This window comes from Cytobacillus purgationiresistens (genome assembly GCF_030813235.1).
GTDB classification, from domain to species: domain Bacteria; phylum Bacillota; class Bacilli; order Bacillales; family Cytobacillaceae; genus Cytobacillus; species Cytobacillus purgationiresistens.
The window spans coordinates 57,672-106,919 of record NZ_JAUSUB010000018.1 but is presented as its reverse complement, the minus strand read 5'-3'; the positions used below and the strand labels follow the sequence as shown (position 1 = coordinate 106,919).

44 protein-coding genes, 4 tRNA genes and 1 pseudogene (1 of these 49 cut by a window edge) are annotated in these 49,248 nt (G+C 38.4%); 38 read left to right on the top strand and 11 right to left on the bottom strand.

Annotated features, from left to right (window positions below; translation table 11 throughout):
* Positions 1-323 precede the first annotated feature (323 nt).
* The 8 genes from J2S17_RS18715 to dnaA form a co-directional block, all read right to left on the bottom strand.
* Positions 324-1,430 carry an HD-GYP domain-containing protein gene (locus tag J2S17_RS18715; protein ID WP_307477290.1) on the bottom strand — a complete coding sequence of 369 codons (1,107 nt, stop codon included), beginning with the start codon at positions 1,428-1,430 and terminating at the stop codon, positions 324-326.
* 81 nt (positions 1,431-1,511) lie between these two features.
* Positions 1,512-4,067, bottom strand: coding sequence for a DNA gyrase subunit A (gene gyrA, locus J2S17_RS18710; RefSeq protein WP_307477289.1), 2,556 nt, complete (start codon positions 4,065-4,067; stop codon positions 1,512-1,514).
* 114 nt (positions 4,068-4,181) lie between these two features.
* The gene (gene gyrB, locus J2S17_RS18705) at positions 4,182-6,089 is read right to left on the bottom strand and encodes a DNA topoisomerase (ATP-hydrolyzing) subunit B (RefSeq protein WP_370875067.1); all 1,908 of its coding nucleotides are present in this window, start codon (positions 6,087-6,089) and stop codon (positions 4,182-4,184) included.
* 87 nt (positions 6,090-6,176) lie between these two features.
* Positions 6,177-6,425: an extracellular matrix regulator RemB gene (gene remB, locus J2S17_RS18700; RefSeq protein WP_307477288.1), complete on the bottom strand. Its 249-nt coding sequence runs from the start codon at positions 6,423-6,425 to the stop codon at positions 6,177-6,179.
* 9 nt (positions 6,426-6,434) lie between these two features.
* Positions 6,435-7,553, bottom strand: a complete 1,119-nt coding sequence (gene recF / locus J2S17_RS18695; protein WP_307477287.1) for a DNA replication/repair protein RecF — start codon at positions 7,551-7,553, stop codon at positions 6,435-6,437.
* 19 nt (positions 7,554-7,572) lie between these two features.
* A complete protein-coding gene (yaaA, locus tag J2S17_RS18690; protein ID WP_307477286.1) occupies positions 7,573-7,785 on the bottom strand; it encodes a S4 domain-containing protein YaaA in 213 nt (70 codons plus the stop codon).
* Positions 7,786-8,211: 426 nt separating this feature from the next.
* Entirely contained in the window at positions 8,212-9,345 is a 1,134-nt protein-coding gene (dnaN, locus tag J2S17_RS18685; protein ID WP_307477285.1) for a DNA polymerase III subunit beta, read from the bottom strand.
* 175 nt (positions 9,346-9,520) lie between these two features.
* The gene (gene dnaA, locus J2S17_RS18680; protein ID WP_307477284.1) at positions 9,521-10,867 is read right to left on the bottom strand and encodes a chromosomal replication initiator protein DnaA; all 1,347 of its coding nucleotides are present in this window, start codon (positions 10,865-10,867) and stop codon (positions 9,521-9,523) included.
* 712 nt (positions 10,868-11,579) lie between these two features.
* Here dnaA and rpmH point away from each other — a divergent pair.
* The 11 genes from rpmH to J2S17_RS18625 all read left to right on the top strand — a co-directional run bounded on the left by rpmH (position 11,580) and on the right by J2S17_RS18625 (position 22,280).
* Positions 11,580-11,714, top strand: coding sequence for a 50S ribosomal protein L34 (rpmH, locus tag J2S17_RS18675; RefSeq protein ID WP_066441866.1), 135 nt, complete (start codon positions 11,580-11,582; stop codon positions 11,712-11,714).
* Between the two features lie 86 nt (positions 11,715-11,800).
* Positions 11,801-12,193 (top strand): ribonuclease P protein component, encoded by a 393-nt coding sequence (rnpA, locus tag J2S17_RS18670; RefSeq protein WP_307477283.1) that lies wholly within the window; start codon positions 11,801-11,803, stop codon positions 12,191-12,193.
* A gap of 192 nt (positions 12,194-12,385) precedes the next feature.
* Positions 12,386-13,183, top strand: coding sequence for a YidC family membrane integrase SpoIIIJ (spoIIIJ, locus tag J2S17_RS18665; RefSeq protein ID WP_307477282.1), 798 nt, complete (start codon positions 12,386-12,388; stop codon positions 13,181-13,183).
* Entirely contained in the window at positions 13,180-13,806 is a 627-nt protein-coding gene (gene jag, locus J2S17_RS18660; protein ID WP_307477281.1) for an RNA-binding cell elongation regulator Jag/EloR, read from the top strand. Before spoIIIJ ends, jag begins: the two co-directional genes overlap by 4 nt.
* Positions 13,807-14,207: 401 nt before the next feature.
* Entirely contained in the window at positions 14,208-15,593 is a 1,386-nt protein-coding gene (gene mnmE / locus J2S17_RS18655) for a tRNA uridine-5-carboxymethylaminomethyl(34) synthesis GTPase MnmE (RefSeq protein ID WP_307477280.1), read from the top strand.
* A gap of 172 nt (positions 15,594-15,765) precedes the next feature.
* On the top strand, positions 15,766-17,655 hold the full coding sequence (mnmG, locus tag J2S17_RS18650; RefSeq protein ID WP_307477279.1) for a tRNA uridine-5-carboxymethylaminomethyl(34) synthesis enzyme MnmG: 1,890 nt from the start codon (positions 15,766-15,768) through the stop codon (positions 17,653-17,655).
* Between the two features lie 35 nt (positions 17,656-17,690).
* Positions 17,691-18,407, top strand: coding sequence for a 16S rRNA (guanine(527)-N(7))-methyltransferase RsmG (rsmG, locus tag J2S17_RS18645; RefSeq protein ID WP_307477278.1), 717 nt, complete (start codon positions 17,691-17,693; stop codon positions 18,405-18,407).
* 130 nt (positions 18,408-18,537) lie between these two features.
* On the top strand, positions 18,538-19,431 hold the full coding sequence (noc, locus tag J2S17_RS18640) for a nucleoid occlusion protein (RefSeq protein ID WP_307477277.1): 894 nt from the start codon (positions 18,538-18,540) through the stop codon (positions 19,429-19,431).
* A 421-nt stretch (positions 19,432-19,852) separates the two neighbouring features.
* The gene (locus J2S17_RS18635; protein WP_307477276.1) at positions 19,853-20,614 is read left to right on the top strand and encodes a ParA family protein; all 762 of its coding nucleotides are present in this window, start codon (positions 19,853-19,855) and stop codon (positions 20,612-20,614) included.
* Positions 20,607-21,464 carry a ParB/RepB/Spo0J family partition protein gene (locus J2S17_RS18630; protein WP_307477275.1) on the top strand — a complete coding sequence of 286 codons (858 nt, stop codon included), beginning with the start codon at positions 20,607-20,609 and terminating at the stop codon, positions 21,462-21,464. Before J2S17_RS18635 ends, J2S17_RS18630 begins: the two co-directional genes overlap by 8 nt.
* 114 nt (positions 21,465-21,578) lie before the next feature.
* Positions 21,579-22,280, top strand: a complete 702-nt coding sequence (locus J2S17_RS18625; protein WP_307477274.1) for a DUF554 domain-containing protein — start codon at positions 21,579-21,581, stop codon at positions 22,278-22,280.
* A gap of 48 nt (positions 22,281-22,328) precedes the next feature.
* Here J2S17_RS18625 and yyaC read toward each other — a convergent pair whose 3' ends face one another.
* Positions 22,329-22,946 carry a spore protease YyaC gene (gene yyaC, locus J2S17_RS18620; RefSeq protein WP_307477273.1) on the bottom strand — a complete coding sequence of 206 codons (618 nt, stop codon included), beginning with the start codon at positions 22,944-22,946 and terminating at the stop codon, positions 22,329-22,331.
* A gap of 320 nt (positions 22,947-23,266) precedes the next feature.
* Here yyaC and J2S17_RS18615 point away from each other — a divergent pair, with 320 nt between their 5' ends.
* The 13 genes from J2S17_RS18615 (at position 23,267) to J2S17_RS18555 (ending at position 35,974) form a co-directional block, all read left to right on the top strand.
* Complete coding sequence (locus J2S17_RS18615) at positions 23,267-23,452, top strand: DUF951 domain-containing protein (RefSeq protein WP_307477272.1); 186 nt, start codon at positions 23,267-23,269, stop codon at positions 23,450-23,452.
* Between the two features lie 194 nt (positions 23,453-23,646).
* Positions 23,647-24,747, top strand: coding sequence for a redox-regulated ATPase YchF (gene ychF, locus J2S17_RS18610; protein ID WP_307477271.1), 1,101 nt, complete (start codon positions 23,647-23,649; stop codon positions 24,745-24,747).
* Positions 24,748-25,018: 271 nt separating this feature from the next.
* Entirely contained in the window at positions 25,019-25,942 is a 924-nt protein-coding gene (locus J2S17_RS18605) for an ABC transporter permease subunit (RefSeq protein WP_307477270.1), read from the top strand.
* A gap of 15 nt (positions 25,943-25,957) precedes the next feature.
* Entirely contained in the window at positions 25,958-26,848 is an 891-nt protein-coding gene (locus J2S17_RS18600; RefSeq protein ID WP_307477269.1) for an ABC transporter permease, read from the top strand.
* Between the two features lie 122 nt (positions 26,849-26,970).
* A complete protein-coding gene (gene rpsF / locus J2S17_RS18595; RefSeq protein ID WP_307477268.1) occupies positions 26,971-27,258 on the top strand; it encodes a 30S ribosomal protein S6 in 288 nt (95 codons plus the stop codon).
* A 37-nt stretch (positions 27,259-27,295) separates the two neighbouring features.
* Positions 27,296-27,820, top strand: a complete 525-nt coding sequence (gene ssb, locus J2S17_RS18590) for a single-stranded DNA-binding protein (protein ID WP_307477267.1) — start codon at positions 27,296-27,298, stop codon at positions 27,818-27,820.
* Positions 27,821-27,865: 45 nt separating this feature from the next.
* Entirely contained in the window at positions 27,866-28,105 is a 240-nt protein-coding gene (rpsR, locus tag J2S17_RS18585; protein ID WP_095371345.1) for a 30S ribosomal protein S18, read from the top strand.
* A gap of 162 nt (positions 28,106-28,267) precedes the next feature.
* Positions 28,268-30,268 carry a methyl-accepting chemotaxis protein gene (locus J2S17_RS18580; RefSeq protein ID WP_307477266.1) on the top strand — a complete coding sequence of 667 codons (2,001 nt, stop codon included), beginning with the start codon at positions 28,268-28,270 and terminating at the stop codon, positions 30,266-30,268.
* Positions 30,269-30,675: 407 nt separating this feature from the next.
* Complete coding sequence (locus J2S17_RS18575; RefSeq protein WP_307477265.1) at positions 30,676-31,626, top strand: YybS family protein; 951 nt, start codon at positions 30,676-30,678, stop codon at positions 31,624-31,626.
* Between the two features lie 24 nt (positions 31,627-31,650).
* Complete coding sequence (locus tag J2S17_RS18570) at positions 31,651-33,624, top strand: DHH family phosphoesterase (RefSeq protein ID WP_307477264.1); 1,974 nt, start codon at positions 31,651-31,653, stop codon at positions 33,622-33,624.
* The gene (gene rplI / locus J2S17_RS18565) at positions 33,621-34,070 is read left to right on the top strand and encodes a 50S ribosomal protein L9 (protein ID WP_307477263.1); all 450 of its coding nucleotides are present in this window, start codon (positions 33,621-33,623) and stop codon (positions 34,068-34,070) included. Before J2S17_RS18570 ends, rplI begins: the two co-directional genes overlap by 4 nt.
* Before the next feature lie 327 nt (positions 34,071-34,397).
* Positions 34,398-35,762 carry a replicative DNA helicase gene (gene dnaB / locus J2S17_RS18560; protein WP_307477262.1) on the top strand — a complete coding sequence of 455 codons (1,365 nt, stop codon included), beginning with the start codon at positions 34,398-34,400 and terminating at the stop codon, positions 35,760-35,762.
* A 32-nt stretch (positions 35,763-35,794) separates the two neighbouring features.
* Entirely contained in the window at positions 35,795-35,974 is a 180-nt protein-coding gene (locus J2S17_RS18555; RefSeq protein WP_307477261.1) for a sigma factor-like helix-turn-helix DNA-binding protein, read from the top strand.
* Between the two features lie 133 nt (positions 35,975-36,107).
* Here J2S17_RS18555 and J2S17_RS18550 read toward each other — a convergent pair whose 3' ends face one another.
* The gene (locus J2S17_RS18550) at positions 36,108-37,016 is read right to left on the bottom strand and encodes a gluzincin family metallopeptidase (protein ID WP_307477260.1); all 909 of its coding nucleotides are present in this window, start codon (positions 37,014-37,016) and stop codon (positions 36,108-36,110) included.
* Positions 37,017-37,155: 139 nt separating this feature from the next.
* On the opposite strand from J2S17_RS18550, the gene J2S17_RS18545 reads away from it, so the two are divergent.
* Positions 37,156-37,344, top strand: a complete 189-nt coding sequence (locus tag J2S17_RS18545) for a hypothetical protein (RefSeq protein ID WP_307477259.1) — start codon at positions 37,156-37,158, stop codon at positions 37,342-37,344.
* 215 nt (positions 37,345-37,559) lie between these two features.
* On the opposite strand, the pseudogene J2S17_RS18540 reads toward J2S17_RS18545, so the two are convergent.
* Positions 37,560-38,053: pseudogene (locus J2S17_RS18540) on the bottom strand (MobA/MobL family protein).
* Positions 38,054-38,313: 260 nt separating this feature from the next.
* On the opposite strand from J2S17_RS18540, the gene J2S17_RS18535 reads away from it, so the two are divergent.
* The 13 genes from J2S17_RS18535 to J2S17_RS18475 form a co-directional block, all read left to right on the top strand.
* The gene (locus J2S17_RS18535; RefSeq protein ID WP_307477258.1) at positions 38,314-39,606 is read left to right on the top strand and encodes an adenylosuccinate synthase; all 1,293 of its coding nucleotides are present in this window, start codon (positions 38,314-38,316) and stop codon (positions 39,604-39,606) included.
* Between the two features lie 159 nt (positions 39,607-39,765).
* Complete coding sequence (locus J2S17_RS18530; RefSeq protein ID WP_307477257.1) at positions 39,766-40,152, top strand: DoxX family protein; 387 nt, start codon at positions 39,766-39,768, stop codon at positions 40,150-40,152.
* A gap of 364 nt (positions 40,153-40,516) precedes the next feature.
* Positions 40,517-40,592 (top strand) — tRNA-Lys (locus J2S17_RS18525).
* Between the two features lie 12 nt (positions 40,593-40,604).
* Positions 40,605-40,676, top strand: a tRNA-Glu gene (locus J2S17_RS18520).
* A gap of 74 nt (positions 40,677-40,750) precedes the next feature.
* Positions 40,751-40,827 (top strand) — tRNA-Asp (locus J2S17_RS18515).
* A 93-nt stretch (positions 40,828-40,920) separates the two neighbouring features.
* Positions 40,921-40,993: transfer RNA gene (locus J2S17_RS18510), tRNA-Phe, on the top strand.
* A 449-nt stretch (positions 40,994-41,442) separates the two neighbouring features.
* The gene (locus J2S17_RS18505; protein ID WP_307477256.1) at positions 41,443-42,909 is read left to right on the top strand and encodes a peptidoglycan DD-metalloendopeptidase family protein; all 1,467 of its coding nucleotides are present in this window, start codon (positions 41,443-41,445) and stop codon (positions 42,907-42,909) included.
* A 313-nt stretch (positions 42,910-43,222) separates the two neighbouring features.
* Entirely contained in the window at positions 43,223-43,933 is a 711-nt protein-coding gene (yycF, locus tag J2S17_RS18500) for a response regulator YycF (protein ID WP_307477255.1), read from the top strand.
* A gap of 7 nt (positions 43,934-43,940) precedes the next feature.
* The gene (gene walK / locus J2S17_RS18495) at positions 43,941-45,776 is read left to right on the top strand and encodes a cell wall metabolism sensor histidine kinase WalK (RefSeq protein WP_307477254.1); all 1,836 of its coding nucleotides are present in this window, start codon (positions 43,941-43,943) and stop codon (positions 45,774-45,776) included.
* Positions 45,773-47,101 carry a YycH family regulatory protein gene (locus J2S17_RS18490; RefSeq protein WP_307477253.1) on the top strand — a complete coding sequence of 443 codons (1,329 nt, stop codon included), beginning with the start codon at positions 45,773-45,775 and terminating at the stop codon, positions 47,099-47,101. Before walK ends, J2S17_RS18490 begins: the two co-directional genes overlap by 4 nt.
* Positions 47,102-47,118: 17 nt before the next feature.
* Positions 47,119-47,940 (top strand): two-component system regulatory protein YycI, encoded by an 822-nt coding sequence (locus J2S17_RS18485; protein WP_307477252.1) that lies wholly within the window; start codon positions 47,119-47,121, stop codon positions 47,938-47,940.
* Positions 47,941-47,948: 8 nt separating this feature from the next.
* A complete protein-coding gene (gene yycJ, locus J2S17_RS18480) occupies positions 47,949-48,743 on the top strand; it encodes an exodeoxyribonuclease YycJ (protein ID WP_307477251.1) in 795 nt (264 codons plus the stop codon).
* 244 nt (positions 48,744-48,987) lie between these two features.
* Positions 48,988-49,248, top strand: the beginning of a protein-coding gene (locus J2S17_RS18475; protein ID WP_307477294.1) for a S1C family serine protease. 960 nt of this gene lie beyond the right edge of the window; only the first 261 of its 1,221 coding nucleotides appear in the window; its start codon is at positions 48,988-48,990; the stop codon falls past the right edge of the window.

Here is a 49,248-nt window from a genome sequence, read left to right as displayed (position 1 = left end):
CATGTATTAGGCACGCCGCCAGCGTTCGTCCTGAGCCAGGATCAAACTCTCCAATAAAGTGTTGTTTGATTAGCTCGTTTTTGCACTAAAAGTGCGATGCTGATAAATCAGCTTTTTTGAATTAACGTTGACGTTTTTGTTCGTTCAGTTTTCAAAGATCAATCTCATTCGCTTCAGAAGCGACTTTATTAATATAACATTTACATGTTATATTGTCAACATCTTTTTTATTTCTTTTTAAAAGAAATAACTTTTCCTGCTGACTTGAATTATTATATCAGCCTATTTTGCACAATGCAAGTGATTATCGAAAATAATTATATTTATATATGATTATTTAAAACTTCTTCGATATAAAGATGCCGATTTCTTTTTAAAGAGAGGATTTCACCTGTGCTGCTGATTTCTACAAGTGGTCTTGTAGGTGCTGTTTCATCCATAAACAGTATTTTTGCTGCTTGGCCATTAGAAATCTTCACTGTACTCCCAATAGAAAAAGTAATGATCCCTACACTCAATGCATTTAAAGCAGCCACATCATATTTTCCAAAGTGATTCTCTATGAGCATTTCCAATACTTGATAGGGCGAACGCTTTCGACGATACATTCTTTGTGAAGTCATCGCATGAAAAGCGTCAGCAACAGCGATAATTCTGCCAATGGGATACAGCTCTTTATCTTTCTTGCTATTAGGGTAGCCACTCCCATCTAGTCTCTCATGATGCTGGTAAATTGCATATTTTGTTTCTTCTTTTAACAAAGGTAACTCTTGAACCATTTGAAAGCTATATAACGGATGTTTCTTAATTTGCTCATATTCTTCGATTGTAAGGGGACCAGATTTTTTTATAATGGCCGAATTAACTTTCGCCATCCCAGCATCAATTAAACAACCCCCAATAGCAAGCTGAATAATATCACTTTTACCATACTTTAATTTCTTTCCTATATAAGCACTTAGCATTCCTACAGCAACTGCATGTTGGTATATGTATTGATCATCCGTAGATAAATAATACAATCGAAAGATATCAGAGGGTGGTGATTCCTCCATCTTTTCTACTAAAGGAAGCATAATGGCTAAGACTTTGCTAATATCAACTGGATAACCCGCTTGCCAGATTTCAAATTCTCTTTTGAATTTTTGTACACCCATTAAAAAGGAATCAATGAGGTCTTCTGCTACATCGCCTTCTTTGGTTTGTTCCGTTTCTAGCTCCGGCGGCAAAAATGGTTGGCCATCAACCAATGTCCTTGCCACTTCTACTTCTTTAATAAGAAATACGTTTAATATATTGAGAAGCTCTTGATTAAGCACAGTGTTTTTACTTATGATCGGCATTTTAGTCATTCCTGTTATATCTTCTGTGACGATACATCCCTCTTGAAGCTGATTGATTGCTACACGCATCTTTTCCACTCCATCCATAATTATCCTTCACTCTATTTTACTTTATTTACAAAAAAAGAGGAACACCATATTGCTTTGGTGTTCCTCTCCTGTATAATCTTATTCTTCTTCATTATTAATTTCTTCATCTGTATTGATTTCTTCCGCGCTGTTGATTTCTTCTTCCGGTAATTCATCAGCGTTTTCTAGTGGCTTGGTTAACTCATCATCGGACTTCTCATCATCTTTTTCAACTTTAGCAACAGTTGAAACAAATTCATCCTGACTTTCATCCAAACGGATAAGTTTAACACCTTGTGTATTACGTCCCATTGTTGAAATATCATTTACAGCCATCCGAATAAGGACTCCACCAGTTGTGATTAACATTAAGTCTTCTTCCCCTGTAACAGCCTTCATCGAAACGAGTGTTCCGTTCTTTTCCGTTACATTACAAGTCTTAATCCCTTTACCGCCTCTGCCTTGAACACGATAATCTTCAACCGGTGTACGTTTCCCGTAGCCCTTTTTCGTAACGATAAGGATTTTCGAATCTTCCTCTAGCACTTCCATGCCGACTACTTCGTCATCTTTACCTAAGGAAATCCCTTTAACACCAGTAGCTGTTCTACCCATGGATCTTACATCATCTTCTGGGAAGCGAATCAGCATACCACCTTTTGTCCCGATAATAATTTCTTTCTTGCCATCTGTTAATTTAACCGAAATTAATTCGTCGTCTTCTCTCAGACCTAAGGCAATCAATCCATTATTTCGAATATGTGCAAAGGATGATAAAGGTGAACGCTTGGAGATACCATTCTTCGTCGTGAAGAACAGGAACCAGTCATCGACAAAATCCTCAACAGGGATAATTGCATTGACCCATTCATCTTTTTCGACACCAAGAAGGTTAATAATCGGAATACCTTTTGCTGTTCTGCTATATTCAGGAATTTCATAACCTTTTGCACGATAAACTTTCCCTTTGTTTGTAAAGAAAAGAACCGTATCATGCGTGGAAGTTGAAATCAAATGCTCGACAAAGTCGTCTTCATTTGTTCCCATTCCCTGAATTCCTCGTCCTCCGCGTTTTTGGGCACGGTAGGTAGACACAGGCAATCGCTTAATATACCCCTTATGTGTCAACGTAAGGACAATATTTTCCTGCGGGATTAAATCCTCATCTTCAAGATGTTCTAATCCGCCTGAAACAATTTCTGTACGTCGCTTATCATTGAAGCGGTCTTTTATCTCAAGCAATTCTTCACGAATAATTTCTAATACCTTTTCTTCATTTGCTAAAATATCTTTTAATTCAGCTATGAGCTTAACAAGGTTTGCATATTCTTCCTCGATTTTTTCGCGTTCTAACCCTGTTAAACGCTGCAAACGCATATCTAAAATTGCCTGTGCTTGTTTTTCTGATAGATTGAAGTTTGTCATTAAACCTTCGCGGGCAATATCTGCTGTTTGAGAGCTTCTTATTAATTTAATGACTTCATCCAAATGATCCAGTGCGATTCGCAGACCTTCTAAAATATGAGCGCGCGCTTCAGCTTTTCTTAATTCAAACTCTGTTCTGCGGCGAATAACCACCTTTTGATGTTCAAGATAATACTCCAAACATTGCTTCAAATTAAGAACTTTCGGCTGACCACCAACAAGTGCTAGTATGTTTATACCAAAGCTTGTTTGCAACGCCGTGTGCTTGTATAAATTATTCAGAAGCACATTGGCGTTCGCATCCTTACGTACTTCCATAACTATCCTCATACCATTACGATCAGATTCATCACGCAGATCGGTAATACCATCGATTTTTTTATCACGAACAAGCTCAGCAATTTTTTCAATTAACCGTGCTTTATTTACTTGATAAGGAAGTTCATGAACAAGGATAACTTCTTTACCATTCGACTTTTGTTCAATTTCCACTTTGGCACGTATGGTAATTGAGCCGCGACCTGTTTCATATGCTTTGCGGATACCGCTCCGCCCTAGGATTAACCCAGCTGTTGGAAAGTCAGGGCCAGGAATAATATCCATAAGCTCTTGAATCGTTACTTCTGGATCCTTACTAATCGCAAGAACACCATCAATTATCTCACCAAGCTGATGTGGTGGAATATTTGTAGCCATTCCGACTGCAATGCCGGAAGTTCCATTGACTAAAAGGTTAGGAAAACGAGCTGGTAAAACGATCGGTTCTCTTTCTTCACCATCATAGTTATCTTGATAATCTATCGTATCCTTATTAATATCTCGTAATAATTCCATTGAAATCTTAGACATACGCGCTTCCGTATAACGCATAGCTGCAGCTGAGTCACCATCAACAGAACCGAAGTTACCATGACCATCGACAAGCATATAGCGATAGTTAAAATCTTGCGCCATCCGTACCATTGTTTCATAAACTGCCGAATCACCATGCGGGTGATATTTACCGATAACATCACCGACAATACGTGCAGATTTTTTAAATGGTTTATCTGAATGCATGCCTAAATCATGCATCGCATACAAAATACGACGGTGTACAGGCTTCAATCCATCGCGTACATCTGGAAGTGCACGAGACACAATTACGCTCATGGCATAATCAAGGAATGATGTTCTCATTTCCTGGCTAATATTAATTTCTTTAATTTGGGACCTTGGCGTTTCAGCCATATAAAGAACCTCCCTATTTAAGAGTCAGCCTTCACTCACTCTTTAGTTATTCGTACAATTTCAAATACGTAATCTATGTAAAAGCAGGATAGAATTTTTCTATCCTGGCTTCCATTAAATATCTAGATTCTTAACGTATTGTGCATTTTCTTCAATGAAGTTTCTGCGCGGTTCAACTTTATCACCCATTAAGATCTCGAAGGTTTCATCTGCTTCAATCGCATCCTCAAGACTCACCTGTAACAGCGTTCTTGTTTCTGGATTCATTGTTGTTTCCCACAGCTGATCTGGATTCATTTCTCCAAGTCCTTTATAGCGCTGAACATTTGGTTTCGGGCTGGCTGGGAGACTCTTCATCACTACATCAAGCTGGCGGTCATTGTAGGCATACTCGATTTTCTTTCCTTGCTGAACCTTATATAATGGCGGCTGTGCAATATATATATAGCCCGCTTCAAGAGTTTGTCTCATATAACGATAGAAGAACGTTAATAATAAAGTTCTAATATGCGCTCCGTCTACATCAGCATCCGTCATAATCACTATTTTATGGTATCTTGCCTTTGTAATATCAAAGTCTTCACCAATTCCTGTGCCAGATGCTGTAATCATTGCCCGCACTTCATTGTTTGAGAGAATACGATCTAATCTCGCTTTCTCAACATTTAAGATTTTACCTCGAAGCGGCAGGATGGCTTGGAAATGACGATCTCGTCCCTGCTTTGCAGAACCACCCGCGGAGTCACCCTCAACGATATATAGCTCTGAAATAGAAGCATCTTTTGACGAGCAGTCTGCAAGTTTTCCAGGAAGGCTGGAAACCTCAAGTGCACTTTTCCTTCTCGTTAATTCTCGTGCCTTTTTAGCAGCAAAACGTGCTCTGGCGGCCATTACACCTTTTTCAACAATTTTCCGGGCTACTGGTGGATTTTCCATAAGAAATTTCTCAAGTGCCTCAGAGAATATCGTATCTGTTGCTGCACGAGCTTCTGAATTTCCTAGTTTTGTCTTTGTTTGTCCTTCAAACTGGGGATCAGGATGCTTAATAGAGATAATAGCAGTTAAGCCCTCTCGCACATCTTCCCCAGTCAGATTCGTATCGTTCTCTTTAAAGATCCCATTTTTTCTGGCATAGTCGTTTATGACCCTAGTTAAAGCTGTTTTAAAGCCAAATTCATGCGTACCGCCTTCATAAGTATGAATATTGTTGGCAAAGGAATACAGATTGCTTGTGTAGCTGTCATTGTATTGCATGGATACTTCAATCGAAATTCCTTCGTGTTCACCTTCAATAAAAATCGGCTCTTCATGAAGAACTTCTTTTGATTTATTCAAATGCTCTACGTAAGACTTGATGCCACCTTCATAAACAAACTCTTTTACTTTATTCTCAACGCGCTTATCCTCTATGATGAGTTTTAAGCCTTTATTTAAGAACGCTAATTCACGCACTCTAGTTGCTAGAGTGTCAAATTCATACTCAAGTGTTTCTGTGAAAATTTCTTCATCTGGTTTAAAGTGAATCGTTGTACCCGTATGATCGGTTTCACCCACTACCTTTAAATCTGCAGCAGGCACACCTCTTTCATATTTTTGATAATGAATTTGTCCATCTCGATGAACATAAACCTCCAATATTGTAGAAAGAGCATTAACAACAGACGCACCTACACCATGAAGTCCACCGGAAACCTTATAGCCTCCGCCACCGAATTTTCCTCCGGCATGCAGGACTGTTAAGATAACCTCTACAGCTGGTCGTCCCATCTTTTCCTGAATCCCTACTGGTATTCCACGTCCGTTATCAATGACTTTAATGCTATTATCTTCCTCGATGCTTATGTTAATTTCCGTACAATAACCAGCTAAGGCTTCATCAATACTATTATCGACTATTTCCCATACAAGATGATGAAGTCCTTTTGCACTCGTCGATCCGATATACATTCCAGGACGCTTTCTTACCGCTTCAAGACCTTCTAGAACCTGTATCTGGCTTTCATCATAGGATTGTTGTTCCATTGCTTCCTGATCCATTGACACATCGATCACCTACACTTTCCATTTGCGTTGCATTTTTTTACCTGTATGAATTGGTTCATTAATCCTTTAAAACTCTTGCACACTTAATTTACTTGAGCGCTTTTTCAATGTGGCAGAGGCAAGAGGAGAATAATAAATATGATCAGTTGTAATCACAATCGACTTATAATCGCCTTTAGATAAATTAATTAATAGGCCCTTATCACGATGTAAAAACTCTTCTGTGTTCTTAGAAGAGCTGGCACTTTCTTTATCTATAATAGCGACAAGATCTTTTGTTCGTATGAGAACATCTTCACCTATATGGATATACAAGGTATCACCTCATTGAATCTTTTTAAGCATGCCTGCTTCCACTTGGAAAGCAGCAGCTTCCTTCAATGTCTGATGGTCAATGCCATCAACACTGGTCGTCGTAACAAAAGTTTGGACTTTTCCTTGTATGGTGTTCAATAAATGAGATTGTCTGTAATCATCCAATTCCGAAAGAACGTCATCCAGTAGAAGAATTGGATACTCCCCAATCTCGGAATGGATAAGCTCAATTTCAGCAAGCTTAACGGATAAAGCAGTTGTCCTTTGCTGGCCTTGAGAACCAAAGGTTTGAACATCTCTTCCATTCACTTGAAAAAGAAGGTCATCTCTATGCGGACCAAACATTGTCACACCACGATCAATCTCTCTATTTTTTGTCTTTAAATATTTTTCATTGTATACACTAATCATTTTCGACAAATCTTGTTCTTCTGATACCTCAACTGACGGCTTATACACGATTTTTAATGTTTCAAGACCTCTAGATATGCCTTCATGAATGGGCATGGCCCACTTTTCCAGCAGGTGAATGAAATCAAAACGCTTTAAAACAATCTTCGCCGCCATTTCAATGAATTGCTCCGTTAAAATGTCGAGCATCGTATGATCAGTTTGTTTTTTCGTTTGTAACAGCTTTAAATAATGATTGCGTTGCTGAAGAATTTTTTGATATTGATTGATGGCATGTAAATAGACAGGGGAAACTTGTCCAATTTCCATATCAATAAAACGCCGCCTAACTTGAGGGCTCCCCTTTACGAGATGGAGATCTTCAGGCGCGAACATTACTACATTCATATTTCCAACATATTGACTTAACTTTTGCTGTTCAATATGGTTGCATTTAGCCTTTTTCCCCTTTTTAGAAATAATCAGCTGCATAGGTAAGGAACCATGCTGTTTTTGGACCCTACCTTCTATTTTAGCATATTCCTCGTCCCAGCGAATAAGATCTTTATCATTGGAGGTACGATGTGACTTTGCCATTGCCAAAACGTAGATGGATTCCATCACATTTGTTTTACCCTGGGCGTTTTGCCCCAAGATTACATTTACTTTATTTTCGAAGCTTACTTCTAATGCATCGTAGTTTCGATAATTTTTTAATTGCAATTGCTCTATATGCATAGGCGGTTACATCCCTTATTTAATCCGTTACAATAAATGTTCCTTGGTTTGGAATTCTTATTTTATCTCCTGCGCGCAGCTTTCTTCCTCGACGCTGATCCTGTTCATCGTTCACGAACACTTCATATTCACTTAAGAACCATTTAGCCATTCCTCCAGTTTGGATGATATCAGCAGCTTTGAGAAATTGACCTAATGTAATATATTCCGTTTCTATTTTTACTTCGTTCATGTTTGCACTCTTCCTAAGTTTGACTTAAAGACATTCATCATGATTGATAGTATCTAATAGTTTATTTTACTAAATAATTGACAGATACACAAAAAAAATTAACAAAGTAGTTATTTTGTCTTCATTCTTCAACTTTTTCGAATCAATTAAAGCCTTAACCGCAAATCATTCATTTGCGGTTAAGGCTTTAGACAAACTCATTTAATTTCATAAAAAAGATGGTGTAGGATTTCCCGAAGCATACCGTTCGCTTTCGGCGGGGCGAGCGGTATGCCGCTATGTCGCTACGCTCCTGCAGGGTCACGGGCTATCTCGCTTCTCCCGCAGGAGTCGAATGGACACTTCACCAAATCCGCTGAATTTTGCCTATTTTTCCTTTTGACGACACAGTGAACTGCAAATCATTCATTTGCGATTCTCCTGTTTTTAGTAAGTTCTTACTGGCAATATTAATTGCAGGATAGAATCGTCATTTAATGGTCTGATGATGAAAGGCCTCATTGCACCAGTAAAATTCACTTTAATCTCAGGACCTTCCAAAGTTTTTAATGCATCCATCATAAATTTAGCGCTGAAAGAAATTTTTAAATCTTCCCCATCTTTAGTTTGGCTCGGGATTTCCTCCACTACTTTACCAATCTCAGGAGAATTAGACGAAATCTCAACGAAATCACCGTCTATTGTAGAAAACTTAACAACATTATTTTTTCCTTCACCTAAAAGTGAAGCGCGGTCGATTGCCTGTAAAAATTCCTTCGTCCCGACAACTACCTCAGTTTTGCTTTCAGTCGGAATCAATCTTGAAGTATCTGGATAATTCCCCTCCAGAAGTCTTGAGAAGAATAATAAATTTTCAGCTTTGAACAAAACTTGATTTTCTGTGATTACAATTTCAATTAAATCATTTTGGTCATCAAGAATTTTACTTAATTCATTTAGACTCTTCCCAGGAATAACGACATTGTATTGATCATTGCCTTCAGTTTCAATCTTTGCTTTTCTTAAAGCTAGTCGATGACTATCTGTTGCAATACAGGTTAATGAGTCATTTTCCACTTGCCAGTTGACACCTGTCAAGATGGGGCGTGTTTCTGAGGTGGACACTGCAAAAACCGTTTGTCTCACCATTGCTTTTAAAAGGTCGGTCGGCATTTTAAAAGCGTTCTCTTCTTCAATTTGTGGTAAATGAGGATATTCATCCGCATCAAGACCATTTATATTGAATTCAGATTTTCCTGATCGAATGACTGTTTGCAAGTGATTCTCTACATGAATTTCAACTAAATCAGTCGGTAATTTCTTTACGATCTCGCTAAAGAATTTTGCTTGTAGAACAATCGCTCCAGGCTGTTTAATTTCAACAATGACCTCATCTCCCTGGTTTTTGGGGATAAATGATTCAATGGAAATATCAGAGTCACTTCCTGTTAGAGCAACACCTTCATCTGAAGCGACAATTTTTATTCCCGTTAAGATTGGAATCGTTGTTCTGCTTGTTACTGCTTTCATTACATCCTGTACACCTTCAACTAATTTATCTCGTTGGATGGTAAACCTCATTTTTGTTATCCTCCGATTCATTTTTTTTAATAGTTATATATATATATTTTTATTTTAAAAGAATATAGAAGTACTAGTAGGGCCTGTTAGTATGTGGATAACTAGGATTTCGAATGGAAACACAGCCTATCCACATGTGGACAGACTGTGTATAAAGACAACGAAGTTATTCACATTAAACTTTTAGTAATTGGTGAATTTCTTTTACTTGTTTTTGAAATTGCATATCTGATTGCAGTAATCTCGAGATTTTTTCATGGGCATGAATAACAGTCGTATGATCGCGGCCGCCAAATTCCTCACCAATTTTCGGCAATGAAAAATCTGTTAGTTCTCTTGATAGATACATCGCGATTTGACGTGGAAATGCAACGGATTTTGTCCGTTTCTTCGCAGTAAAGTCCTCGAGCTTCACATTGAAATATTCTCCCACAACTCTTTGTATTTCATGAATGGTAATCACTTTTGGTTTTGAGCTTGGAATAATATCCTTCAATGCTTCCGCTGCTAAATCAGCATTTATATCTTTATTTATTAAAGAAGAATAAGCAACAACACGAATAAGCGCACCTTCTAATTCTCTAATATTAGAATCAATTTGGTTAGCAATATAAAGCATGACTTCGTTCGGAATGTCCAGCCCTTCTGCTTTTGCTTTTTTACGAAGAATGGCGATTCTTGTTTCAAGATCAGGTGGTGTAATATCCGTTATTAATCCCCACTCAAATCTAGAACGAAGACGATCTTCAAGGGTTGGTATTTCTTTTGGCGGTCGATCACTAGAGATGACAATTTGCTTACTTTCTTCATGTAAAGTATTAAATGTATGGAAAAATTCTTCTTGAGTTGATTCTTTTCCAGCTAGGAATTGAATATCATCTATTAAAAGAACATCTACTTTTCGATATTTATTGCGGAAATCAATGGCTTTATTGTCACGAATCGAGTTGATGAACTCATTAGTGAATTTTTCAGATGATAAATAAACGACCTTTGCCGATGGATTATGATCTAAAACATAATGGCCGATGGCGTGCATAAGATGCGTTTTTCCTAAACCAACTCCACCATAAATAAAGAGCGGATTATACGCTTTTGCCGGTGCTTCTGCTACAGCAAGTGAGGCAGCATGGGCAAAGCGATTACCGGAGCCAATAACAAATGTATCAAACGTATTCTTTGTATTGAGCATATTTAATGGCAGCTCTGGCTGATCTTCTTCACGGGGCTTCTTTTTAGCAGGCATTAAAGCATCTAGTTCCTCTTCTTTTTGATTTTGAGGAATGATGAATTTCACTTCTAATTTTTCGCCTGTTAAATCCTCAAGAATCCCTGAGATCAATGTGGAATAGCGTTCTTCAAGCCAATCGCGCGCAAACTCATTTGGTGCTTTTATTACTAAAGTGTCACCTTGTAATAGATGTGCTTTAGTTGATTTTAGCCATGTATCAAAGCTTGGTTTGCTTATTTTTCTTTCAATATTGGCCAATGCTTTTTGCCAAAGATCCTCAATATTCTCCAATGCATGTCCCTCCTTTTCATTCGTTTCGTGGGAAAAAGCTACAGGTATTATTCCAAAATAACCTATAAATTTATAAATATACGAAACTGTTTATGTGGAAAAATATATAATAAGGAAGTTTAGTGGAATTTCGACAGTATCCACTGTCTGTGGACAAAGTTCTACAGATGGGTTGAATAACCTGTCCACAATCTATCCACAATCTGTGGATAAGGAAGAAATGGTTGATCATTTATTAAGGGTGAAAACACAAATATGATAACAGATATTACTAGACCATGCAACGTTTTTTCAACCTTTATCCACAAGTAGAACAGGCTGTTAATAATAATTGTCCACAGGTAGTGTTTCTGTGAAAAACTTGTCTATATATGGTGTGGATAAAAGAAAAAATGTCGAAAAATTATCCACAAGTTTTTTTCGTGGTTATTTTGGGAATGTTAGGTACTTCATTTTCTAAAATGGTTAAAGGAAGGATCTTTCATTGTAAACGATAGGGATAAAAAACGGGCATCCAAAAACTGTTATCAATTATAGGGTGACAAATAATCAAAAAGAGGTTAAAATTCTTGAGTAATCATTATGTATGAAAAAATGGAGCGTAGGGATGTTTACTTTGCAATTTATGCAGGGTAGTTGACAATCTTTGGGTACCATCTATATAATTAGAAAGACTGTCTTTAACAGCTATTCCTCAGGGAGGTGTCATATAATGAAAAGAACTTTTCAACCAAATAAACGTAAAAGAAGTAAAGTTCATGGATTCCGCAGCCGCATGAGCAGCTCAAACGGACGTAACGTCCTAGCTCGTCGCCGTCGCAAAGGAAGAAAAGTATTATCTGCTTAGGCCACTGAAACATCAGTGGTCTTTTTTTCGATACATCATTATATGTTACTTTTTGAAAGTGTTTTTTTAAAGAAGGTGTAAATGACATGAAGAAAGAATTTAGAGTAAAAAAGAATAAAGAGTTCCAAGAGGCCTTTAAGCGGGGCAAGTCATTTGCCAATCGTCAATTTGTCGTTTATTCATTACAAAAGGGCGAACAGTTACATTTTCGCATTGGTTTATCTGTCAGTAAGAAGATCGGCAATGCCGTTATGCGCAATCAAATAAAAAGATATATACGCCAGGCCTTTCATGAGTTAGACGCTGATTTGAAACAGGATTATGATTATATCATTATCGCAAGAAAGCCTGTGTCCAGTATGGATTTTCATGAAATAAAAAAGAGTTTAATTCACGTTTTGAAGCTTTCAAAGGTTTTGAACAAACCTAAACATGGAAATAATAAACAAAAAACTATTCCAACCGAGTTAAAAGGCTGAAATGTGTCGCTAAGTCTCTGCCTTTAGATTGGTTTCAATTTATCCTCTTTTAATGATAGGAGTTCTGCTTAAAAGATGATAAAATACATAACAGGATAAATTCTCAGTGTTCAGACATCTTTTTTTGAGGACAAGTATGGATGAAACGGTGAGTGTATCTATATTTTCTAGGCATTAAGGAGGAAAAAACGGTTGAAGAAACGAATACCTTTATTAATTGGCTTAATTCTAGTGACAGTTTTACTTGCAGGATGTACAGAATTTAATCAGCCAATTACGTCTGAAAGTGAAGGCTTTTGGAATGAATTCATAGTGTATCCGCTTTCTATTTTCATTATTAAGATTGCGGAAATTTTTCCAGGTGCAAGCTACGGCTTATCCATTATTATCGTAACAATTATTATCCGTCTGATACTTTTACCTTTGATGATAAAGCAAACAAGAAGTTCAAAAGCGATGCAGGCAGTGCAACCTGAAATGCAACAATTAAGGGCAAAATACAGCTCTAAAGATCAGAAAACACAGCAAAAGCTACAGCAGGAAACGATGGCACTATTTCAGAAGCATGGTGTAAACCCATTAGCAGGATGTTTGCCATTAATCGTTCAAATGCCGATTTTAATTGGTTTCTATCATGCAATCTCACGTACTACAGAAATTGCAGAGCATAATTTCTTATGGTTTGATCTTGGTGCGCCAGATCCAATCTATGTATTGCCAGTTGTTGCTGGTATCACTACTTTCATCCAGCAGAAAATGATGATGGCAGGTCAAGATATGAGTGCCAGTCCACAAATGGCAACGCAAATGACCATGATGCTTTGGTTAATGCCGATCATGATCGTGGTTTTTGCTATCAATTTCCCGGCAGCACTTTCTTTATACTGGGTAGTAGGTAACTTATTCATGATTATTCAAACTTATTTTATTAAAGGTCCAGATTTGAAGAAATCTAAACAAACGCAACCTGCGGGAGGAGCGAAAAAGTGAAAGAAATAACTGCTACAGGACAAACCGTCAGGGAAGCAGTAGATTCGGCTTTAGCTCAATTAAAGACAACCGAGGAACGTACTGAAATTACCATTGTTGATGAGGGAAAAAAAGGGATTCTAGGCATTTTTGGATCCAGACCTGCAGTGATAAAAGCGGTAATAAAAATGGATCCGATTGAAGAAGCGGAGAAATTTTTATTAGAAGTCAGCGAAAAAATGGGCACGCCGATTGAGATTGAAACTGTAAAAGACGGTAAAAATGTTCAATTTATCTTATCAGGAAAAAAAATCGCCTTACTAATTGGTAAAAGAGGACAAACCTTAAACTCTTTACAATATTTAACGCAGCTAGTGGTAAATAGATATTCAAATCAATACTATAATGTAATGCTTGATGCTGAGAATTATCGTAAAAGAAGATATGATACGCTTATTCAACTTGCAGAACGACTTGCCTTGCAAGCAATTAAGACAGGAAAGAAAATTGCTCTAGAGCCGATGCCGTCATATGAAAGAAAAATTATTCATACTGCTTTAGTAAATGACAAACGTATTCAAACCTTTTCGGATGGTAATGATCCTCACCGTCATATTGTAATATCACCAGTTAAGAATAAGTGAAAAAACCCCAATCCATGTAAAATAGGATTGGGGTTTTTTGATGCAATGTGTGAATATCACTATTTGGTTCCGAACAGGTTTTGATAGATTTTGCTTTTTTCGGAACCTTAAATCTAGGTCAATGACAAGGTCAATTGTGAATTATGTTCCCGATTGATTGTTATTCACATGTGGATAAGTTAAAATAGACCTTGTTATTAAAACAATGATGTGGATAATTTTCCAAAAAATATATTTTGGTTAAACTGTTAATAACCTTTTGAATAGACTGGATGATATTGTGAAAATCGGTCTTGCGCTTTTCTAAATTTTTTTGATATGATATTCTATTTTTTTGGGAAATAAAAAAATTTATATATAGTTTTTATAGATGATATAGAGATGAAAAGAGGTGAAGCTGCTTGGAACTTGATACTATAGCAGCTATTTCTACACCAATGGGTGAAGGAGCCATTGCAATTGTCAGGCTGAGCGGAAGCCAGTCATTTGAAATTGCTGACTTATTATTTAAAGGTGTAGGGGGCAAGCGTATTAAGGATGTCCCGTCCCATACCATTCATTACGGCAATATTATTGATCCAAAGACAGAGCAAATTGCCGAAGAAGTAATGGTGTCGGTTATGAAGGGTCCGAAAACCTTTACGAAAGAGGATGTTATTGAGATCAATTGTCATGGCGGACTCGTATCTGTCAATCGAGTGCTTCAGCTTTTGTTGACTCATGGAGCAAGATTAGCCGAACCAGGTGAGTTTACGAAAAGGGCATTTTTAAACGGGCGTATCGATTTGTCACAGGCTGAGGCTGTGATGGATTTAATTCGTGCAAAAACGGATCGGGCAATGAATGTAGCGCTTGGACAAATGGAAGGTCGCCTTTCGAAGCTCATTCAGAAGTTGCGACAGGAAATTTTGGAAGTGCTTGCCCATGTTGAGGTAAATATAGATTATCCGGAATATGATGATGTGGAAGAAATGACCCATCATCTTCTCCTTGAAAAGGCTGCATTCGTGAAAAAAGAAGTTGAGCAGCTCCTTAGAACATCTCAGCAAGGGAAAATTTTACGAGAGGGCTTATCGACAGTTATCGTAGGCAGGCCAAATGTAGGTAAATCTTCACTATTGAATAGTCTTGTTCATGAAAATAAAGCCATCGTTACTGATATTCCAGGAACGACAAGAGATGTAATTGAGGAATATGTTAATGTACGCGGTGTTCCGCTTAGATTGGTAGATACAGCGGGTATTAGAGAAACAGAAGACATCGTCGAGCGCATTGGTGTTGAACGATCAAGACAAGTCTTAAAAGAAGCAGATCTCATACTACTTGTCATCAACTATTCAGATGAGCTGACAGAAGAGGATATCAATTTATTTAAGGCTGTTGAAGGAATGGACGTTATCGTAATCGTCAATAAAACGGACTTAGAACAGGTTATTAACATGGATCAGGTTCATGAGCTCTCACAAAATCACAAACTCGTTACCACTTCTTTATTAGAGGATCAAGGAATAGATGAATTAGAAGAAGCCATAGCTTCACTATTTTTTGCCGGGGCAATCGAAACAGGGGATATGACATACGTATCTAATACAAGACATATCGCTTTGTTAAACCAAGCATTAAATGCTATCGATGAAGCCATACAAGGAGTAGAAATGGGTACACCGATCGACATCGTACAAATCGATCTAACCAGAACATGGGAACTGCTCGGTGAAATCACCGGGGACAGCGTCCACGAAAGCCTTATCGACCAACTATTCTCCCAATTCTGCTTAGGGAAATAGAAAAGCGGAGGCGGCCGAAAAGGCGGTTTTTCCTTTTTGGTCGCCTTGGCTAAGGACCTCGAGGGTCTAGGCGCACAAAGAAAAGTGGAGGTAGCTTGCCATCTCCGACAAGCATAAAAACAATCGTTCAAAAGAGAACTTTTATATAGATAATTTTAAGGGAGGTAAGATCATGTCATACGAAGCTGGTAATTATGATGTCATCGTGATTGGAGCAGGCCATGCCGGTGTAGAAGCTGGTCTCGCATCTGCGCGTGTTGGTGCAAGAACATTAATGATCACAATCAATTTAGATATGGTCGCTTTTATGCCCTGTAACCCTTCAGTAGGTGGACCTGCTAAAGGGATTGTAGTGAGGGAAATTGATGCGTTAGGCGGGGAAATGGGGAAAAATATCGATAAGACCCATATTCAAATGCGAATGCTGAACACTGGGAAAGGTCCAGCAGTTCGTGCTTTAAGAGCGCAAGCTGATAAATTTACGTATCAGCATGAAATGAAAAAAACATTGGAAAATGAAGAAAATGTAACGCTGATTCAAGGAATGGTAGAACGTCTATTAGTAGAAGACGGTGTCTGTACGGGTGTCGTTACGCAAACAGGAGCGATCTATCGATCTAAGTCTGTTGTTATAACCACAGGTACTTTCTTACGTGGAGAAATCATTCTGGGAGAACTGAAATATTCAAGCGGTCCAAATAATCAGCAGCCGTCCATTAAGCTTTCTGAGCACTTGGAGGAGCTAGGCTTTGATTTGGTAAGGTTTAAAACCGGTACTCCGCCGCGCGTTAATAGTCATACGATTGATTATAGCAAGACTGAAATCCAACCAGGGGATGATACACCTCGTGCATTCTCCTATGAAACAACGAAGTATATTACGGATCAGCTTCCATGCTGGTTAACTTATACGAACGAAAGAACGCATACGATCATTGATAATAATTTGCATCGTTCACCAATGTATTCAGGGATGATCAAAGGGACGGGACCGCGTTATTGCCCATCTATTGAAGATAAAGTTGTACGCTTCAATGATAAGCCGCGTCATCAAATCTTCTTAGAGCCGGAAGGAAGAAACACACAAGAAGTGTATGTCCAAGGTTTATCAACAAGCTTACCTGAAGATGTTCAGCAAGAAATACTAAGAACCATTCCTGGTTTAGAAAATGTGCAAATGATGCGTCCAGGCTATGCAATTGAGTATGATGCGATTGTTCCTACACAGTTATGGCCGACACTAGAAACGAAAAAGGTGAAGAACCTTTATACGGCAGGTCAAATTAACGGAACTTCAGGTTATGAAGAAGCAGCGGGCCAAGGCTTAATGGCTGGTATGAATGCAGGCTTAAATGCAATTGACAAAGAGGAAGTTATCTTAAGTCGATCTGATGGTTATATCGGTGTGTTAATTGATGACTTGGTGACAAAAGGAACAAATGAACCATACCGCCTGCTTACATCAAGAGCAGAGTATCGTTTACTTCTACGACATGATAATGCAGATTTAAGATTGACCGAACTAGGGTATAAAGTAGGTATGATTAGTGAAGACCGTTACGAAAGATTCTTATTGAAAAAGCAAGCCATCGAAGACGAGAAAGCAAGACTGCAGCAGCTTATTTTAAAACCAAATGCAGAAGTACAGACGCTAATCCAATCAATGGGCGGCAGTGAGCTTAAGGATGGCATTCGTGCAGCAGACCTTTTGAAACGTCCAGAGATGAATTATAATCATATTGCTCAACTTGCTCCAGCTGAAACAGATCTTGATGCTGATGTAACAGAACAAGTGGAAATTCAAGTAAAATATGAAGGTTATATAGAAAAATCATTGCAGCAGGTGGATCGCTTACGAAAGATGGAAAATAAAAAGATTCCGGATAATATAGACTATGGTGATATTAACGGACTGGCTACTGAAGCAAGACAAAAATTAAAAGATGTAAGACCGTTATCACTTGCACAGGCTTCACGGATATCGGGTGTGAACCCAGCTGATATTTCCATCCTGCTCGTGTATTTAGAACAGGGCAGAATTGCCAAGGTAGCGAATGAATAACAAGATCGTTTTCTATATAAGAAAGGATTTGAGGAATGGATACTGAACAATTTGTCCAATTGCTTGCGGCGAAGGGGATTTCCCTTTCGCCTGAGCAAATCCAACAATATGAAATATATTATTCCACTCTTGTCGAATGGAATGAAAAAATGAATTTAACTGCTATTACCGAAAAAAAAGAAGTATATTTGAAGCATTTCTATGATTCTCTCTCAGCAGCGTTTTATTTTGATTTCTCAAAACCTTTAACGGTTTGTGATGTTGGCGCAGGTGCTGGTTTTCCTAGTATCCCGCTAAAAATTGCTTTTCCAGAACTACATATTACCATCGTTGATTCTTTAAATAAGCGAATTGGCTTTTTAACTCATCTTGCGGAAGTACTCGGATTAAATAATGTTCAATTTATTCATGACCGTGCAGAAACCTTCGGACAAAATAAAATGTATCGAGAAGCTTTTGATGTTGTAACGGCAAGAGCGGTTGCAAGATTATCTGTGTTAAGTGAGCTTTGTCTGCCGCTTGCTAAGGTTGGCGGTACGTTTGTCGCAATGAAGGGCGCAAGTGCAAAGGACGAGTTGCATGCAGGGCAAAAGGCTGTTTCTGTTTTAGGAGGAAGGCTTAATGAATCCCATACCTTTACATTGCCTCAAGAAGAAAGTGAACGGAATATTTTAATTATTGAAAAGGAAAAAACGACCCCTAAAAAATATCCAAGAAAGCCTGGTACTCCAAATAAATCACCAATTGAGTAAAATCAATTGAATGAGTATGAGGATCCTTTCATTGGTTAGATTCTTATTAATATGTTGACAACGGTACGCAGGATTTGTCATTTTTATAGAGAATAAGTAAAAGGGAGTTTCGTAAAGGTGGTGCAGTGTGATGAAAAATTCTTTCTCACGTTTTTTTGGCCTAGGCGAAAAGGAAGAACAAGGTGAAGAAATAGAACAGTCAGAAGAACAACTAGATACAGAAGTGGAAGAAGAATTGGCAGTGAATGAGGAAATTAAGAAAATCCCAATTGATCATATTGTTCCGAATCGCTTTCAGCCTCGGACAATATTTGATGATGAAAAAATAGAAGAGCTTTCACGGACAATCCATATGCATGGAATTATCCAGCCGATTGTCGTGAGGGAATTTACAGACGGTCAGTTCGAAATCATTGCCGGTGAGCGTCGTTGGCGTGCAATGAACAAACTAGGCTGGGACGAGGTTCCAGCGATTGTGAAAAATATGAGCGATACTGAAACAGCCTCCATCGCTTTAATTGAAAACTTACAGCGAGAGGAATTGTCACCAATTGAAGAAGCCGTAGCTTACGGGAAGCTTCTAGAGCTGCACAATCTTACACAGGAAGCATTGGCCCAAAGATTGGGAAAAGGCCAATCCACTGTTGCAAATAAGTTGAGACTTTTAAAGCTGCCACAGGACGTTCAAGATGCTTTATTAAGAAAGGCAATCACAGAACGTCATGCAAGGTCTCTTATACCACTTAAAAATCCTGAGAAGCAAATCGCTCTTCTTCAGGAAATTATAGAAAAGCATCTGAATGTGAAGCAAACTGAGGAACGTGTCGTCAAGTTACTGGAAGATAAAAATGCAAAGCCGAAGCCGAAAAGAAAAGCTTTTAGCAAAGACATGCGCATAGCTGTCAATACGATTCGTCAATCACTTTCCATGGTATCAGATAGCGGAATTAACCTTGATTCCCAAGAGGAAGAATTTGATGAGTTCTATCAGATTACAATTAAGATTCCAAAGAAGAAGAGATAATAAAAGGCTGGCCTGCATAAAAGTTGGCCAGCTTTTTTACTCTGTAAGTCTATGTTTATCCTCTTTTTAATTTTCAATTAGAATAATATCCCTAGCTCCAGCGCCTATCAGATTTCAGGTCTCCTCCGTGCGATAGGTCAACATCGGTTTGCTATCGCTAACCGTGTTTCCTTTTATCTCGGTCAAAGCCCTGCTGCGGTTTGTACGGCGATGAACTAGGCGCTTGCACTTTTCTTGTTAGATTGGAAGATTTTCTTATTTTTCGCAAAATAATTATTCTCTTATCTTTTTCATGATAAAATAGACTACATAATTGCCTGTTTACTAGATGAAAATAGGCTATGACTTTAGCAAATAAAGTAGAATCAAGGGATTTACATACAATCATAGAGACTATGTAACGTAAAGGCAGGTGATTTCGTTGAGCAAAACAATCGCAATTGCGAATCAAAAGGGCGGAGTGGGTAAGACGACAACCTCTGTTAATCTAGGGGCTTGCTTAGCAGCTGTAGGAAAAAAGGTGCTATTAGTAGATATTGATCCACAAGGTAATGCAACAAGCGGGGTTGGCATTGAGAAGGCAGATGTTGACCAATGTATCTATGATGTATTGGTTGATGATGTAGAAGCTTCAAAAGTAATTAAACCTACATCAGTTGAGAACTTGTATGCCATTCCAGCAACCATTCAGCTTGCGGGTGCAGAAATAGAGCTAGTGCCGACGATTTCCAGAGAAATTAGATTAAAACGTGCGCTCGAAGAAGTAAAGGATGATTATGATTATATTATTATTGATTGTCCACCGTCATTAGGTTTATTAACCTTAAATTCTTTGACTGCCTCGGATGCGGTTATGATCCCAGTTCAGTGCGAGTATTATGCGTTGGAAGGACTTAGCCAGCTATTAAATACTGTTCGTCTTGTCCAAAAGCATTTGAACCAAGATTTGAAAATTGAAGGTGTGCTCTTAACAATGCTGGATGCACGAACGAATTTAGGTATTCAAGTCATTGATGAGGTTAAGAAATATTTTCAAGATAAGGTTTATAAAACAATCATTCCTCGAAATGTCCGTTTAAGTGAGGCACCAAGCCACGGAGAACCAATCATAAACTATGATCCGAAATCACGAGGGGCTGAAGTCTATTTAGATTTGGCAAAGGAAGTGGTTAGCAATGGCTAAAGGATTAGGTAAAGGGCTGAATGCATTTTTTACAAATGTGGAAACAGAGAGCGAAGAAGTCATCAGGGAATTGAAACTAAAAGAGATTCGTCCCAATCCTTATCAGCCAAGAAAAATCTTTCGACAGGAAGGCATTGAAGAGCTAAAGCAATCAATATTGGAGCATGGCATTCTCCAGCCGATCATAGTTAGAAAGAGTATTAAAGGCTATGAAATAGTTGTTGGTGAAAGGCGCTATCGTGCAGCTAAGGAAGCAAAACTCGAGAAAATTCCTGTTGTTATCAGAGAGCTTACTGAACAGCAAATGATGGAATTAGCCATCTTGGAGAACTTACAGCGGGAGGACCTGACCCCGATAGAAGAGGGGGCAGCTTACCAGCTTTTAATTGAGAAATTAAAGATTACACAAGAGGAGCTAGCAAAACGTCTTGGGAAAAGCCGACCTCATATTGCAAACCATATGAGGTTGCTTTCACTCCCGGCAAGCATTCAAGATTTAATTTCTGAGAAGAAAATAACAATGGGTCACGGACGAGCATTACTGGGTTTAAGAAAAAAAGACCAGATAAAGCCAGTCGTTGAAAAAACAATAAAAGAATCATTAAATGTGCGACAGCTTGAAAAATTCATTCAGCAGCTCAATCAACATGTTCCACGTGAAACGAAAAAAGCAGCTGATCACAAAGACGTATTCATTAAACAGCGTGAATCCTCTTTGAGAGAAAAATTTGGTACGTCTGTTCATATTAAACAAAGTAAAAACAAAGGGAAAATCGAAATAGAATTCTTTTCTAAAGACGATTTAGAACGGATTATTGACCTATTAGATCAGGACAGTAATTATTCATGACCATCTTTTTAGATGGTTATTTTTTTGAACGAGCATAACTTTCTTCCATTAATCAAAAAAATATTGTAATGATAGACAGAATAAATATCGTCATTCATTGGTCAGGTGAAAAAAATGTTTTTAATAGGTACGCTTGTTAACGGGCTTTGCATTGTCATCGGGACAGTGATTGGAAAGGTTTTAAACCGTATTCCTGAGAATATGAAAGTGACAGTCATGCAAGCTATTGGATTGGCTGTAATGTTTTTAGGATTACAGATGGGCTTAAAGAGCGAGAATTTCCTTATTGTCATCTTAAGTCTTGTATTTGGTGCGGTCATCGGTGAATTTTTACGATTGGATGATAAGCTCAATGCATTAGGTATTTGGCTGGAAGCAAGAATAGGATCGAATGGTCAAGGCAGCATCTCACAAGGATTTGTGACAGCCACACTTATTTTTGTCATTGGCGCGATGGGTATTATAGGTGCATTAGATAGCGGCATACGCGGTGATCATTCTGTCCTTTATACAAAATCCATTATCGATGGCTTTACAGCGTTAATTTTAACGACGACATTAGGAATCGGTGTTGTTTTTTCTGCCGTACCAGTTATCCTCTATCAAGGGTTAATCGCATTATTTGCAACGCAAATAGATCGCGTCGTTCCGCAGGCGTTAATGGATAGCTTCATTATGGAAATGACAGCAACTGGGGGCGTAATGATCTTTGCCATTGGGATCAATTTAATGAATCTTGCTAAAATACGAGTGGCAAATCTTCTTCCGGGAATATTGATTACAGCAGTCATTGTAACGGTTATGTATTTTATTTAATCCTGGGCGGATTAATAAACAAACGCTATACGTTTAGTTCAAGCACTGTTATAGCGTTTGTTCTTTGCTCCAATCGATGGCTGACCAATTGGAATGATTCATTAAGCTCATTTCATGAATACCATTGGCAATTGTTTTTGCCATTTTCATCACTAGGCTGAGTCTGGTATTTTGCAAGACCATAAATTCCATAAAGCCGCTTACATTCACAATGCCGGCAATATGCATATCGCCTACTTCAGGCAAATCTTTATTGACACCAGCACCTGGCTTTACTGGGCCAGCTGCTATTTGAATGACTCCTACACTCTTCACCCGACCTAAACAGGCATCAATGCCAATAATAAAAGGGTTGATATGTAATTGCTTGATGGATTCAAGTTTTTCAATCATGTTAACAGCATGTATTGGATTTTCCAGTGTTCCATATACAAAGAGATTGGGTAATGATTTCTCTTCAAGGAGAGAGCCGACGAGTGGTCCAAGTGAATCACCAGTAGAACGATCTGTCCCTATGCATACAAGGACAATAGGGCGATGACCTATGTCTGTAGGCAGCATTTGTTTTACCTCAATCGCGAGCTTGTTAGAGGCACTTACTTCATCATGCGAGATTCTTGAAGCCGATCTGCTCTTTTTATCGAATATGTTTGGATTGATATTCATCAAGCTCCACTCCTTATTATCATTAGGTCCACGTATATTCTCTATCCCACATTATAAATAAAGACCGAATGTTCAAGTTTTTACGGTAGTAACAGTATACGGAAATTTCTTCTCATCTATACATAATGATCCTGTTAAAATAGCCTCATAAAAATTTCTTTGACCGAAGAATTCATAGGACGTTACAATATTAAAAGGAAATGGTTAAACTAGTAATGTTTCTTGAAGTGATATCAATCTAATATTTTTAAATTACAAGCATTTATGCTGTAAAAATAAAATTGTTTTAGCTTTTACATTGATTGGATGGAGTGATTGCAATGGAGCAAAAGGAATATGAACTGAATGATGTAGTAGAGATGAAAAAGGCTCATCCATGCGGAACGAATCGTTGGAAGATCATCCGAATGGGCGCGGATATTAGAATAAAGTGCGAAGGCTGTGCCCATAGCGTCATGATTCCACGTCGGGAATTTACGAGAAAGATGAAAAAGGTTTTGAAATAAGGCTTTTTTGATCCTGAGTTTTCTTTGCATTTCATTAGTCAGACACTTATGCCTTTTCAGATGGTCTGCCTACAAGATCTAGCGGGACGATGCCCTTGCGCTTTTCTTTTCAACTCTCTATAATTGTGAGAGGCTTGTTTACATGAGAAAAGTTAAATTTTTTAAATAGATATTACACTAGAGGAGTGACTTGGATGGCTTTAACAGCTGGTATTGTTGGATTGCCGAATGTTGGTAAATCGACTTTATTTAATGCAATTACTCAAGCGGGAGCGGAGTCTGCTAACTACCCGTTTTGTACGATAGATCCTAATGTTGGAATTGTTGAAGTGCCTGATGAACGTTTATCTAAATTGACTGAGTTAGTTCAGCCAAAGAAAACGGTTCCGACAGCATTTGAATTTACCGATATCGCAGGGATTGTTAAAGGTGCGAGCAAAGGTGAAGGACTTGGTAATAAATTCCTGTCCCATATTCGTGAAGTTGATGCGATTTGTCAGGTTGTTCGTTGCTTTGCTGATGATAATATTACGCATGTATCGGGGAAAGTAGACCCAATCGATGATATTGAAACCATCAATTTGGAATTAATCTTAGCAGATTTAGAATCAGTTGATAAGCGAATTGCACGTGTGAGTAAGCTTGCAAAGCAAAAAGATAAAGAATCCGTATTTGAACTTGAAATTTTAGAAAAATTAAAAGACGCTTTCGAATCGGATAAACCTGCACGTACGGTTGAGTTTACAGATGAACAGATGAAATTAGCTAAAGGCTTGCATCTGTTGACAATCAAACCAGTTCTTTATGTTGCAAATGTCGGAGAAGATGATGTAGCTGATCCATCTTCAAATGAATATGTTCAACGTGTAAGAGACTTCGCAGCAAAGGATAACGCTGAAGTGATCGTGATTTGTGCCAAGATTGAATCCGAAATTGCAGAGCTCGATGGGGAAGAAAAGGCAATGTTCCTTGAAGAGCTTGGTATTGAGCAATCAGGACTTGATCAATTAATCAAGGCTTCTTATGACTTGCTTGGACTGGCAACTTATTTTACTGCAGGTGTACAGGAAGTAAGAGCTTGGACATTCCGTAAAGGAATGAAAGCACCACAATGTGCGGGCGTTATTCATAGTGACTTTGAAAAAGGGTTCATCCGTGCTGAAACGGTTTCTTATGATGATCTTGTTGCTGCCAGCAATATGAACGCAGCGAAAGAGGCAGGGAAAGTACGACTTGAAGGAAAAGAGTATATTGTTAAAGACGGAGACGTTATGCATTTCCGCTTTAATGTATAAGAAAAGCGGAAGCGCCTTGCTTACCCTCAGGCTTAGATCGTAGAGGGGGGTAGGCGCTGGAGCTAGACATTTTCCTAACTTATAAAATTTATCCTTTCTTATCTTATAAAGAAAAATGATAGGGCAAAGCCGAACATGAATCGGCTTTGCCCTTTTTTAATTCAGCAGACCCTCCGTTTTACAAAACAATAAACTAAATATACTAAATATATGTAAAATTCACTAAAAATTTGTTAGTATGTGATATATATTGTAAAAATACGGAGGTTTTATGAATCATATTAGGTCAATTTTAAAGTATGCGGTTCTGTATGGCTGCATTATCATTGCGCTCATTATGATTGCTTTGATTCCTAGAGAAGGCGCGATTACTGCAATTAAAGATAATAAAGTAGCTGAATATGCGTATGATTTTACAGCTGAATCATATATCCAGGGAATCAGAGGCTTTTTTCAGAATGCAATAGAACAAAAGAGCCTTGGTGATACTAGATTTCCGAGAGTGACGGTTGAAGATGAGTTAAAGCGATATGTGCCTCGAAGTCTGCAAATTATTATTCCCGCCTTTATTTTGTCGATTGTATTAGGTGTATTAAAAGGAGTATTTGACTATCGTCACGGTGAGAAAAAAGGCAACGTCATTGGAAATGGGCTGACATGGCTCTTTCAGTCTATCCCGGATTTCTTCATTATCGTTTGCGTGATTTGGAGTGTGACCTTTCTAGTCCCATCATTAAGGTTATTAAGTCAAGAAACATCATATAGCTTTCTCCTACCTACCTTATTGGTCCTCATCTACCCTCTCGCCTACACAGCACGTATCACGTCTACAGCATTAGCGAATGAGGATGGCCAGTACTATATTCAGGTCGCACGATCCAAAGGCTTTACGAAGAAGCGTGTTGTTTATAAGCATATTTTGCGTGTGGCAATGAAAACGATCTTGACGCATATGACCTCGATTATGATTCATCTCATGACTAGCCTGATGATTGCTGAATACTTGCTAGGATACCAGGGGATGGCTTACCGTCTTTTCTCTGCATTAGGGTATCATTACTCTTTTGAAAAAGGTGTGGAGCTTATGAATCCAGAACCTGAACTTGTTATTGGCATCGGCCTCATCTTTATCTGCCTGATGATGTTAGCCCAGATTGCAGGAGCAGCCATAAAAAAGGGCTTAAGGGTTCTATAGGGGGAGTATGCGCGTATGAATAAATATTTATTGAATGGTTTGTTTATGGTTCTCATATTATTAATCATCACATTTGCAGGTCCATATTTGCCCTTTATAGATCATGAATTAAATGGAGAGAGAATTGTATTTCCTGAGGGCGGCGGCATAGGAGTGGCACCATTTCCCCCTTCAGAGGATTTCTTATTAGGCTCTGATCGCGAAGGAAGGGATATGCTTAGCCTTATTATTATGGGAGCCAAAGATACATTTAAGCTCGTTATTCTTATCGTATTAATCAGATATGCTGTTGCTGTTCCGTTAGGATTACTTGGGACTAGCAATAAGGGGTTTTTCCCTTGGCTATTACGATGGTGGAACCAATTGTTTTCAGGATTTCCGGTGATCATTTCTGCAGCGCTGATACTTTGCTTGCCACCGCTCTTATATCATGAACATCGCCTTGTTCTTGTAATATTAATTCTTGCCTTAATTGAAGTGGGAAGAGTGGGATTATTAGTTCAGAAGCAATCCCACCAAATTTCCCAAAAAAGCTTTGTGGAGGCTGGGATTACAATAGGAGTTAAGCCTGGAAAGATGATTGCTCATTACTACCTACCCAATTTACTTCCAGACGTAATTGTGAATTTCTTTAGTGATGCTGCACGCGTAATTATGCTAATTGGACAGCTGGCTATTTTAAATATTTTTATTTCTTTTGATGTTTTTTTTGCTCCCGGACTGGGCTTCATGTTTGAAAATACAAGCTTGGACTGGGCTTCCCTTATTAAAGATGCAAGGAAGGATGCATATTTAGCTTTTTGGATTCCTTTCTTTCCAATGCTGGCAATTGTGATTGGCGCATTTACATTCAATCTTTTAGGAGAAGGATTGCGTAAACACTTCAACCGTCATTTACCCTCATAAAATGAAGTATCAACTCTCATTGCAAATGGGCTGGGAATATGGTATACTTTCAACTTGTGAGTAATGAATACTTGCTTCTTGCCCGAATGTTGGGCCGTTTAGACCAAAAGGAGGTGAAAGTGATGAAAAAGTACGAAGTTATGTACATCATCCGTCCAAATATTGAAGATGAGGCTAAAAAAGCTTTAATCGAGCGTTTTGACTCAATCTTAACTGATAATGGTGCGGAATTAACAGAATCAAAAGAGTGGGGTAAGCGTCGTCTTGCTTATGAAATCAATGATTTCCGTGACGGTTACTACCAATTAGTACACGTTAATGCTGAAGCTAAAGCAGTTGATGAGTTCACTCGTCTTGCGAAAATCAGCGAAGATATCATCCGTTACATCGTTGTTAAAGATGAGAAATAATATATAAGCAGTAAATTATCGAAAGGAGTTGATTCTGATGATGAATCGTGTTGTTCTTGTTGGACGTTTGACAAAGGATCCTGATTTGCGTTATACGCCAAATGGAGTTGCGGTTGCTTCATTTACCCTTGCAGTGAATCGTGGTTTTACGAATCAGCAAGGTGAAAGAGAAGCTGACTTTATTAATTGTGTAGTTTGGAGAAAGCCAGCTGAAAACGTGGCGAACTTCTTGAAAAAAGGAAGTCTTGCTGGTGTTGATGGCCGATTGCAAACACGTAATTATGAGGGACAAGATGGGAAACGTGTATATGTGACTGAAGTTCAGGCAGAAAGCGTGCAATTCCTTGAACCGAAAAATGCCAATCCTGGCGGCGGCAGAAGTAATGATTCGAATTACGGTGCCCCTAGGGAGCAGGATTTCTCATATGGCGGCAATAACAATAATCAGAATCAGAATCAACGACAGTCTGATAATCGTAATCAAGGATATACTCGTGTGGATCAAGATCCATTCGCAAATGACGGTCAAATCGACATTTCCGATGATGATCTTCCGTTCTAACACTAGATAACCTTGATAAAAAAACTTATAAGGAGGGGAATGAACATGGCTGGAGGACGCAGAGGTGGACGTGCGAAACGTCGTAAAGTTTGTTATTTCACTGCAAACGGGATCACTCACATCGACTATAAAGATGTAGATCTTCTTAAAAAATTCATTTCTGAACGCGGTAAAATTTTACCTCGTCGTGTAACTGGTACAAACGCTAAATACCAACGTAAATTAACGATTGCTATTAAGCGTTCACGCCAAATGGCTTTACTACCATTCGTTTCAGGCGAATAATAATAAGGAAAGAACATCCTTTAGAGGGTGTTCTTTTTTTATGTCATTAAATAGGTAATATTACCTATTTTTAGGTGGAAAATAATTCGTTTTACCCTGATTATCCACTTTTATATATGTTACTATTAGCTCATGGATAAATTGGAAATAGGAGAAATTATTATGTTTAAATCTATTAAAAGCAAATTGATATTATTATTTGTCACTTTATTAATGGTGACATTAACGGTTGTAGGGTTATTGGTTAACTCTCAAGTTGAAAAACAGATTTATGATGGAGTAACCAGTCAATCTAAAGGATTGGCTGCAGAAATGCGCAATTCTATTCAACTGTACACTGAACGTTATTCGACAGATATCCAACAAATGTCTTTATCGAAACAAGTAAAAGATTATCTCCATGATGTGATAGATAGTAAAGAGGGAAACGAAAGCATTAAAGATCTTGAAAGTGAATTTACAAACTATATCGGAATTAATGAAAATATATCGTCTATTTATGCGGCTAGTGTAAATAAACAATTAAAAATCATTCCAGATGCGGATTTGCCAGCCGATTTTGATCCTACATCAAGAGATTGGTATATTGATGCTGCAGCCAACCCGGATGAAGTCATATGGACAGAGCCTTATGAAGATCCTGCGACAAAAGAATATATTGTAACAGCGTCCTATGCAGTCAAAGAGGGTTCAGAAATCATTGGAGTACTGGGATTAGATATTCAATTAGCAGAACTGACTGCAATGATTGGCAATGTGGATACAGGCTATGACGGATACCCTTTTATTTTTTCCAAAGAAGGGGTTGCGATTGTTCATCCAGAATATCGGAATGAAAATTTAATGGAATATCCATTTATTCAAGCAATGTATGATAGTGAACAAGATTCTGGAGTCAGCGAATACGAGTTTGAAGGTGATGAAAAACTGCTAGTGTATGAGACTGTGCGAGGAACGTCCTGGAAAGTGGGTATGGCCTATTCAAATGCCAAGTTGCTGGAAAGTGCAGTCAAGATGCAATTTGTGATAACGGTTATATCATTAATCGCATTATTTATCTCAGCAACGCTTGTTTATTTCATTGCAAATCAATTAACTAAGCCGCTTATCACCCTTAAGCAAGGAGTGAATCAATTTGCTGAAGGGAATTTAAATGTCCATACAAATTTCACCTCAAAAGATGAAATAGGAGAGTTAGGCCGTCACTTTAATTTAATGGTTGATCAAATGAAATCGGTATTAACGACGGTCAATGATTCAGTGAAGAATATGAAGGAGTCAGCTGAAAGCTTGAGTGCGGTTTCTGAAGAGACAAATGCATCAAGCGAAGAGATGGCAGCTGCTGTCAATGAGATTGCGACCGGTGCTACTAAGTCTGCAGAAGAAGCAGAATCCTCCAATCTCTTATCGGTTCAATTAAGTAATAGAATTAATGATATAAGCAAGCAGACAACCTCGATGACTCATCTAGCAGTGAGAGCGGATGATATTAACCATGCGGGTATAGAGCAGGTTGCGCATCTAAAAGATTCTTTTGATACTTCTAAGGGATTCATGAAATCAACTGAAGAAGTCATCAATAATTTGGAAGATAAAGTGAAGAAGATTGAAAAGGTCATGACGACCATTACAGATATCAGCACACAAACGAATTTACTTGCTTTAAATGCAAGTATAGAAGCTGCAAGAGCGGGTGAACATGGAAAGGGCTTTGCGGTTGTTGCTGAAGAGGTTAGGAAGCTTGCAGAGCAATCTGTTATGGCAACAGATGAGGTAAAATCAACTATTACAGATATTCAGGAAGGTGCTTCTTCAGCTGTTGACTCAATGGAAAAAACAAAGAAAAATTTTGAGCAGCAAACGGCTGTTGTTAACCATACAGAAGTGACATTCAACTCAATTTCAGAGCTGGTTGAACAAATGAAGGAGTCCATCCTTTATATTAATGGTGAAGTAGATAAAATAGCGAAGGATAAGGAAGAGGTTATTCAGAGCATTCAAAGCATGGCAGTGATGTCTGAGCAAGCAGCAGCGTCCTGTGAAGAGGTAAGTGCCTCCACAGATGAACAGGTTCATGCGATTCAGTCCGTAGCCGGATCAGCTGAGCACCTCACTGATTTAAGCAATGAATTAACACAAGTAGTAAATAAATTTAAGTTTTAGCAGAAGGGCGTCCTAAAGATGATGAACAATCATTTTAGGATCGCTCTTTTTTTTCTAAAGGGATTATATCAATCTCTCTTGAAAAGGGTCACTTTACACTTGATTTAGCTGAGAGGACCTTTTAAGACGAAGCAATCCAAAAGGAAAGAGCGCCTTTTAGATTGCTTCGTCTTAAGCTTGTCGGAGCTGGGCAAGCCCCTTTCGCATCCTAGGCAGTCGAGCTGCAGGGGCTAGCTCCTCGAGGTCTTAAGTCAAAGCAATCCAAAAGGAAAGAGCGCCTTTTAGATTGCTTCGTCTTAAGCTTGTCGGAGCTGGGCAAGCCCCTTTCGCATCCTTTGGTTGAATGGAATGGATTATGTGGATACAATAGGGGGAGTGGGCTTGTCCCAATTTGTGAGGTGAATAGATTGAAAAACGTACATAAGCTTACTGAAGGTGCTGTTTTATTAGCGGTTTTTGCTGTATTATTAATGATTTCATTTTATGTTCCGGTTCTTGGTTTGGTCAGTACACTTGTATTGCCGATTCCATTTATTCTTTTTGCTGCGAAGAATAAAAGAGGGGATGCAGCTGTGTTTCTTGTGGCGGCCGTGCTCCTTTCCTTAATTGTAGGCACGATTTTATCCATACCGCTTACACTTGCTTTTGGATTAACTGGTGTGGTTATTGGAGATTTTATAAGAGAGAAAAAGGAAAACTCTGCAATTTTTATAGCGGGAAGCCTTGCTTTTTTAGCTATACTGCTATTGACTTACGCTGCGATGAATGTACTATTTAGTATTAACTTCATCGATGAAATGACGAAGCTGATGCTGGAATCGATGAATATGTCTCGTTCTATTGTAGAATCGATGGGGCAGAATGCGGCTGATATCGAAAAGGCTTTTGGCCAAATGGAAGCAGCGATGAAAACGATAGAATCTTTAATTCCAAGCGTTCTTGTCCTGTCTTCTCTTTCGATTGTTTTTATCATTCAGCTGATTGCCTTCCCGATTGTTAAAAGGTTTGGCGTGAAAGTGAATGCCTGGAAACCATTTGCTGACTTGTCTTTCCCAAAGAGTATTTTATGGTATTATTTGATTACCATGTTTGCCGTTTTAATTATGCAGCCTGAAGCGGGCACTTTTTGGTATATGGCTTTATCAAATTTAACATTCATCCTGCAGCTATTAATGATTTTACAGGGGCTATCTTTTGTATTCTTTTACAGCAGGCTAAAGGGCTGGCCAAAGGCTGCTCCAATTTTTATCCTTATTTTTACATTTTTAATCCCGATTCTCCTTTATATTGTGAGGATATTAGGTATAATTGATATAGGATTTGATTTAAGGAAACGATTAGATAAAAGGGATGCATAACACTACTGTTTAGGAGTTGAAAACATGCCCTCGTATTTAGAAAAGCGGTCCATCCGTTATGCGCTCTTTGGATTAATTGGCGTAGCGGTGGTGCTTCTCGGTATTTTAGCGTATTACAATTGGGTATTGAGTCTTATAGGTCTTCTCCTTTTCGGCCTTCCTTTTTACTTATTATTCAAACTGGATTTTGAACAAAGGAAAGAGACAGAGGAGTATATATCCACATTATCCTATCGGGTAAAAAAAGTTGGCGAAGAAGCACTGATGGAAATGCCGATAGGGATCATGCTTATTAATGATGAATACTACATTGAATGGACGAATCCATTCATGGCTTCATGCTTTGATGAGGATACATTAGTTGGACGATCTCTTTATGATGTAGGTGATTCACTTATTCCGATTATAAAGCGGGAGGTTGAAACTGAAACGATCACCCTCAATGATCGGAAGTTTCGCGTCGTTCATAAACCGGAGGAGCGGCTTCTCTACTTCTTCGATGTAACAGAACAGATAGAGATTGAAAAGCTATATGAAGATGAAAGAACAGTGATAGCTACCATCTTTTTAGATAACTATGATGATTTAACACAAGGGATGGATGATCAAACGAGAAGCAGCTTGAATAACCTTGTGACCTCCCTGTTGAATAAGTGGGCGATGGACAATGGTGTGTTCTTGAAAAGGGTATCTTCTGAGAGATTTATTGCGGTTTTTAACGAGCATATTCTATCTAAGTTTGAAAAAAGCAAATTCACAATTCTCGACTTTGTAAGGGAGACGACCTCTAAACAAAATGTCCCTCTTACATTAAGCATCGGAGTAGGTTCTGGTGTCTCTTCCCTTCCAGAGCTTGGTACACTTGCACAATCAAGTCTGGATCTCGCATTAGGAAGAGGTGGAGATCAGGTAGCTATTAAACAGCCGAATGGGAAAGTGAAATTCTTTGGGGGGAAAACGAACCCTGTAGAAAAACGAACAAGGGTCCGTGCCCGCGTCATTTCCCATGCGCTGAAAGAGCTCGTATCTGAAAGTGACAAAGTGATTGTAATGGGGCACAAGCGTCCTGATATGGATGCGATCGGTGCGTCAATCGGTATTCAGAAAGTTGCTGAAATGAACCATCGTGATGGCTATATTGTCATCAATAAGGATGAGCTTGATAATAGCGTAATGAGACTCATGAGAGAAATAGAAAAAAATGAGACTCTTTATTCGCGGTTTATCAGTCCCGAACAAGCTTTAGAAATGGCGACTGATGACACATTACTTGTTATTGTGGATACGCATAAGCCTTCTATGGTGATTGAAGACAGGTTGCTTGCTAAAATAGAGGATGTAGTCGTCATTGACCATCATCGCCGAGGTGAGGATTTTATTCATAATCCTTTGCTCGTTTATATGGAGCCTTATGCATCATCCACTGCAGAGCTTGTAACAGAGCTGCTAGAGTATCAGCCGAAAAATCGTAAAATTGATATGCTTGAGGCAACTGCGCTTTTAGCAGGTATCATTGTAGATACGAAGAGCTTTACATTGCGAACAGGTGCAAGAACCTTTGATGCTGCGTCCTATTTACGCGGGCAAGGCGCAGATACCGTACTTGTACAAAGGTTTTTAAAAGAGGACGTCAAGACGTATATTAAGCGTTCTAAAATTATTGAAACGGTCTCATTTTATCGAGAGGGCCTCGCGATTGCAAGAGGTGATGAGGAAGAGGTTTATGACCAAGTCCTCATTGCCCAGGCAGCAGATACGCTATTGGCGATGGATGGTGTAACCGCCTCGTTTGTTATTTCTTATCGTGCGGATCAAATGATTGGTGTCAGTGCACGATCATTAGGAGATATAAACGTCCAGGTGATTATGGAAACACTGGAAGGCGGCGGCCATTTAACCAATGCAGCTACCCAGCTTCAAAATCTCTCCGTTGCTGATGTCGAAGAGAAACTAAAAGAAGCAATAGATGAGTACTTAGAAGGGAGAAAGCAAGAATGAAAGTGATATTCTTAAAAGATGTAAAAGGCAAAGGTAAAAAAGGTGAAGTGAAAAATGTAGCAGATGGCTATGCGCAAAACTTCTTACTGAAACAAGGTCTAGCCGTAGAAGCAAATACATCAAATGTAAGTTCATTAAAAGCCCAAAAGAATAAAGAAGAGAAAATCGCTGCAGAAGAGCTAGAAGATGCGAAAAAGCTGAAGGAAACCATTGAGAAAATCACAGTGGAATTTGCTACCAAAGCGGGTGAAGGCGGGCGGTTATTTGGTTCCATCACAAGCAAACAAATTGCAGAAGAACTAAAAAAGAAACATGAGATTAAAATTGATAAGCGCAAAATTGAGTTAGAAGATGCGATACGTACTTTAGGCTATACAAAAGTACAAGTGAAATTGCATACTGAAGTATCTGCGACATTAAACGTTCATGTAAAAGAAGCAAACTAATATTGGAAATTTAAATGGGCTATAATCATGTTAAAATAGTATAATGAAGAAAAATGTGATCGGTGAAAGCTGATCACATTTTTCTAATGAAAGATAATAAAAAGTTTATTTTAAAGATAGTATAGATTTTTCAATTAGAATCATGTTTAGCTCCAGCGCCTACCCCCTCGATGGTCTAGGGCGAGCTTCCCAGAAAGGTAAAGAACACCTTTCCGGGAGGCTCGTCTAATGCTTTTCAGGGGTGAGTAAGGCACTTGCGCTTTTCTTATTTTAAGCCTTCGAACATGGAAGGTGCTAAGTACAGATCAAAGGAGGTTGGTTGTTTAGATGAGTGATTTATATGCAGATCGTCTCCCTCCACAAAATGTGGAGGCGGAACAAGCTGTTTTAGGAGCGATTTTTCTTGAACCTTCCTCACTTACATTGGCATCTGAAGCTTTAATTCCCGAAGACTTTTACCGTGGAGCACATCAAAAGATATTTAATGTGATGCTCAAGCTAAATGATGAAGGAAAAGCAGTGGATTTGGTCACGGTGACCGAGGAATTGAATGCGACAAAGCTACTGGAGGATACAGGTGGCGTCAGCTATTTAAGTGAGCTTGCAGGATCAGTTCCAACTGCAGCTAATATTGAATATTACGCAAAAATTGTAGAAGAGAAATCACTTCTGCGCAGGCTGATCCGAACAGCCACTAACATAGCTCAGGATGGATATACACGCGAGGATGAGATTGAATCCTTATTAGGTGAAGCGGAAAAAAGTATTCTTGAGGTTTCCCAGCGTAAAAATGCAGGTGCCTTTCATAATATAAAGGATGTCCTTGTACGAACATACGATAATATCGAGGTTATGCATAATAGAAAAGGTGATATAACTGGGATTGCGACAGGCTTTGCGGAGCTTGATAAGATGACAGCCGGCTTTCAGCGGAATGATTTAATTATTGTTGGTGCCCGTCCTTCTGTTGGTAAAACAGCTTTTGCTTTGAATATTGCTCAAAATGTCGGAGTGAAGACGGGTGAGAACGTAGCCATCTTCAGTCTGGAAATGGGCGCTGAGCAGCTTGTCATGCGTATGCTATGCGCAGAGGGCAATATAGATGCACAGCGGCTTCGTACAGGCTCGTTGACTGATGATGACTGGGGCAAGCTGACAATGGCAATGGGGAGCCTTTCAAACGCCGGAATCTTTATAGATGACACACCTGGTGTACGCATCACCGATATTCGTTCCAAATGCCGCCGATTAAAACAGGAACATGGACTGGGAATGATCTTAATTGATTACTTGCAGCTTATTTTAGGAAGCGGCCGATCAGGCGAAAATCGTCAGCAGGAAGTATCTGAAATTTCGAGGTCATTAAAGGCACTTGCCCGTGAATTAGAGATACCTGTAATCGCTCTATCACAGCTATCCCGTGGAGTTGAACAGCGTCAAGATAAGCGCCCAATGATGTCCGATATCCGTGAATCAGGAAGTATTGAGCAGGATGCTGATATTGTTGCTTTCTTATATCGTGATGATTATTATGATAAAGAATCAGAGGATAAGAATATTATAGAAATCATTATCGCCAAGCAGCGGAACGGCCCTGTAGGTACAGTACAGCTCGCTTTTGTAAAAGAATATAACAAATTCGTAAACCTTGAGAAACGGTTTGACGATTCATTTGCTCCGCCTGGGGCATAAAGGATCAGTGGAAGCTGGTCCTTTTTTAAAAGATGTTTTTCTACCACAGTCATGGAGACTGTGGTTTTTCAGAGGTTGAAGGTTTATCGCAAAGGCAAATTGCGACCAAACTTGGAATATCTCGTAACACCGTGAGTAAATACCTGAAAATGCCCTATCGTCTGATCATATTTCAAAGGACGCTGAAAAGACCTAGAGTAATTGGTTATTGATAGTAATTTGATTCAAAGGCATTTTTAAACCTCATACATGTAGATTAGAAATATTTAAAAATCGAAACGTAAGTATTATTGTAAAGGTGACCTGTTAAGAACGCCAAAACAAACAGATGTAAATCCTAAGTATCTAGCGATTATCTTTAAATAGACCTCCATCAATATTATCTATTCTATTCACAAAATACTCTAGGTAGTTGTTCAAACGTGCAGAAGAAGGTACATTAAAATTGATATTAACATAATCCAACCACCTTTTTTCTAACTCGTCTAAATCCATATTATATATTTTTTTGATTTGAGATTCTAGGTCAGGATGATCATAGATTTCACTGAATTTTTCTATTCCGTACTCATCGATCAAATACGTCACAAATGACCCAGCCTGTGCATATGCCATCCAAATTCTTGTTGGTTCATCTTCTGATCTCGTTGAAGAATATACTATTAACTTTGCTTCTTCCGGATTTACAAGTTTATATAAAGGGATAAGCTTCTCAACTTCAAAAAAATATTTAATCAACTCGTGAACATTAAGATCCCCATTAGGTGAAGTTATGTTACCAAATTCATTTTGTGTATAAACTGCTAAACCTTCTTGAGTAAGGGCACCATATTGATATGGAGATTTTGTATCACCCATTCCATAAAGGATATGAGTCATTTCATGTACTAGTGAATGAGTACTTGTATCCAAATCATATAAGGATATATCATTTCTTGTAGCCATTGATCTACCTGTACCAGGGAATAAATATATATTAATATTTTCCGGTCTTTCATAATGGGTAGTCATCAGGTTTTTTAATTGATCATAAGACATCAAAACTTCTTCTTTAATTTGTATTAATTTATGTTTTGGAAAATTCCCCTGATTATATATTTTGAAAGTTATCTCCTCATCATTTGACATATATTCTTCTAATGATTTCTCTTCTTTTTCCTTACTACTACCTGTTCTTGTATTAACTTTTTGGCATCCAGTTGTTAGGAGAAGTAAGAGTATCATTAGCACGATAAAAATTCTTTTTTTTAACATTTTTTATAAAAACCTCCATTCTCTATTGGTAATATATTAACTATTTTATATTATCAAAATAGTATAATAATTTTGGAAAAAATAAAAGTTTTTTCTATTTTTGAAATTATTATACACAATTGAAAGGAGGTGATTTCGAATGGGTTTACTTGATTTAAACATTAATGAGTCTATTATTTCCCCTCAAGTTATTAGACCAGATCCAGGCCCAGGTAGTGGCAAGGGTGGTGGCAACCTCGGTACAGGTACCTTGGGTTGTGGAACTCCAGGTTCTAGTTGTGCAGGACCACCAGTGCATCAAAAAGGGATTGGTTCAGAGAACGAATAATTAACAACAAACATCTTTAATTCTTTTGTAACAGAACTTAATGTTTGTTTTTCATTTGGTGAAAACTTCCTTGTAAATTTATATTCGTATTCAGCTTGTTTTTTTTGATTTTTATATTTATTTAAATCTGATACTAATTTGTTATATCTTTTTATTTCATTATTGATTGACACTCTGTCAGACTCTTTACCTTCCGATACAATGTTTCTGGCTACCTAACCCTCATGAATAGTTGGTAATGTTTCGAGTCCTCTTGCTGCATTTGTAAGATGCGTAATCTTTTCGTTAAAGCCATTTGAAGAGAGGTATAGATTTGTTTTTTTTTCCCATAACTTTCTCCAAGACTTGAATTTTTCGCGATCATTCCAATCAGTGGAACTTACCTTTTTAAATTTCTTTTTCCCATTCTTATCTAAAATATGATTTCCCTTATTATCTAGTATGTATTTTCTTGTTGCTTTGTTGCCCCATGAACCATCTTTATTAAATGGTCGAACTGTTAACATGACATGAAAATGGGGATTATTCTCATCATCCCTATGAATTGCAATATCTGCAACCATTCCATTTTCCACAAATGCTTCCTTACAAAAATCAAGGGTTAGTTTTCTTTGTTCATCATTTGATAGTTCAGTAGGTAAGGCTACATTAAATTCTCTAGTAAACTGAGAATTATAGTTTTTTCAATTTTATTAACTTCATTCCACAATTGTTCTCTATCGTTTACCCATGTTGGCGCATGATCAGGGCGTACTTACTCGATTTCCTGATTTATGATTGATATATAAGTTATTTTGATGCTATTTAAATGATTCTGCTTTTGGCTCTTCTAACTATAATATGAATCTATCACGAACATAATTTAATAAAATATTAATAAATGTTCGTGTTTTGTTGACTTTTATCCCTTGGAATTGTAAAATTAGTTTGTTTGATAAGGGATTAAGAAACCTCGGAGGTGCATTTATAATGTCATCAGTAGTAGTTGTTGGAACACAATGGGGAGACGAAGGTAAAGGGAAGATTACAGATTTCCTCTCTGAAAATGCAGAAGTTATTGCCCGTTACCAAGGGGGAAATAATGCAGGCCATACCATTAAATTTAATGGAGAAACATATAAACTGCATTTGATTCCATCAGGTATTTTCTATAGTGATAAAGTTTGTGTGATCGGAAACGGAATGGTCGTAGACCCGAAAGCGTTAGTAGCAGAGCTTGCTTACTTGCACGGCAAAGGCGTTTCAACTGATAACTTAAGAATTAGCAACCGCGCGCATGTTATTCTTCCTTACCATCTTAAATTAGATGAAGTAGAAGAAAACAGCAAAGGCGATAATAAAATTGGTACCACGAAAAAAGGTATTGGACCGGCTTATATGGATAAAGCAGCTCGCGTAGGCATCCGTATTGCAGATTTACTGGATAAGGAAGCATTTGAGGAAAAGCTTGCACGTAATCTTGCTGATAAAAACCGTCTTCTTGAAAGAATCTATGAAACAGAAGGTTTTAAAATAGAAGATATTTTAAACGAGTACTTTGATTATGGTCAGCAAATTAAAAAATATGTATGTGATACATCTGTTGTCTTAAACAATGCATTAGATGATGGAAGAAGAGTTCTATTTGAAGGTGCTCAAGGCGTCATGCTTGATATCGATCAAGGAACCTATCCGTTTGTTACATCATCTAATCCAGTCGCAGGTGGCGTTGCCATCGGTTCTGGTGTAGGACCAACGAAGATTAAGCAGGTAGTTGGTGTTTCTAAAGCTTATACAACTCGTGTGGGTGATGGCCCATTCCCTACTGAATTAAAGAATGAAATAGGCGATCAAATTCGCGAAGTTGGACGTGAATATGGTACAACAACTGGACGCGCTCGCCGTGTAGGCTGGTTTGACAGCGTTGTTGTCCGTCACGCGCGCCGCGTCAGCGGAATTACAGACCTTTCTCTGAATTCCATCGACGTTTTAACTGGAATCGACACTTTGAAAATTTGTACGGCTTATAGCTACAAAGGTGAAATCATTGAGGAATTCCCTGCAAGTCTTAAAGTATTGGCAGATTGCAAGCCGGTATACGAAGAACTTCCAGGCTGGACTGAAGATATCACGAATTGCAAATCTTTAGATGAACTTCCTGCCAACGCGCGTCATTACTTAGAGCGTGTGGCTCAACTCACTGGGATCCCATTATCTGTTTTCTCAGTAGGACCTGACCGCACACAAACAAATGTAGTCAGAAGCCCATGGCGTCAAAACTAATAAGAAAATAAAAACCCCCCAGCTTCGATGCTGGGGGGTTTTTCTCTTGAAGAAAGGAATTAGAAGTAGAGAATGGACATAAAGGCAATGAGAGCCACATGTTTAAATTTAATTCAAAAGAGGAACAACCTACCTTTATAAGGAGGAGGTGAAAGCAATATGAAAACCGTTTTCCGAGCCATTTATTCTATCGTTTTATTTGGCGCAGGCGTTTTGCATTTTACGCAAGAGAAAAAGTTTCGAAGCATCGTTCCTAAAGCTCTTCCTTTTAGAAAAGCGATTGTCCTTATCTCAGGAGTAATGGAGGTTCTCTTTGCTATCCTATTATGGGTACACAAAGGTCAAGCAATAATCGGCAAGCTACTCGCATTTTTTATGATTATTATTCTCCCAGCAAATATAAATATGGCCATGAAAAATAATACCTATGTTAAGGGTAAGAAGCTTCATCCAGTCTTATTATGGCTTCGTCTGCCATTGCAGCTTCCTCTTATCTTTGGCGCATTAAAATTAACTGGCAATATAGATAAAACAGAAAAAAGCTAAATTTCTTCGGTTATTTAGTTTTTTTCTCATACTTACTTTCTTAATCCAGGTCCTCAAATGAACCTTGTCGAAAATAAGAAGATGATGACGAAAAAACCTCAACTAATATATTAAAATATTTTTTTAAAAAAAGGATTGTACAATGAATAGTCTCTGTGTTAATATAAAAAGCGTCGTCAAGAAAGATACAACGATTAGTACAAACCGTATTAAGGTAATGATACTTAGTATGAGCCATTAGCTCAGTTGGTAGAGCAGATTGCAGCATCATTGAGTAACATCATCGATTAGCAATCTGTGACAAAGCGTAAAGCTTTGGAACATCTGACTTTTGCAAAATGGATTTAGGAAGTAATTATAGTATGAGCCATTAGCTCAGTTGGTAGAGCATCTGACTTTTAATCAGAGGGTCGAAGGTTCGAGTCCTTCATGGCTCACCATTTTTTAATAATGGCCCCTTGGTCAAGCGGTTAAGACACCGCCCTTTCACGGCGGTAACACGGGTTCGAATCCCGTAGGGGTCATCGGCATTATGATGGTTAGTGGAAGTTCGGCAAGGACGGACTTTTACTGACGATCATATTAAAATAATAAGGTTGGTCCGGTAGTTCAGTTGGTTAGAATGCCTGCCTGTCACGCAGGAGGTCGCGGGTTCGAGTCCCGTCCGGACCGCCATTACATATAAGTATGAATTGTCCTTCATTGGGCATTATGGATTTAGCAGATTGCAGCATCTTGCATAGATCTTTAACAAAATATATATAATATGGCTCAGTAGCTCAGTCGGTAGAGCAAAGGACTGAAAATCCTTGTGTCGGCGGTTCGATTCCGTCCTGAGCCATCAAAAAGGGAGTATGAATTCAATTCGTGCTCTCTTTTTTATTTTTATGCCTATAAATCATTTAAACAGCACATAATCTGGCCTAACACTCAATATTTTAAGCATTACTATACCAGAAGATATGTATTAAACAGAAATAATTCACCTGATATTCCCGTGTAGATCTTATTTTTCTAAATTCATTCATGAAGAAAAACCCCAAGTGCTCTTTCCTTTCAAATGACCTCATCCATATTACAAACATATGACAAAAAGCAACCAATCCAATGTCGTTTTTACGATTAATAAGTCATAAAATGTCATCCGCTATACAATTTTATTACATTCCTGAGACTATTCATCTATAAAAAACACCTTATGGTACATTAAAGGGGCGTGAAAATGGCAGAATGCTATTTTTATAGTTAAATAGAACCAAGTTTAGGGTAAGTAGTCTAGGAGGATTAACAATGAAAAATTGGAGAGAAGTACTAACTACATATACTGAACAGACATCACAGTATTTAAAAGGTAGAGTAAAAAAAACAGCGATTGTAGCGGCTACAGCTGGTGCAATTATGTTTTCTGGCAGTTCAGCTGCGTTAGCAAACAATGAATTTACTACGGTTTATTATGTATATATGGGCGATAAATACTTTGGGACAATTTCGAATCCCCAAATTATTGAAGATATGGTTTCAGAAGAATTGAAAGTCCATGGCGAGTCTTACGATGGACTTAGGATGGCATTAAGCTCGGACGTTTCCTTCATCCCAGAAAAATTGTTTAATGACGAGAATAAAGCTGATGATGAAGCAACGAGCAGTGAGTTTATGAAAGACATTACAGTGAAAGCGGAAGCGGCTGCCATTAAGATTGGAAATGAACCAGTTGCATTCTTAAAAGATGAAGAGCAGGCAGAAGAAGTAATCAAAGAACTCAAACTCCAATATCTTACTAAAGAAGAATGGGAAGAACTAGAAGCGAGACCAGATATATTAGAACCATTACCCGATTTAAAAACGGGTGAAACCAGATTATTGAATGCTCTTTTTTCTGAGGAAGTAACAATCACTAAAGAAAAGATAGAGCCTGAAGAAGTGATGTCAGTTAAGGAAGCAATGAAACTTCTTCAAACAGGTACATTGGAAGAGAAATCATATAAGGTAAAAGAAGGAGATGTGCTTAGCAGCATCGCTCAGGATTTTGAACTGGAAACAACAGAACTGCTAGATTTAAATGATTTAGAATCCAATAGCATGCTTAAGGTTGGCCAGGAGTTAAAGGTCAATGAGATGAAGCCTTTTGTTGATGTTATCACGAATAAAGAGGAATATAAAAAGGAAAAGATCTCATTTGAGCAAGAAGTAATTGAGGATTCCTCTATGTTTAAAGGTGAAGAGAAAGTGAAGCAAGAAGGCAAAGATGGGGAGCGGACTGTTCTCTATCACATTATTGAGGAAAATGGCGATCAGGTGGAAAGAGAAGAGATGGAAGAAGATATTCTCAAGAAGCCTGTGAAAGAGATTGTGGTGAAGGGGACGAAGGATCCCACAATTGGTGATGGAGAATTTGTTTGGCCTGCTGTTGGTGGTTATGTATCAAGTGAAATAGGCTATAGATGGGGCAAGATGCATAAGGGTATAGACATTGCGAGACCAAGCGATCGGACGATTAAGGCTGCGGATAATGGTAAAGTGATCTCTGCAGGCTGGAGTAATGGGTACGGAAATAAAATTGAAATCGACCATCAAAATGGTTATCGTACGGTATATGCGCATCTTGATTCCATTTCAGTCAGCGTCGGTGAAACAGTGACGAAAAGCTCGGAAATTGGTATAATGGGTTCGACAGGTGATTCCACAGGTGTCCATCTGCATTTTGAACTTTTTAAAAATGGTAAACTCGAAAATCCGCTTAATTATGTTAAGCAATAAATTGCCTATTAAGGGCTGTTCCAAAATGTGAATTTTATCGGGGCAGCTCTTTTTTTATGGAAATGTTAGACTGACTGATCATCCTGCCTGGGAAATAACATAATGGAAAAGCCTTTCAGCAGAGGATTTTACCCCCTCTCTATAGAAAGAAGAACAGAAGGAATAATGCCTCTCTTTACCATAAAATAAGTAAATGTGATACATTAAAATTGGTGCTTTCCATTTAAAATGGTAAAGTAGGGTGTACAGAATAGATAATTTTTACAAATAATTGCAATCATATAAATTACGTAATATAAAGGAGAAACGATATATGGATAAAAAAATTCTAGTAGTAGACGATGAAAAACCAATTGCTGATATACTGCAATTTAATTTAAATAAAGAGGGCTATGACGTTACTTGTGTATATGACGGAGTGACAGCGTTAGAGAAAGTCGAAGAAATCAAGCCAGACTTGATTCTTTTAGATATTATGCTGCCGCAAAAGGATGGTATTGAAGTTTGTCGTGAAGTCCGGAAAAAATATGATATGCCAATCATTATGCTGACTGCAAAGGATTCCGAAATTGATAAGGTGCTAGGACTTGAACTTGGAGCAGATGATTATGTTACGAAGCCTTTCAGTACGAGAGAGCTGATTGCACGTGTGAAGGCGAACCTGCGCCGTCATCAGCAAATTGCTGCGAAAGCAGGGGAAGAAGAAGAGACGAATGAAATTGAAGTAGGTTCACTTATCATCCATCCGGATGCCTACATCGTTTCGAAGCGTGGTGAAACCATTGAGCTTACTCATCGTGAGTTCGAATTACTTCATTATCTTGCCAAGCATATTGGACAGGTTATGACAAGGGAGCATCTTCTGCAAACGGTTTGGGGTTATGACTATTACGGTGATGTCAGAACCGTTGACGTAACTGTTAGAAGGCTCAGGGAAAAAATTGAAGACAACCCAAGCCATCCTACATGGATCGTAACAAGAAGAGGTGTCGGATACTACTTGCGAAACCCAGAACAGGAGTAAGTAGAGAATGAATAAGGTTGGTTTTTTTCGTTCCATCCACCTGAAATTTGTTATCATCTATGTATTACTTATCCTAGTTGCCATGCAAATTGTCAGCGCTTATTTTGTTCGTCAATTAGAAACAACGTTAAACGATAACTTTAAGACTACCATTCAAGATCGTGTCAATCTGCTTGCCTACTATTTGGAAGAACAAATGGTGAAGGACCGGTTACCTGAAGAAGGAGGACCGACCCTTGAGAATGATATCGAGAGGCTCTTAAGTGATTATTATAATTCAGAGGATATTAATGAAGTACAGGTCATCGAAGGAGACTCCTTGAAAATACTCGGAACCTCCAACATAGACAACCGGGCAGTTGTAGGACAGAGAGCAACTGATACATTCATTAGAGTGGCGATGACAACCGGACAGGAAATGAATGATGACTTTAGCGATAAGCAGACTGGCAAGCGGATATGGGTATTGGTTAAACCTATTAAAGTTGATAATGAAGTCATCGGCGCCATTCATATTTCGGCAAAAATAGAAAATGTATATGAGCAAATGAGAGAGATCAATAATATATTTTCTACTGGAACAGCCATCGCCCTTGCGCTCACTGCTGTCCTCAGCGTCCTGCTCGCACAAACCATTACGAGGCCGATCACTGATATGAGAAAACAAGCCCTTGCAATGGCGAAGGGTAATTTTTCGCGTAAAGTTAAGATCTATGGCCAAGATGAAATCGGGCAGCTTGCTATGACTTTTAATAGTCTGACAAGAAAACTGCAAGAAGCGCAGGCAACGACCGAAGGGGAAAGGCGCAAGCTGTCATCGGTCCTTTCATATATGACCGATGGTGTGATTGCTACTGACCGTAAAGGCCGAGTTATTTTAATTAATGAACCTGCAGCGGACATGTTAAAGGTTTCACGTGAAACAGTTCTATCTACATCGATTGTTTCCTTACTCGGTCTTGAAGAGGATTACACTTTCGAAGAGTTATTAGCAGAACGTGAATCAGTCATTCTTGATTATAGTGAATTCCAGAAGAATTTGGTCCTGCGGGCGAACTTTTCCGTTATCCAAAAAGAAACAGGCTTTGTCAATGGACTAATCACGGTGCTGCACGATATAACCGAACAGGAAAAAATTGATGCAGAGCGCCGAGAATTTGTCGCAAATGTTTCGCATGAGCTACGCACACCATTGACAACGATGAGAAGCTATCTCGAAGCATTAGCAGATGGCGCATGGCAGGATAAGACTCTTGCTCCTAACTTCTTAGATGTGACGCAAAATGAAACAGAACGAATGATCCGACTAGTAAATGATCTCCTTCAGCTGTCGAAAATGGATAGTAAGGACTACCAATTAAATAAGGAATGGATCGATTTTATCCAATTCTATAATCGAATTATCGACCGTTTTGAATTTACAAAGCAGCAAAATGTTACCTTTGAAAGACAACTGCCAAATCATGCTGATTTTGTTGAAATGGATGCAGATAAGCTGACTCAGGTGCTGGATAATATTATTTCAAATGCATTGAAATACTCCCCTGAAGGCGGTAAAGTAACGTTTAGAATTGAGGAGAAAGAACAATTCCTCTTTATTAGCGTTTCCGATGAAGGAATGGGAATACCGAAGAAGAATTTAAAGAAAATATTTGATCGATTCTATCGAGTCGATAAGGCTAGAACAAGAAAATTAGGCGGAACGGGATTAGGGCTGGCTATTGCCAAGGAAATGGTGGAGGCTCACGGTGGAGAAATCTGGGCAGATAGTATCGATGGGAAAGGGACAACAATTTCCTTCAGTTTGCCATACGTCCGCACTGAAGAGGATGATTGGGAATGACTTATGAAAATATAAAGACAGTCATACTAGTTATTTTAATCGCTTCAAGCGTATTGTTGACCTGGAATTTATGGACATATCAACCAAACTTTGACCCTATAGAAAAACCGAACACTGTAGAAGAAGAAGAAATTGGTGTGAAAAAAGAGATCCAAGATGTCATCAAGCCAAAACAAGCCATTAATCATGTTGGCGATACGTATTATGGCACAATGGCAAGAACTGAACTTAATCGGATTATCAATGAGATCAGCGGCTGGCACTTTGATGATTTTGAAGATTTTACTTCACAAGTTGATCATGTGAACACTTTTATAAATAAAGAGGGATTCTCGACTATTATCTTTCCAGATGATATCCCATTAGATTTGTATCGAAATGTTATGACGATAGACGATAAAAACATCGCTGATTTTACTTTTGACAAAATTATCGTTGATACGAATGATACTAATGGGGAGGATGGATTCGTATATTTTGTTTCCTCGGCTAATCAAGTAATTTATAAAAGCGGAGTGAAATTTTCATTAATAGAAAACTATAAGAAAAATTATTATACCAATACAGAATCTGATGAGAGATATAGAGAATATATTTCATACAAGGTCAAGGATCAAAAGCGCCTTTTCATACCTAAAGAGAAGACGACAATAGAGACCATTGGCTATTTATCAAAGAATCTTAATTCTGAGCAGTTAAAAAGGACACTCTTCAACGATCCGTCTGTCGTTCAAAAGAACGTTCAAAATGCTATGGAAGAATTTACAGACAGCACGAGTATAATGAGGGTTTATAATGATAGAAACCTACTTTCCTACAAAAACCTTGCAGTAGGTATTGAAAAACAGTCTGCACCGAATCCTCTGTTAAAAAGAAGCATTGACTTCATTAATGATCACGGTGGATGGACAGGTAGATATCATTTCTTTTCTATGGATCCTGAAAAGGATAAAGTCATATTCCGTTTATATGACGACAAATATGGATACCCGATTTTTAGTGATTCAGAGATTGCCAAGATGGAACTCGTGTGGGGTCCAAATGAAATTAATGAATATGATCGCAGTAATTTCTTACTAGATACGCCTCTGCCTGATGGGGAGCCTGTAGAGCCATTATATTCTGGTGAAGATGTGATCGAGCTGATCAAAAGGCTTCCGGAATTTAACAATGATAAATTGCAGGATGTTACCATTGCTTATAAAATGGTTAAAGAGCCAAGTTCAGGTAAGGGCCCGAGTGTGACAAAACTGATTCCGAACTGGTATTATCTCTATAATAATGAATGGAAACAGTTATCCATGGAGGATTTTATTCATGAATGAGACGGGAGGAATCCACCATGGATTGGAGTAAAATTAAAACAATTTTTATCATAACCTTCCTCGTGCTCAATGTGTATTTAATGTATGAATACTTCAATATTAAAGGGATGAGCCAGGAAAGGGAATTATTTACCCGTGAGTCTATAGATGAAAGACTGAAGGCAGACGACATCACCATCAGCAGCCGCCCGCTGCCGAAGGAGGAATTACGGGGTCAGTATATAAGTGCCAAGCCTAAGGTGTTTAAAGAAGAGGATTTGGACAACCCGAAGCTTGACGGCCAGGATATTATACTTGGTAAAGAAATGACCTCTTTTCTTGATTCCGATAAACCGTTAAAGATTAGCAATAAGTTTGAATCAGCTGAGCTTGACGATTTTATAAAAAATCATATTTTATTCGGGGATGAATATCGTTTTTGGGAAAAGCGCGGCAATACAATCACGTATTATCAAAAATTTGGTGACAAGCTCATATACCAAAACAAAAATGGCAAATTGACTTTTCTTTTAAATGAAGATAATAAAATCGTGTCTTATACCCAAACGTATCTAGAGGACATAGAGGAATATGCTGATGATAGAAAGCTGATTCAGCCAATTAAAGCAATAGAAATTCTTTACGAAAATCATTATTTATTACCGCAAAGTGAAATCACAGATTATGAGCTTGGATATCATACCTATGTAGATACAAGCACTTCCCAAACAAGTATCTCACAAGTGCTGACCCCAGCATGGCGATTTGAGATTAACGGCGGAGAGGAAAATCTATTTGTTCATGGGTTAGAGGGACAAATTTTAGAGTTAAATAAAGAAGAGACAAAAAAAGTGGAGTGAGAGAAATTATGTCTTTGCAATTTAGCGTTCTCGCGAGCGGAAGTACTGGGAATGCCATATACGTAGAGACCGACAGCCATTCTTTCTTGGTTGATGCAGGACTCAGTGGAAAGCAAATGGAAGCTCTATTTGAAAAGATTGATCGGAATATGAGTAAGCTGTCGGGCATCTTAGTGACACATGAGCATAGTGATCATATTAAAGGTGTAGGAATTGTGGCGAGGAAATATAAATTGCCGGTTTATGCCAACCAAAAAACCTGGCAGGCGATGGACCCTCTCATTGGACAAGTTCCTGTCGATCAGAAATTTACTTTCGATATGGAGACAGTGAAGACTTTTGGTGATCTTGATATCGAATCATTTGGTGTTTCACATGATGCGGCTGAGCCAATGTTCTATGTGTTTCATCAGGGTGATAAGAAACTTGTACTGATTACAGATACTGGCTATGTGAGTGATCGTATGAAGGGCCTTATTACGAATGCTGATGCCTATGTGTTTGAAAGCAATCATGATGTGCAAATGCTCAGAATGGGCAGATATCCATGGAATATAAAGCGCAGAATTTTAAGCGATGTCGGTCACGTATCAAATGAAGATGCAGCGATAGCAATGAGTGAAGTAGCAGGGGAGAGGACCAAGCGCTTCTATCTTGCCCATTTAAGTCAGGATAACAATATGAAGGACCTGGCAAGGATGGCTGTTTCCCAAACACTTGAAAGCAAAGGAATCTTTGTTGGAGAGCAATTCCAATTATTTGATACAGACCCCAAAATACCAACTAGTTTAACTGCGGTATAAAAAGGATAGATAATAGGGTATGAAGGAAGTAGGAGCCATTTTCCTCTTCCTTTTTTATTTATTAATAAATATCAGCCAAATTATGAACAAATTCGTAAGATTCCTTCATTCATATGCTTTTTTCTTAGGCATTTATAAAACAAGGAGTATAATTATGGTTATATAGGAAGAATAAATGATAACCATTATCTGTTATAAAGGAGCTATTTGCTCCGGTTATTCCATGGAAAGGATTGGGTGGTTTATGGGCTATTATGATGATCATCATTATGAAGGCCGCAGCAAGCGGCAAAAAGGAAGCAAAGGCGGATACATATTAGCAAGTCTGGCTGGTGTCCTTATAGGCGCAGTGCTCGTCATTGCAGTCGTCCCGAAGGTTCTCGATTATAATGGGGTTGCCTCATCACGAGATCAAGGACAATCCAATACGGCTCAGCATAACAATGCTGATGTCCAACAGTTGTCTTTGGACGTAATAACTGATGTCACTCAAGCGGTGGATAAG

Coding starts and splice junctions, on each gene's coding strand:
- J2S17_RS18715 (WP_307477290.1), bottom strand. CDS start 1,430: ATGGATGGAGTGGAAAAGATGCGTGTAGCAATCAATCAGCTTCAAGAG.
- gyrA (WP_307477289.1), bottom strand. CDS start 4,067: ATGGCTGAAACGCCAAGGTCCCAAATTAAAGAAATTAATATTAGCCAG.
- gyrB (WP_370875067.1), bottom strand. CDS start 6,089: ATGGAACAACAATCCTATGATGAAAGCCAGATACAGGTTCTAGAAGGT.
- recF (WP_307477287.1), bottom strand. CDS start 7,553: ATGCATATAGAGCAATTGCAATTAAAAAATTATCGAAACTACGATGCA.
- yaaA (WP_307477286.1), bottom strand. CDS start 7,785: ATGAACGAAGTAAAAATAGAAACGGAATATATTACATTAGGTCAATTT.
- dnaN (WP_307477285.1), bottom strand. CDS start 9,345: ATGAGGTTTACCATCCAACGAGATAAATTAGTTGAAGGTGTACAGGAT.
- rpmH (WP_066441866.1), top strand. CDS start 11,580: ATGAAAAGAACTTTTCAACCAAATAAACGTAAAAGAAGTAAAGTTCAT.
- rnpA (WP_307477283.1), top strand. CDS start 11,801: ATGAAGAAAGAATTTAGAGTAAAAAAGAATAAAGAGTTCCAAGAGGCC.
- mnmG (WP_307477279.1), top strand. CDS start 15,766: ATGTCATACGAAGCTGGTAATTATGATGTCATCGTGATTGGAGCAGGC.
- rsmG (WP_307477278.1), top strand. CDS start 17,691: ATGGATACTGAACAATTTGTCCAATTGCTTGCGGCGAAGGGGATTTCC.
- noc (WP_307477277.1), top strand. CDS start 18,538: ATGAAAAATTCTTTCTCACGTTTTTTTGGCCTAGGCGAAAAGGAAGAA.
- J2S17_RS18630 (WP_307477275.1), top strand. CDS start 20,607: ATGGCTAAAGGATTAGGTAAAGGGCTGAATGCATTTTTTACAAATGTG.
- J2S17_RS18625 (WP_307477274.1), top strand. CDS start 21,579: ATGTTTTTAATAGGTACGCTTGTTAACGGGCTTTGCATTGTCATCGGG.
- yyaC (WP_307477273.1), bottom strand. CDS start 22,946: ATGAATATCAATCCAAACATATTCGATAAAAAGAGCAGATCGGCTTCA.
- J2S17_RS18615 (WP_307477272.1), top strand. CDS start 23,267: ATGGAGCAAAAGGAATATGAACTGAATGATGTAGTAGAGATGAAAAAG.
- ychF (WP_307477271.1), top strand. CDS start 23,647: ATGGCTTTAACAGCTGGTATTGTTGGATTGCCGAATGTTGGTAAATCG.
- J2S17_RS18605 (WP_307477270.1), top strand. CDS start 25,019: ATGAATCATATTAGGTCAATTTTAAAGTATGCGGTTCTGTATGGCTGC.
- J2S17_RS18600 (WP_307477269.1), top strand. CDS start 25,958: ATGAATAAATATTTATTGAATGGTTTGTTTATGGTTCTCATATTATTA.
- rpsF (WP_307477268.1), top strand. CDS start 26,971: ATGAAAAAGTACGAAGTTATGTACATCATCCGTCCAAATATTGAAGAT.
- ssb (WP_307477267.1), top strand. CDS start 27,296: ATGATGAATCGTGTTGTTCTTGTTGGACGTTTGACAAAGGATCCTGAT.
- rpsR (WP_095371345.1), top strand. CDS start 27,866: ATGGCTGGAGGACGCAGAGGTGGACGTGCGAAACGTCGTAAAGTTTGT.
- J2S17_RS18580 (WP_307477266.1), top strand. CDS start 28,268: ATGTTTAAATCTATTAAAAGCAAATTGATATTATTATTTGTCACTTTA.
- J2S17_RS18570 (WP_307477264.1), top strand. CDS start 31,651: ATGCCCTCGTATTTAGAAAAGCGGTCCATCCGTTATGCGCTCTTTGGA.
- rplI (WP_307477263.1), top strand. CDS start 33,621: ATGAAAGTGATATTCTTAAAAGATGTAAAAGGCAAAGGTAAAAAAGGT.
- dnaB (WP_307477262.1), top strand. CDS start 34,398: ATGAGTGATTTATATGCAGATCGTCTCCCTCCACAAAATGTGGAGGCG.
- J2S17_RS18555 (WP_307477261.1), top strand. CDS start 35,795: ATGTTTTTCTACCACAGTCATGGAGACTGTGGTTTTTCAGAGGTTGAA.
- J2S17_RS18550 (WP_307477260.1), bottom strand. CDS start 37,016: ATGTTAAAAAAAAGAATTTTTATCGTGCTAATGATACTCTTACTTCTC.
- J2S17_RS18545 (WP_307477259.1), top strand. CDS start 37,156: ATGGGTTTACTTGATTTAAACATTAATGAGTCTATTATTTCCCCTCAA.
- J2S17_RS18535 (WP_307477258.1), top strand. CDS start 38,314: ATGTCATCAGTAGTAGTTGTTGGAACACAATGGGGAGACGAAGGTAAA.
- J2S17_RS18530 (WP_307477257.1), top strand. CDS start 39,766: ATGAAAACCGTTTTCCGAGCCATTTATTCTATCGTTTTATTTGGCGCA.
- J2S17_RS18505 (WP_307477256.1), top strand. CDS start 41,443: ATGAAAAATTGGAGAGAAGTACTAACTACATATACTGAACAGACATCA.
- yycF (WP_307477255.1), top strand. CDS start 43,223: ATGGATAAAAAAATTCTAGTAGTAGACGATGAAAAACCAATTGCTGAT.
- walK (WP_307477254.1), top strand. CDS start 43,941: ATGAATAAGGTTGGTTTTTTTCGTTCCATCCACCTGAAATTTGTTATC.
- J2S17_RS18490 (WP_307477253.1), top strand. CDS start 45,773: ATGACTTATGAAAATATAAAGACAGTCATACTAGTTATTTTAATCGCT.
- J2S17_RS18485 (WP_307477252.1), top strand. CDS start 47,119: ATGGATTGGAGTAAAATTAAAACAATTTTTATCATAACCTTCCTCGTG.
- yycJ (WP_307477251.1), top strand. CDS start 47,949: ATGTCTTTGCAATTTAGCGTTCTCGCGAGCGGAAGTACTGGGAATGCC.